At 40.1% G+C, this 57,671-nt stretch carries 46 protein-coding genes and 1 tRNA gene (2 of these 47 cut by a window edge); 14 read left to right on the forward strand and 33 right to left on the reverse strand.

The window, feature by feature from the left end:
- The 10 genes from ACT29H_RS12110 to ACT29H_RS12155 form a co-directional block, all read right to left on the reverse strand.
- A protein-coding gene (locus ACT29H_RS12110; RefSeq protein ID WP_444821895.1) for a hypothetical protein crosses the window boundary here: on the reverse strand, positions 1 to 958 show its 5' portion. 56 nt of this gene lie to the left of the window's left edge; only the first 958 of its 1,014 coding nucleotides appear in the window; its start codon is at positions 956 to 958; its stop codon lies beyond the left edge, outside the window.
- Between the two features lie 384 nt (positions 959 to 1,342).
- Entirely contained in the window at positions 1,343 to 4,555 is a 3,213-nt protein-coding gene (locus tag ACT29H_RS12115) for a type I restriction endonuclease subunit R (protein ID WP_444821896.1), read from the reverse strand.
- On the reverse strand, positions 4,552 to 5,547 hold the full coding sequence (locus ACT29H_RS12120; protein ID WP_444821897.1) for a nucleotidyl transferase AbiEii/AbiGii toxin family protein: 996 nt from the start codon (positions 5,545 to 5,547) through the stop codon (positions 4,552 to 4,554). The genes ACT29H_RS12115 and ACT29H_RS12120 overlap by 4 nt, the downstream gene beginning before the upstream one ends.
- On the reverse strand, positions 5,537 to 6,139 hold the full coding sequence (locus ACT29H_RS12125) for a DUF6088 family protein (RefSeq protein ID WP_444821898.1): 603 nt from the start codon (positions 6,137 to 6,139) through the stop codon (positions 5,537 to 5,539). Before ACT29H_RS12125 ends, ACT29H_RS12120 begins: the two co-directional genes overlap by 11 nt.
- Before the next feature lie 122 nt (positions 6,140 to 6,261).
- Positions 6,262 to 8,052, reverse strand: a complete 1,791-nt coding sequence (locus tag ACT29H_RS12130) for a GmrSD restriction endonuclease domain-containing protein (protein WP_444821899.1) — start codon at positions 8,050 to 8,052, stop codon at positions 6,262 to 6,264.
- A 39-nt stretch (positions 8,053 to 8,091) separates the two neighbouring features.
- On the reverse strand, positions 8,092 to 8,922 hold the full coding sequence (locus tag ACT29H_RS12135; RefSeq protein WP_444821900.1) for an RNA-binding domain-containing protein: 831 nt from the start codon (positions 8,920 to 8,922) through the stop codon (positions 8,092 to 8,094).
- An 11-nt stretch (positions 8,923 to 8,933) separates the two neighbouring features.
- Complete coding sequence (locus tag ACT29H_RS12140) at positions 8,934 to 10,883, reverse strand: ATP-binding protein (RefSeq protein WP_444821901.1); 1,950 nt, start codon at positions 10,881 to 10,883, stop codon at positions 8,934 to 8,936.
- Complete coding sequence (locus ACT29H_RS12145) at positions 10,873 to 12,078, reverse strand: SIR2 family protein (RefSeq protein ID WP_444821902.1); 1,206 nt, start codon at positions 12,076 to 12,078, stop codon at positions 10,873 to 10,875. The genes ACT29H_RS12140 and ACT29H_RS12145 overlap by 11 nt, the downstream gene beginning before the upstream one ends.
- 93 nt (positions 12,079 to 12,171) lie before the next feature.
- Positions 12,172 to 13,470, reverse strand: coding sequence for a restriction endonuclease subunit S (locus ACT29H_RS12150; protein WP_444821903.1), 1,299 nt, complete (start codon positions 13,468 to 13,470; stop codon positions 12,172 to 12,174).
- A complete protein-coding gene (locus ACT29H_RS12155; protein ID WP_444821904.1) occupies positions 13,463 to 15,004 on the reverse strand; it encodes a class I SAM-dependent DNA methyltransferase in 1,542 nt (513 codons plus the stop codon). The genes ACT29H_RS12150 and ACT29H_RS12155 overlap by 8 nt, the downstream gene beginning before the upstream one ends.
- Positions 15,005 to 16,145: 1,141 nt before the next feature.
- Here ACT29H_RS12155 and ACT29H_RS12160 point away from each other — a divergent pair.
- The 7 genes from ACT29H_RS12160 to mnmA (ACT29H_RS12190) all read left to right on the forward strand — a co-directional run bounded on the left by ACT29H_RS12160 (position 16,146) and on the right by mnmA (ACT29H_RS12190) (position 24,797).
- Positions 16,146 to 16,883, forward strand: a complete 738-nt coding sequence (locus ACT29H_RS12160) for a DUF6261 family protein (protein ID WP_444821905.1) — start codon at positions 16,146 to 16,148, stop codon at positions 16,881 to 16,883.
- Between the two features lie 470 nt (positions 16,884 to 17,353).
- On the forward strand, positions 17,354 to 19,231 hold the full coding sequence (gene abc-f / locus ACT29H_RS12165) for a ribosomal protection-like ABC-F family protein (protein ID WP_444821906.1): 1,878 nt from the start codon (positions 17,354 to 17,356) through the stop codon (positions 19,229 to 19,231).
- Between the two features lie 304 nt (positions 19,232 to 19,535).
- Positions 19,536 to 20,456 (forward strand): prephenate dehydratase, encoded by a 921-nt coding sequence (locus ACT29H_RS12170; RefSeq protein ID WP_444821907.1) that lies wholly within the window; start codon positions 19,536 to 19,538, stop codon positions 20,454 to 20,456.
- Positions 20,457 to 20,468: 12 nt separating this feature from the next.
- On the forward strand, positions 20,469 to 21,632 hold the full coding sequence (locus ACT29H_RS12175) for a pyridoxal phosphate-dependent aminotransferase (RefSeq protein ID WP_444821908.1): 1,164 nt from the start codon (positions 20,469 to 20,471) through the stop codon (positions 21,630 to 21,632).
- A 2-nt stretch (positions 21,633 to 21,634) separates the two neighbouring features.
- Positions 21,635 to 22,747, forward strand: a complete 1,113-nt coding sequence (locus tag ACT29H_RS12180; RefSeq protein WP_444821909.1) for a chorismate mutase — start codon at positions 21,635 to 21,637, stop codon at positions 22,745 to 22,747.
- A gap of 141 nt (positions 22,748 to 22,888) precedes the next feature.
- Positions 22,889 to 23,665, forward strand: coding sequence for a prephenate dehydrogenase (locus ACT29H_RS12185; protein ID WP_444821910.1), 777 nt, complete (start codon positions 22,889 to 22,891; stop codon positions 23,663 to 23,665).
- 88 nt (positions 23,666 to 23,753) lie between these two features.
- Positions 23,754 to 24,797 (forward strand): tRNA 2-thiouridine(34) synthase MnmA, encoded by a 1,044-nt coding sequence (mnmA, locus tag ACT29H_RS12190; protein ID WP_444821911.1) that lies wholly within the window; start codon positions 23,754 to 23,756, stop codon positions 24,795 to 24,797.
- Between the two features lie 12 nt (positions 24,798 to 24,809).
- Here the strand turns inward: mnmA (ACT29H_RS12190) and tilS are convergent, their stop codons facing one another.
- The 8 genes from tilS to ACT29H_RS12230 form a co-directional block, all read right to left on the reverse strand.
- A complete protein-coding gene (tilS, locus tag ACT29H_RS12195) occupies positions 24,810 to 26,132 on the reverse strand; it encodes a tRNA lysidine(34) synthetase TilS (RefSeq protein WP_444821912.1) in 1,323 nt (440 codons plus the stop codon).
- Positions 26,129 to 27,439, reverse strand: coding sequence for a chorismate-binding protein (locus ACT29H_RS12200; RefSeq protein ID WP_444821913.1), 1,311 nt, complete (start codon positions 27,437 to 27,439; stop codon positions 26,129 to 26,131). Before ACT29H_RS12200 ends, tilS begins: the two co-directional genes overlap by 4 nt.
- Before the next feature lie 87 nt (positions 27,440 to 27,526).
- The gene (locus ACT29H_RS12205) at positions 27,527 to 28,159 is read right to left on the reverse strand and encodes a peroxiredoxin (protein WP_444821914.1); all 633 of its coding nucleotides are present in this window, start codon (positions 28,157 to 28,159) and stop codon (positions 27,527 to 27,529) included.
- 185 nt (positions 28,160 to 28,344) lie between these two features.
- The gene (locus ACT29H_RS12210) at positions 28,345 to 28,839 is read right to left on the reverse strand and encodes a metallophosphoesterase family protein (RefSeq protein ID WP_444821915.1); all 495 of its coding nucleotides are present in this window, start codon (positions 28,837 to 28,839) and stop codon (positions 28,345 to 28,347) included.
- A 99-nt stretch (positions 28,840 to 28,938) separates the two neighbouring features.
- A complete protein-coding gene (gene mnmA / locus ACT29H_RS12215) occupies positions 28,939 to 30,144 on the reverse strand; it encodes a tRNA 2-thiouridine(34) synthase MnmA (RefSeq protein ID WP_444821916.1) in 1,206 nt (401 codons plus the stop codon).
- Positions 30,145 to 30,260: 116 nt separating this feature from the next.
- Positions 30,261 to 30,599, reverse strand: coding sequence for a NifB/NifX family molybdenum-iron cluster-binding protein (locus tag ACT29H_RS12220; RefSeq protein ID WP_444821917.1), 339 nt, complete (start codon positions 30,597 to 30,599; stop codon positions 30,261 to 30,263).
- A gap of 130 nt (positions 30,600 to 30,729) precedes the next feature.
- Positions 30,730 to 30,912, reverse strand: a complete 183-nt coding sequence (locus ACT29H_RS12225; RefSeq protein WP_444821918.1) for a DUF5320 domain-containing protein — start codon at positions 30,910 to 30,912, stop codon at positions 30,730 to 30,732.
- 191 nt (positions 30,913 to 31,103) lie between these two features.
- The gene (locus tag ACT29H_RS12230) at positions 31,104 to 31,526 is read right to left on the reverse strand and encodes an acyl-CoA thioesterase (protein ID WP_444821919.1); all 423 of its coding nucleotides are present in this window, start codon (positions 31,524 to 31,526) and stop codon (positions 31,104 to 31,106) included.
- Between the two features lie 302 nt (positions 31,527 to 31,828).
- Here ACT29H_RS12230 and ACT29H_RS12235 point away from each other — a divergent pair, with 302 nt between their 5' ends.
- Complete coding sequence (locus ACT29H_RS12235) at positions 31,829 to 32,233, forward strand: DUF134 domain-containing protein (RefSeq protein WP_444821920.1); 405 nt, start codon at positions 31,829 to 31,831, stop codon at positions 32,231 to 32,233.
- A 62-nt stretch (positions 32,234 to 32,295) separates the two neighbouring features.
- On the opposite strand, the gene xylE is transcribed toward ACT29H_RS12235, so the two are convergent.
- The 4 genes from xylE to ACT29H_RS12255 form a co-directional block, all read right to left on the reverse strand.
- Entirely contained in the window at positions 32,296 to 33,684 is a 1,389-nt protein-coding gene (gene xylE, locus ACT29H_RS12240; RefSeq protein ID WP_444821921.1) for a D-xylose transporter XylE, read from the reverse strand.
- Between the two features lie 146 nt (positions 33,685 to 33,830).
- Positions 33,831 to 35,156: a xylose isomerase gene (gene xylA / locus ACT29H_RS12245; protein ID WP_444821922.1), complete on the reverse strand. Its 1,326-nt coding sequence runs from the start codon at positions 35,154 to 35,156 to the stop codon at positions 33,831 to 33,833.
- A gap of 6 nt (positions 35,157 to 35,162) precedes the next feature.
- Positions 35,163 to 36,647 (reverse strand): xylulokinase, encoded by a 1,485-nt coding sequence (locus ACT29H_RS12250; protein WP_444821923.1) that lies wholly within the window; start codon positions 36,645 to 36,647, stop codon positions 35,163 to 35,165.
- A gap of 68 nt (positions 36,648 to 36,715) precedes the next feature.
- Entirely contained in the window at positions 36,716 to 37,729 is a 1,014-nt protein-coding gene (locus ACT29H_RS12255) for a GntR family transcriptional regulator (protein ID WP_444821924.1), read from the reverse strand.
- Positions 37,730 to 38,229: 500 nt separating this feature from the next.
- Between ACT29H_RS12255 and ACT29H_RS12260 the strand changes: the two genes are divergently transcribed.
- Entirely contained in the window at positions 38,230 to 39,849 is a 1,620-nt protein-coding gene (locus tag ACT29H_RS12260) for a DEAD/DEAH box helicase (protein ID WP_444821925.1), read from the forward strand.
- Between the two features lie 326 nt (positions 39,850 to 40,175).
- Here the strand turns inward: ACT29H_RS12260 and ACT29H_RS12265 are convergent, their stop codons facing one another.
- The gene (locus tag ACT29H_RS12265) at positions 40,176 to 41,696 is read right to left on the reverse strand and encodes a DUF3078 domain-containing protein (protein ID WP_444821926.1); all 1,521 of its coding nucleotides are present in this window, start codon (positions 41,694 to 41,696) and stop codon (positions 40,176 to 40,178) included.
- Between the two features lie 313 nt (positions 41,697 to 42,009).
- Here ACT29H_RS12265 and ACT29H_RS12270 point away from each other — a divergent pair, with 313 nt between their 5' ends.
- Positions 42,010 to 43,338 carry an MATE family efflux transporter gene (locus tag ACT29H_RS12270; RefSeq protein WP_444821927.1) on the forward strand — a complete coding sequence of 443 codons (1,329 nt, stop codon included), beginning with the start codon at positions 42,010 to 42,012 and terminating at the stop codon, positions 43,336 to 43,338.
- Between the two features lie 146 nt (positions 43,339 to 43,484).
- On the opposite strand, the gene ACT29H_RS12275 is transcribed toward ACT29H_RS12270, so the two are convergent.
- Positions 43,485 to 44,378 (reverse strand): MerR family transcriptional regulator, encoded by an 894-nt coding sequence (locus ACT29H_RS12275; RefSeq protein ID WP_444821928.1) that lies wholly within the window; start codon positions 44,376 to 44,378, stop codon positions 43,485 to 43,487.
- Between the two features lie 140 nt (positions 44,379 to 44,518).
- Positions 44,519 to 45,862 (reverse strand): fasciclin domain-containing protein, encoded by a 1,344-nt coding sequence (locus ACT29H_RS12280; RefSeq protein WP_444821929.1) that lies wholly within the window; start codon positions 45,860 to 45,862, stop codon positions 44,519 to 44,521.
- A gap of 227 nt (positions 45,863 to 46,089) precedes the next feature.
- Between ACT29H_RS12280 and ACT29H_RS12285 the strand changes: the two genes are divergently transcribed.
- Genes ACT29H_RS12285 through nadD form a run of 3 tightly spaced genes read left to right on the forward strand, consistent with a single transcriptional unit; the run spans position 46,090 to position 48,178 of the window.
- The gene (locus ACT29H_RS12285) at positions 46,090 to 46,965 is read left to right on the forward strand and encodes a YicC/YloC family endoribonuclease (protein ID WP_444821930.1); all 876 of its coding nucleotides are present in this window, start codon (positions 46,090 to 46,092) and stop codon (positions 46,963 to 46,965) included.
- Between the two features lie 41 nt (positions 46,966 to 47,006).
- Positions 47,007 to 47,576 carry a guanylate kinase gene (gmk, locus tag ACT29H_RS12290; protein ID WP_444821931.1) on the forward strand — a complete coding sequence of 190 codons (570 nt, stop codon included), beginning with the start codon at positions 47,007 to 47,009 and terminating at the stop codon, positions 47,574 to 47,576.
- Between the two features lie 8 nt (positions 47,577 to 47,584).
- Positions 47,585 to 48,178: a nicotinate (nicotinamide) nucleotide adenylyltransferase gene (gene nadD, locus ACT29H_RS12295; protein WP_444821932.1), complete on the forward strand. Its 594-nt coding sequence runs from the start codon at positions 47,585 to 47,587 to the stop codon at positions 48,176 to 48,178.
- Between the two features lie 165 nt (positions 48,179 to 48,343).
- Here the strand turns inward: nadD and trxB are convergent, their stop codons facing one another.
- The 6 genes from trxB to ACT29H_RS12325 form a co-directional block, all read right to left on the reverse strand.
- Positions 48,344 to 49,357 carry a thioredoxin-disulfide reductase gene (trxB, locus tag ACT29H_RS12300; protein WP_444821933.1) on the reverse strand — a complete coding sequence of 338 codons (1,014 nt, stop codon included), beginning with the start codon at positions 49,355 to 49,357 and terminating at the stop codon, positions 48,344 to 48,346.
- A 606-nt stretch (positions 49,358 to 49,963) separates the two neighbouring features.
- Entirely contained in the window at positions 49,964 to 50,893 is a 930-nt protein-coding gene (locus ACT29H_RS12305; protein ID WP_444821934.1) for a DUF4249 domain-containing protein, read from the reverse strand.
- A gap of 143 nt (positions 50,894 to 51,036) precedes the next feature.
- Positions 51,037 to 53,673, reverse strand: coding sequence for a TonB-dependent receptor (locus tag ACT29H_RS12310; protein ID WP_444821935.1), 2,637 nt, complete (start codon positions 53,671 to 53,673; stop codon positions 51,037 to 51,039).
- A gap of 72 nt (positions 53,674 to 53,745) precedes the next feature.
- Positions 53,746 to 54,723: a FecR family protein gene (locus ACT29H_RS12315; RefSeq protein WP_444821936.1), complete on the reverse strand. Its 978-nt coding sequence runs from the start codon at positions 54,721 to 54,723 to the stop codon at positions 53,746 to 53,748.
- A 74-nt stretch (positions 54,724 to 54,797) separates the two neighbouring features.
- Positions 54,798 to 54,968, reverse strand: coding sequence for a hypothetical protein (locus tag ACT29H_RS12320; protein ID WP_444821937.1), 171 nt, complete (start codon positions 54,966 to 54,968; stop codon positions 54,798 to 54,800).
- A gap of 105 nt (positions 54,969 to 55,073) precedes the next feature.
- Positions 55,074 to 55,676, reverse strand: a complete 603-nt coding sequence (locus tag ACT29H_RS12325; protein ID WP_444821938.1) for an RNA polymerase sigma-70 factor — start codon at positions 55,674 to 55,676, stop codon at positions 55,074 to 55,076.
- 535 nt (positions 55,677 to 56,211) lie between these two features.
- Here ACT29H_RS12325 and ACT29H_RS12330 point away from each other — a divergent pair.
- Positions 56,212 to 56,286: transfer RNA gene (locus ACT29H_RS12330), tRNA-Pro, on the forward strand.
- A 99-nt stretch (positions 56,287 to 56,385) separates the two neighbouring features.
- On the opposite strand, the gene ACT29H_RS12335 is transcribed toward ACT29H_RS12330, so the two are convergent.
- Together ACT29H_RS12335 and ACT29H_RS12340 are read right to left on the reverse strand one after the other, a co-directional pair.
- The gene (locus tag ACT29H_RS12335) at positions 56,386 to 57,081 is read right to left on the reverse strand and encodes an FAD-dependent oxidoreductase (protein WP_444821939.1); all 696 of its coding nucleotides are present in this window, start codon (positions 57,079 to 57,081) and stop codon (positions 56,386 to 56,388) included.
- A gap of 343 nt (positions 57,082 to 57,424) precedes the next feature.
- A protein-coding gene (locus ACT29H_RS12340) for a sulfite exporter TauE/SafE family protein (protein WP_444821940.1) crosses the window boundary here: on the reverse strand, positions 57,425 to 57,671 show its 3' end. It continues 530 nt past the right edge of the window; 247 of the gene's 777 nt are visible here — the last part of the coding sequence; its start codon lies off the right edge, out of view — the gene reads right to left on this strand; its stop codon occupies positions 57,425 to 57,427.

The raw sequence follows: 57,671 nt of genomic DNA on the forward strand, positions 1-57,671 counted from the left end.
TTGTAATTATTCCGTCATTGTTTTTGGCATCTACATATAAATAAATTTGTTTGGAAACATTGGAACTTAATGGATAAGTATAGATCAATTCTCTTCTTATGGTCCAATCCTTACTCTTTTCATCATAAAAGCCTGATAAATCCACCTCTTTTCGCGTTCCGACTACCGGTGTATAAAATACTTTAAGATTTCCGTCGTCATTTTTTAACCAAACTTCCAAATTAGGTTTTGCTCCACTCCAAAACTTCGAATAAACCGGACGAATAAACTTTGTTCTTTCGCCTTTTTTTAAAACAATTTTTGAAGGTGAATTTTTTACCGGGTCAAATTTTACATACCAGTTGCCACTTAAACCAAAAGCCTCGTTGATAGAGGCTATTTGAATGGAATAGAAAATATCCGGATTCTCAATTCTTAATTCATATTTTTTGTCGCCTTTTTTTTCGGCTTTTATATTGTTTATTTCCACCCCTAATTTCTCTTTTATTAAATCTTTATATTTTGACAGATCAAGATCTACAGTGGTTTCTGGTTTTTGCGTAATATCTAGTACGACTTTATCTGCCTTTAACCCGCCATAAATAAAATCCACATTGGGCATAATGTTATTAATATCCTTTATTTGGGTTTTCGTTACACCATTAACCTCCAAATTGTAAGTTTTAACATCCGACTTCTTAAAAAGGGAACCAACACCATAGGATAATTCAGTTTTGAGCTCTTCAGCTTCGGAATCACTGCCCTGGTTATTTACAAACTTTTCCTGGGTGTCGTCAATAAAGATTTCTCCTCCTAAACTTAAATTTTCAACAAAACCCTTTTTTTCGGTAAAAGCATTGACCGAAAGCCCAACAACATTGTCTTGAACAGGCTTGTAGGTCTTCCAAAAATTGCGGCTACACTGAGATGCCATTAATAAAAATGACAGACATAAAATAAATAGAATTTGCTTTTTCATCTTGATTCTTTCAAATTAATTATTAGATAGTTACAAATTACCATTTATTAGCCGGAACATCAACTTTATTCTGGAGAGATGATCTTTATGGATACCAAGAAACGTTCAAAAAATAACTTATAAGATGAAGCAAACAATTGGCCTGTCAAGTTATTCAAAAGGCTGAAAAGGGAGACAAAACTTGATGCTTCGCATCTATCCTGCCATTACTTGTTCAATACGTTAGACGCTAAAGTATTTTTGGTTCGTAGCCAAATTGGCTGTTGTAATCCGGAAATTGGCTTTAGATGTGCATAAAAAAATTGTTATTGGCTTGAAAAGCCATGCCAATGGAGTGCTTGATGAGTGATCGGACAATGTTTGTAACTGTTGATCATCAGCATATTACTTCAATAGTTTATTCTTCTTAAAATTCTCAGCTTGTTCGAAAATCTCAATATAAACCTCATCTCTTTCTACCGGTGGATAACCATGTTCATCCAACAACAATATTAGTCCGACTTTCAATGCTGATTTTATGTCCTCACGTTTACTCCAATCAGGATATTGGGCTTGCGAATCCACTAAATCCTTGACGGCCTTTGCCAAGTTTATCAATTTGTCCTCCGGATATTTAAAGTCATACTTAATGCACAAGTCTTTCAGGATGTCGTAAAAGGCTTTTTCTTCAAAATCAATTCCCAATGCGTTTCCTGCGGAAAATTCATTTTTAACTTCCCATATCAAGTTGGTCAAACGTTCCGCCATTTCTTCATATACCTCACTACGCAAGATGTCATCTTCTTTTCTCTCGTTGTAGTGTTCTACCAAAGATTTCATTTTCTTTGAGAAGTTGATTCCCTTGACCTTATTGACTTTTTTTATCTCTCCAATGGCTTTGGCTAAAAGCTGTTGAAGTAATTTGATTTTGGTATTTGGTAATTTGATTTTTTCAATTTTCGCCAAATAATCCTCATCAAAAAGGTCTTGTTCGCTTTGTTTGTCGTCTCCAAGCTTTAAAATTTCCTCAACGCCGTCGCTTTCCAAAGCGTCTTTTATCATTTCACGGACTTTCGCATTCATTTGTGCCGTGTCAGGGGCATCACCTTTAGTGAGTTTGAAGACAATGGAGCGAACCGCCAAATAGAAGTGTGTGTAATCTCGTTCGGTTTGTGTTAGCTTTTCACTACCTGCACAAATATCATAAGCGGCTTTCAAACGTTTCACCAGCCCCATGAAACGAGTTTCCATTTTTTTTGTCAACTGGACATATTCAGCCGCCATATTTAACGTATTCAATTGCTCTAATGGCGTGCCACCAAAATATTTTGTACTATCAAACTTGTAAAAGACTTTATCCAAAAGGTCTAAATGGTTTCTTACAACGACGAGGGATTCCTGAATGTCCTCAAAGTTATCACTTTCACCTTTGTTGTATTTGGCAAGGGCCAGATTCATTTGCTTTTTGATGCCAATATAATCGACCACCAAGCCTTTGTTCTTGCCTTTGTATTTTCTGTTTACTCGGGAAATTGTTTGAATAAGGTTATGTTGACGAATCGGTTTATCGATGTAAATAGAATCCAGAAATGGCACGTCAAAACCCGTCAACCACATATCCACCACAATTGCAATTTTGAAATTGGATTTTTCATTTTTAAACTGCCGGTCCAATTCTTTTCTGTATTCTTTTGTTCCGAGCAGGTTGTACAGCTCTTTTGGGTCATCTTTTCCTCGGGTCATTATCATTTTGATACGTTCCATTGGTTTGATTTCCCTTTTATCCTTAGCGGTTAAAACAGCTCCTTCTTCTGCAACTCGTTTTTCGGCCCATTCAGGTCGAAGAGAGATGATGTTCTTATATAACGCGTAGCCTATTTCACGATTACTGCAAACAAACATGGCTTTGCCTTTCACAGTCGCACCCTCATTTACTCGATTTTCGTAATGGTGTACAAAATCTTCTGCAACGGCTTTCAATCTGTCCGGGTCCCCCAGAATGGCATTCATTGTGGCGGTAGCCTTCTTGCTTTCTTCTATTTGATATTCATTGGCTCCTGCTTCTGCTGCCTCTTGGTAATACTGCTCAATTTTCTCCAATTCACCATTTCGTAAAGCCACTTTAGCCGCTCTTCCTTCATACACAATTCTCACAGTGATTTCATCCCGAACCGATTCGGTCATGGTGTAAGCATCAATCACTTTTCCGAATACATCTAAGGTGGCATCAATGGGTGTGCCTGTAAAACCAACAAAGGTGGCATTGGGTAATGAATCGTGAAGGTATTTGGCAAAACCGTAAGTCTTTTTCACGCCCTCTTTAGTGACTTTTACTTTTTGATCGAGGTTGGTTTGGCTTCTGTGTGCTTCATCCGAAATACATATCACATTGCTTCGTTGGGTAAGCAGGTCTGTGTCTTCGGTGAATTTATGAATGGTGGTCAAAAAAACACCACCACTTTGTCGGCCTTGTAGTTTGGCTCGCAGGTCAGCCCTGCTTTCAACACTTTCAATAATGTTGTCGCCAATGAATTGTTTGGCATTGGTGAATTGTCCTGAAAGTTGGTCGTCCAAATCGGTTCGGTCGGTAATGAGAACGATGGTCGGGCTTTCAAAATGTGGACTCCTCATCAACAAACGGGTGAGATAGAGCATGGTGAAACTTTTTCCGCTTCCGGTTGCGCCAAAGTAGGTGCCCCCTTTCCCATCGCCTTTGGGCTTTTGTACTTGCTTAATATTGTCATATAAGGCCCGAGCTGCATAATATTGCGGATAGCGACAAACAACTTTTTCGTCTTTTTTGGACGTATCGGGAATATATATAAAGTTCTGAATAATGTCACGCAAACGGTTCTTATGCAACATTCCCTGAACCAATGTAAACATACTGTCTATGCCGTCCACGTCTTTGGCCAAACCTGCAATTCTTCGCCAGGAATAATAAAACTCGTAAGGGGCAAAAAAAGACCCTGCTTTGTTGTTGACACCATCGCTAATAACACAAAAAGCATTGTATTTAAAGAGCTCAGGAATGTCTCTTCTATAACGTTCGGTAAGCTGCTTGTAAGCGTTATGTATGGTTACATTCTCCTGAATAGCGGTTTTGAACTCAAACACTACCACCGGTATGCCATTGATGTAAATGATACCATCAGGAATGCGTTTTTCTGTGCCTACTATTTCAAGTTGGTTGACAAATTTGTAGATGTTATTGTCGCCATAATTTTCTTGGGGTTCGGCGACTGATAGAGTGTCTGGGTTTTTTCCCTGAATCTGACGCTCTAAGCCTGCATAGTCAATTAAAGACACCCAAATATCCTTTTGGTTCCGATCCTCCCGTTTAAGAATAAAACCATCCGATAACCACCGCATGATTTTCTTATTGGTTTCGTATAAATCAGAAGCGGGTAAGGTTTTTAGCTGTAATACTATCGATTTAGCCTCGGTAAGGGTTAGTCCTTCTTTTTTGTATTGTGTTAATAGAAACTCGATTATATCGTCTTCAATCAACACGTCTTCGGGCAAACGCTTAAGAGTATTACCTATGTAATGTGGATAACCTTCATTTTCTAAAAGCGTTATAAATGCTTGTTCTAATTTTGCTTCTGTAAATTTCACTTTTTATTGAATTTGTCCTCTATAAGCTTAACACTTTTTAATAATTCACGCCAAGGCAAACTTTCTCCAACAATCAAATTCTCCTGCATGGTTTTATAGTCCTGTTCCCAAGCCTTCTCAACTTCTTTGGGAGGAAGAATCTTTAATTCTCCTTTTTTGTGCTTGCGATAATCCATTCCACGCAAAGGCGTTACCGTTTTTCTGTGTGCTACAATTGCATTAAACAAATCACTGTCATTTAATGCAGATTCGCCATAAGGTGTGTTTTTTAACCTATCCAGATCATACAAATGTCTTGTTAAGCGGTCTGTTCTTATTTTTTCTATGGGCTTTGAAAATTCTTCGTGCAGCAATAATGCTTTCTCTATAAATGTTCTTGTTGGTAACACTACTTTTACAGGAAATGGTTCTTGAGAAAATTCAAGGGCTTTATATTGGTGGTCTATAAAAGAAATGATATTTCTTTCTTCATTTGGTTCCGTTAGCGAACGAGCGCCCATTTCCAACAAAATCCGCGGCTGAATATATTCGTTAGTGGTAGTTGTTGTTGACCTGTAATAAATTTCTAATGTATTGGGATCGCTGGTATCATCTACCTTGTCATTGTATTTGATTTCGTACCATGATTTATCGATCCCCAGGGCTTTCAACTGTTTTGTCAATTCTTCCCTGAAATCATTAATAATAAACCCTCCTGAAGCTTTTCTTAGTTTTTTAATTTGGGATTTGGATTTTAATTCATCAAAACCCAATAAATGCCTATCGATAATTAAATCTATATCTTCAGAGAAACGATGGATTAAACCATAGGCCTTGCTCAAGGATGTGCCCCCTTTAAAAATGATAGATTGAGCATATTGGGATTGAAAAACAGCACGTAGCACAGTACAAACCCACCAATCTTTTTCTACTGCGTAGGTTGGCAAACCTGTTACAACACTTACCTGTTGCAAGACCTGCTGTTGCTGCTCTATGCTTAAATCAATCCACATCCTTATCGCTCAGTTCTTTTATGGTTTTCTGAATCCATACCGGGGCGTATTTTAGTTGTTTGCGCAAAATATCCGGTTTTAGCTGCCGAACTTTTGGCTGAATAGCGCTCAAAAAATCTTCGTTTATGTTTTTTTGTCCTATGGCTTTAAATGCCTGTACGATGAGCTGCAATAATTCATCTTTTATGGCAAAGGTTCGGGGTGCCGTTTTCTTAAACTTAATGATGCTATTCCCTATTTTGACCTCTCGTTGAGAACCATCTGTTAGGTAGGTCACTTTTAAAGGAATTTGTGTGGTAAGCCCCAAACTATACAAGGCAAAAGACCCGGTTGGTGCTATACGTGCTTTATCTCTTTTGGCTATTTGTTGGGCAACCTCTTCAATTGTTGGGTAAATTACCCCTAAAACATCATCTATTTTCGGTTTTAAGTAAATACCATGTGCCAGGCGAAGCAAAACCCCTTCTTTTTCCAAACGAGACAAGCTCTGGCGGATGTTATCTGCCGAGGCATAATTAGCAAAATCTTCAGCGAAGAAAACAACCCCTCTTGAAGATTTAACCACTTTATTTTCTATCTCAATTTTAGACATTTAAATTGTATATATCTATGTTTTATTGTCACAATTTTAGCAAATATTTGTGACAAAATATTTGCAGGATATCACGTTTTTGTTTGTATGTTATGCGGTTGGTTTCTGGCATTTATGAACCTTTATAAACTTTCGTAATACGTTTTTAGTTTTTTAGCCATTAATTTTCTTCTGTCTTTTAAAAACTGGTTGTAATCTGAATGAGTTGCTTGGATTATAGACAAAGGAATATCGTTTATTCTAATATTTTCAATTAAAGCATCGTTATCGTCTATGGTGCTAATTTCATTAACGCCATCATTTATTTGCTCTTTAATTTTACTTAAATATTCGTTAGGTGACATTTTACCAACCTTGATATTGGTGGCTTGCTCTGTATATACAAAGTTTGCTACTTGGTTATAGGCTTTCTGTGGGTATCCGTTAGCTATTAAATATTGTTTGGGGAAAATATGATGTATGTCTCCTCGTTGCTCAATAAGACTGGCAATGGTCATTGATTTTGATAAAAAAGCACCCGAATTACTATTTACTTGTGCTGCCAAATAAAGCGTGTAAGCGTTGTTGTTTACACTAGAACTTTCTAAGTCGTTAATTAAACCAAAATCCCAAAAACCTTCGCCTAAATGAACTTGTTCCATTTGTAATAAATACGCAGCAATACCCTTGGTATTTATTTGCTTAATATCTTCGTCTATTCTAGATTCTGCCGACCCTGAATAACGCCCAATAAAAACAGACAACACGAACCATCTTTTTACATAACCTTGTATTTCTGGTTCGCTTAGTCCGTCATCTCTTAGTTTAAGATATAGTGCATAAGCAAAGTTTAAACTGTTTTGTGAGGATATTAATTTTCTACTTATTAATCCAGTAGATTTTAATATCATTATGAACCTTTGGTAATTGGTTTGATTTACAAAGGCCCCTAAACCTTCTGATAGTTTGCTATAACTTGCTGCTGCAATTTCATTTTCGTAGGTTCTGGTTTCAAAATTTCTACCAGAAAGTAAGGCAACCAAATCACTAAATTTACCACGACTAAATTTAAAGGTAAATGCCACACGAAGCATATCTATATAATCAGGGCAATACAAATCATCATTACCTGTAGCCATCCATTTTATGGCTTTATAGTATTTACTTGCTACAAACTGCGGGTCGTTGTCTACAATATGTTTATTGAAGCCTTTATCGACTAACAAACGACAAAAATAATCGACCATTTTACGCATTTTGTTACCACCGTGTTGCTCGTCTGATGCTATTTTAGACATTACAAAATCGGCATTACTTAACACTACACCTTTTTGATTGATGCGAATAAATATTTCAGTAACGGTATCTATATCTAAGCTAGCATCTAGCTCAATTATACCTACATGTTGGTTTTTAATTTTTTTGAGCTTTTCTATTCGTTGTTCTATTAAATCCTCATCTGCTTCAGGATTTAATTCCATATAGCTTTTTCTCGCTTTGCTAATGGTTATTTCATCGTTTACAATAGGATTAATGTTATTTACCCATTCTGGACTTTTCTCATAAGCTTTATTCAATACCTCAAACTTTTCATTTAGCGGATTAAAAGCAATACGAATATTAATTTCTTTATAATTTTTATTTAAAACACGTTGCCCAACAATCGCTGCTGTTAAGGCGGTTATTCTTTGCTGACCATCGATTAACACTTTTTTACCTGCCGATAATTCTCCGTTTTTTAATTTGACATCTGGGCTACGCCAAGTAATAATATAACCTACAGGATAGCCTTGGTATAAAGAATCTATTAAATCTCTAACCTTGGCAGCTTTCCACACAAAAGGACGTTGAATTTCTGGTATGGCAATATCGCCAGATTTTATCCAGCTTAATAAGGTTTCTACAGGTTGTTGGTGTACACTATATTTTGCCATAGGTTGTTTTGTTTTCTAATTTTGCTTCTGTAAATTTTTTCATTCTTGTTCAATAATATGCCAATAGCCCTCTTTTCTGCCTCCAACGCGTTCTATCATATTGGCGTTTTTGAGTTTATCTAAGGTTGAAAACACTGCGCATTCTGAAATACCTATTAATGCAGAAATCTCTTCTGCCGTAATAGTGGCATCCATTGCCAATAGCACCAATACAATAAAGCTGTTAGGCAGCTTCTTATATGAAGGTTTACCTGAAGTGTTTTCCGAACCTACTATTTTCGGCATTTCAAATCCTTTCCCGAAGTTTTCCTGAAGCTTTCCTGAAGTTATCCCGAAGCTTTCCTGAAGTTCGTGTAGGATGATTTGAATATTGGTTTGCAACCATTCTAAGAAATTTACTTGATTTGGTTCTGCTCCATTTTTTATTGCTGAATACGTATCAACCAAACTTTGCCAATCAACTTGGTCGGTAGCTTGGCCGGTGACTTGTTCGGTGGTGTTGACCGGTGCTGATGAAGGGAATATTATACGCAGATAAGCACCTTTCTCTGTCATTCCGTATTTTTTCTTGAAATAGGGTTTTTCGCTACCGCTGGCCACAATGATTTTAATGATAGGCTTCCCGTCTTTTTCTTCTGTCACCACATCAAACAAGCCCATAGCCGAAGGAGCAATGTTGTTTTTAATGCGGTCTTTTATATTAAGCATATCGGCATCCGGGTCTGAAACACCAAGGGTATTGCCGTTTTTATCAATACCGATATAGACCAAACCGCCCTCGTGATAGTTTAAAAAGGCTACCACTTCTTTTTCCAAATCTAAATCTTTGGTGAGTTGTGCTTTGTACTCTATGCGGTTGGTTTCGGGCATACTTTTAAATCTTAAAAGGGTAATACATCGTTATTTTTATCTATTATTTCAGCATCTTGTGAAGATATTCCAGTTTGCTCTGTATTTTGAGTATCATTTCCATCTCCCCAATAATCTGTAGGCCTTATGGTTTTGTTAAATGGCTCGTAACCTTTAGATATCTCATCAATTTTAATAATTACCGGCACTTGAGCACTCAATCCTGCCAATACACAAGTACCTGTTGGTAAAATTGGTAAAGCATCAAAAGAAACCTTATCTAAATAGGAAACCGTTCTTTCTACTGCTTGAATGTCTCTGTTGTTAATTAAACGGTGTAAAAAATAATTATGCAATTGTGAAATAATGGTATCTGATATATCAGAAGGTCTTTGACTTGCAATGGTAAGAAAAACCCCAAATTTTCTACCTTCCTTTATGATTTCTTCAAAAGTTTCTAATCTGTAATCTTTCCAAGTTTCGCTCTCTCTTTGTGATGTGTAAGAAAGTATATTATGGGCTTCATCTATAATAATATTTAAATATCCTCCTTCTTTCATTTCTCTTTCCTTTTTATGTACATCATAAATATGCTTACCAACTAAAAGAGGAATAATCTTTTTAATATCCAAATTGCAATTGTTTAAATCGATAATACATAGATTTCTATCTTCCGCAAAAACACTATTGCTTGAACTATCAAAATCAATTACTTTTTGAAGTGAACTTGCTTTACTTTTAAGTTTATTAATGGCTGGAATTATATGGTCATTCTTAGCTTTATTAATTATTAAATCATTAATTAATTGAACATAAAGAAAATGAATAATTATATCAATATCATTTGAAGGGAATTGATAATTTTCTGCTTCTTTATAAAGATGTGTATCTTTTATTTCATCAATTGTCAACTGTCGCATTGGAGATAAACTTTTTCTATAAAAATGATGATTTGTATTCTGCCAATCCAACTCTTCAAAGAACCTTCGCTTTAATTCAATACTACCATAGTAATCAATAACCTGCTCGCAGTAATCTATTATTTGGTATGCTTTTTCTTTGTCAGACATTAAAAGAAGGCCGTTAATCTGGTTCTTTAAAATGCCTTTAAAGTAGTTAATGGGATTTTCTTTTTTATTTACTTTTTTATAGAGTTGTACTGTTCGATTTAAAAATGGTTTTTGAGTCTTTTCAGTTGCATCCGCAAGAATTGATAAAAATTCTACATTAAATAGCACATCATTTCCTAACGGTAATTTATTTTCAAGTTTTATTTTCTCAAGTTCCAGATTTGTATTTAGGGTAAATACTTTTTTAGAAGCTGTTATCGCGTTCCCTTTAGAATACTCCCCATTAAAATCAATTAAAAGAAACTTAGCATTTTTCTTAAATCCGGATTTGTCTCCGTATTCTTTAAATAGTTTATGATACAAACTGGCAAGGGTATAAGATTTTCCACTTCCTGTATTCCCAAAAATACCAATATGGCTTGCAAACAGACTGTTTACTCCAATGCCTATAGGTGTGCCTGTTTCATTACTTAATACTCCGATTTCAAGTTTGTCATCAAGTTTGCCATCTATTTCTTTAATAAAATTGTGGACCTTATTTATTTCACCTTCGGTTAAAAGAAAAGCTTCGTTTTCAATAAGCGGAAGTTCTTTTACGCCTTGCTTAAAATTTGAATTTTCGAAATACCCAATTAAACTAAGGCGTAATATTCTTTTTATTTTTGCTTTCCCTTGTTTGTATTCTTTTTGAGAAATTAATTTATCTTCCGTGATATACTCTTCATCTACCTTGCCGATAAGCTCTTCAAAACCTTTGCAGATTTTAACATAGTTGCCTACGGAAATTCCTTTTACGATTTGTCCGTTGTAGAGTAAATGTGGAGAGTTCTTAGACTTGCTTACTCTTATTTCTACAATGCGACCACGCACCGATTCCACATTACCAATATGTAAAACAGCATTATTTTCCATCTTCCGCTTTATTTTCAGCTGAATTTTCCGGAGTGTTAGTTGTTTTATTTTCGCTAGGAGGTATTTGAAGGCCCTCTGTTATTTCTTTAAAAATGGAGTTGTAAACCTCTGCAAAAGTGTAATTTCCATCACCTTTTGTTTTAATAATGATATTGTGATGTTCTGAAATATTTAATTTTTCTTCGATATCATTTTTAGCCTCTTCATCATAGGCAAAAACAATTATTAATAAGGTGGGATTAGATTTAGCCACACGAAGCGTAATGGTTCGGATGTGCTCATCAGCAAAAGAAAAGCCTGTTACAAATAATACTGAATTTTCTTTTTCAATATTGTTGGAATACATTCTTAACAACTCGTAGTAGGACAACTTTAACGTGGTTTCCTCAAACTTCTCTTTATTGGGATTGACCATAATTAAATTGTTGTATTCCTCCATAAATTCATCTAATTTTTTTTGAACTTTAGAAAAGTCTTTTTTTTCTGCTTCTTTATAAATTTCATCTAATCTTAAGAAATTTCCATTTTTATCGAAACAATTAACTAAGTCGGCAGCATTAAGTTCTGTTTCAGATATTTTTTTAGTGCTTTCCAGTTGGTTATCATATTGAATAGTGTCTTTTTCTTTATTGTATTTCCAATTTAAACTGCCATGCAGCTTAAATAGATTAAATAATGGCGTGGCGGATTGATATTCGTAGTAAGAAGAGACTTTGTTAATGATATTATGAAAGTTTTCCGTGCTGAATTTTGTATTCATTCTCCCTGAAAAACCATCGTTATAGGAATAATTAAGTTTTTCCAAAGCAATATCTAAGAACACATCCATATTGGTTGTGAATAAATTGACTTGTTTTGAAACCAAATTAGAAGTCCGTTTGGCTAAAATGGTTTGTAGTGCACTTAAAAGATTGGTGTAATTGTTTAAGGTTTCGTTAGAATCATCTGTAACATCAAGCAATTTTATATTTTTTTTAATACACTTTTCAAAATAAAAATACTTTATAGAAGCTTCTATCAGTTTAATAACTTTTTCATCTGTTTGGTTTTCAGAAAGCCCTGTTCTTTTATCTAAAATGTCTAGAGCCTCCTCTACACCTTTCAATGTTTCCAAAAAATTCTTTGAAGCCCCTGAACCGATTAAAAAATTCAGATGACAGCTTTCAATTACTTTTTTTATGTCTTTTACTTCCATACTTACTTGTTTATTATGGCTTCCTCAACCTTACTCATCTTACTTAATAAAATTGATTGGTGTTAGGTTTGTGATTTTCTATATTTCATTCATTCAAAACCTCTCAATCATCTCCTCACAGACCCTTAATTTCCCACTGATTAACTGTGGTAGTAAAGCGTCTCTTTGTTTAGTCAGAGACTCAATTTGTTTGCTATTTACAATTGTCCTCTCAAAATACATTCTAATAGACCTAATGTAATTTTCTAAAACTCTGCTTTCATTTGGAAGAACAAAGTCTATATATTTCAAAGTGTCAAATGTTATTTGAGGGAAAGTTCCTGAACGAGATTCAGCTAAAAATTGTAATTCATCTATTACATTTTGGGATTTTAATATCTGATAATAAAACAATGAATCAATATTACTTTTTGGTCTTAATACCATTAATTTAGTAGAAACAACATAATCTTCTGGTTCAAAATAGACGTATGCAAATCGTTTATTTTTTGGTCTGATTTCACTGTATAAAATATCTGATTTTTGAATCGATTTCTTTGCTTGTCCAGGGAGTCCTTTTGGATCAGAATAATCTTGATGTAAAAAGCTTCCTTCTTGAATATCCCCTGTATTCAAAAACACAACTTTATCTACCTCCTTTAGTGGATAGGTTTTTGATATTGACTCTAGCTCTTGAAACATATTGGTGGTAGCCCACCCTTCAGGAATCCATTGCTCCAATTCCTCATTAAACACAAAAGAAGAGGGAAACAGTTCCATGAGTTCTTTGGGTAAAGTTTTGTATTGACCGGATGAAAGCACTTTTTTTCTCTTCCCGGCTTTGTGTAAAAGCGCATCAGGTATTTTGTTGCCTTTTGCTATGGCGTTATCAAAAACTGGGTCGAAATCTACAAACCAACTTTTAAACAAGGCCTGAGCCATTTGCTCTAAGGTTTCGTTCATCTTGCGGTTGAGCTCTATCTTGTCGTCTAAGGTTCCGATTATGTGGGCTATGGCTTTTTGCTCGGGGAGTGGGGGGATACTTAATTCAATTGGATGAATATGATTTCTGTTAAGTGTTGGTACAGCACTTCCTCCTTTGTAATTAGCTAAGTTTAACCTATGAAGCAAATAGTAAACATATAAAGGATCATTACCTTTAAAGTCATCAATATACAATGTTGTATTATGTGCCCAACAGTCCTGTTTAAGAATCTTTGGGTTTCCAACGTTGCCACTTCTTCCTATTGATACACAAGGCGACTTAGTAGTATATTCATTATGAAATCCAATTACTCCATTGGAACCCATGACAGGATATCGTCCTGACTTCATTTTCGATTTTGGTAAATCATGACCTCTTCGAAAATTTACGACATCACCTAAAGTACATTCCTTCCACTCCCTACTCATACCCCAACACTTTTAAGTTTTCACGGATGGTTTTATCCAAATCAGCAGCTTCGTTCATCTGCGCAAATAAAGTTTGGCTTAACTCCGTCATTTTTTCTTCAAATGGTACGCCATCGTCCTCTTCTTCGGCAATGCCCACATATCTACCCGGCGTGAGCACATAGTCGTTCTTTTTAATGTCTTCTATAGTGGCCGATTTGCAGAAGCCCGCTATGTCTTTATAATCGCCATCCTTTTTCTCGCCCCGCCAGGCATGATAGGTTTTTGTGATTTCAGCAATATCGTCATCGGTGAGTTCCTTGTGGGTTCTATCTACCATGGTTCCCATATTTCGCGCATCAATGAATAAGGTTTCGCCTTGTCGATTTCTAAACTTATCTGTTTGCCTCTTATTCTTGGTCATAAACCACAAGCAAACAGGAATTTGTGTGGTGTAGAACAACTGTCCGGGCAAGGCAATCATACAATCGACCAAATCGTTCTCGATAAACTTTTTCCGCAGTTCGCCTTCGCCGGAAGTATTGCTGCTCATAGAGCCATTGGCCAATACGAATCCTGCGGTTCCATTTTCGGAAAGTTTACTCAGCATGTTTAAAATCCAGGCGTAATTGGCGTTACCAGCTGGCGGAACGTCATAGCCACGCCATCTGGGGTCGTCAATCAACTCGTTTTCTTCACGCCATCCTTTTTGGTTAAAAGGCGGATTGGCCATGATATAATCGGCCTTTAAATCGGGGTGCTGATCTTTAAAAAAGGTATCGGCAGGAACCTCCCCTAAATTGGCACTAATACCTCGAATGGCTAGGTTCATTTTGGCCAGTTTGTAAGTTGTAGCCGTATATTCCTGACCGTAAATGGAAATATCCTTTTTACTGCCGTTATGGCTTTCAACAAACTTAATACTTTGCACAAACATACCCCCCGAGCCACAGGCAGGGTCATAGATAATCCCTTTGTAGGGTTCGAGCATTTCAGCAATGAGCTTAACCACACATTTGGGCGTGTAAAATTCGCCACCGCCTTTTCCTTCGGAAGCCGCAAACTTGCCCAGAAAATATTCGTACACACGGCCTACGATGTCTTGCTCCTGGTCTTTGATGGTGTCGATTTCATTAATTTTATCGAGCAAGGATGCCAATTTGGATTTGTCCAGTCCCAGTCGCGAAAAGTAGTTATCGGGTAAGGCGCCTTTTAAAGAAGGGTTGTTTTTTTCGATGGTGTGCAGGGCGGTGTCTATTTTGATGGCAATATCGTCTTGCTTGGCGTTTTTGATGATATAATCCCAGCGCGATACTTCATCCAGGAAAAAGACGTTTTTCATATTGTAGAAATCTTTCATTTCCACATATTTCTCTTTGCCTTCGGCAATGAGTTCCTGTCTTCGTTGTTCAAATTTATCACTGGTAAATTTGAGGAATATCAGCCCCAATACGACGTGTTTATATTCCGATGGTTCAACAGATCCTCTTAATTTATCGCAGGACTGCCAGAGGGTTTCTTCCATCGGTTTTTCCTTAGTAACTTTTTTCGCCATTTATTAGTTTATTCTTTGTATCAGATTCAAATTTCTATCTTCACCTTTCGAACGCGTAAAAAACAAGCTTTAGTTTTTTCGTGACATTGGGTATTCATTAAACCGTATATCCCCATTAGTGCGTAGGCTTCTTTTTGCATGAGGAATAACGCTTATCAAAAATAGTATAATTTTTTCCAGCCACCAATCCATAAACCTGACCTATTCACTTTAAAATAAAACAGCAGGACAAAAAAGAACTTAATAATTGTAGATCAACCCATAATCCTTAATCTCATACTTGTACCCCGAATCGAAGCCCCCATCTTATATCTCACATCTAAACATCTTACATCTAAAAATCTTATATCTATAAATCTTACATCTATAAATCTTATATCTAAAAATCTACCATCTAAAAATCTACCATCTATAAATCTACCATCTATAAATCTCCCCTCCAACCATAAGATTTTGTCTCAAAAAATGGTTGCCAAAAAAGTTGACCTTTATTAATTTTAGGTCTGTGAATGATCATCTATTTGGATGTGGTACCATTTAATGATGAGTGGCGGATAAAATTTTTACCCAATAGGAATTCACAAAGTTCTTTGATTTGGAGGGACTCATTTTCGAGGCAAAAGATTTAGGAACCATACCGATGTTTTTGGTTTCGTCCAATCCTTTTACGTCTCGGAGGGTTCCGAAATCGAGACTGTAAAATAATAGGTTGAAGTCCAACGGCAGAAATTGAATCTGAAATTTTTCAGGTTGAATTTCAGCCGCTAAAATCGAATCTAAAATTTTTTAGGTCGAATTTCAGTCGCTAAAATCGAATCTGAAATTTTTTAGGTCGAATTTCAGCCGCTAGAATTGAATCTGAAATTTTTTAGGTCGAATTTCAGTCGCTAAAATTGAATCTGAAATTTTTTAGGTCGAATTTCAGCCGCTAGAATCGAATCTGAAATTTTTTAGGTCGAATTTCAGCCGCTAGAATTGAATCTAAAATTTTTTAGGTCGAATTTCAGCTGCTGAAATTGAATCTGAAATTTTTTAGGTCGAATTTCAGCTGCTGAAAATGGATCTAAAAATTTTTAGATAAAAACAAATTATAACTCATACGTCGAAAGTTTTTTGCCTTAACACTAAAAATTTTAGACGCATGAAAATCAAAACGGTATATTATGCACTGTTGACCCCCGGCCAGTTATTTAATTTGTCGGAGGGCACCTTGTCGCTGGCCCATTCGGCCCAGTTGCCGGAAGGCCCGTTGGTAAGCTTCCTGTCCACTGTGGACCGATGTCACCAGGATTTCTCCAAGGGATTTCAGCGGGATGACAAAAACCCATACACCGAAGAGAAGGCGCAAAGAGACAGTGAGCGTGATGAAGCCTTTTTGGCCTTCAGAGGCTATGTGGAAGCCTGCACGCACCGTCCCGATGCGTCCGTCACCGAACCTGCCGAAGAGATCCTGGAAGTGATCCGTAAGTACGGATGGAGTAGTTGGAGCGAAGGCTATCAGAAACAGTCGGCTTTGCATACCAATATGATTGAGGAATTGAAGCAGGAACATGCCGAACAGATGAATGCCATAGGTGCGGCATCGCCCTGGTTCGAAGAATTGGAACAGGCACAGGCCGCCTTTTCTGCCGTTAAGATTAGCAGTGTGAGCAACACCCCCGACTGTGTCACACTTTCCGAAACGCGTAAACCATTAGAGCAATCGTTGCGTAACTTCTATGCCATAGTGGATCTGTTGGCGCAAAGCGAAGAAAACGAAACCCTTAATCAGCTGATTCGTGATCTCAACCAACTGATTACTGAAACCATGGCCATTGCCCGTGCGGCCCAGACACGGCGCGATAAAGAACAAGAAGAAGTGGAGCCCGGGCAAAACTAGTAGCGTGTCTCCTTTAAAATTAATGTTTAACCGATTAAGGCAAAAAACTTTAGGGGCAGTCCGAACTTAAAAGGATTGCCCCTTTTTGTTGCGGGGTTCGGTGTCGGAACCCTTACCGAACCTCTTTCCCCAACGACCATCCAACCTTTCAACCATTCTACCCTGCTGCCATCCGTGCCCCTGGTCCTCAATCCGCAATCACCGATGCTCGCATAAGGCAGGTAGTATTTAATGCCAAGATAAAAAAAGCCTTCCCAATTTTTTCACCATCCTCACCGTCGCCAACCAGGGAAACAAAAAACAGGCATAGCCAAAGCGATTTCCTTTCCTCAATTCTGCTACTTTTGTCTCATTTAGAAGCAAGTTTATTAAATTTGCCCAACGCCGGGAAAAGTCCGCCCTCCTTGCCTGTTTCTGAATGGCAAGGACCTAGACGTTTACAGGTACATTCATCATGCAAAACACAATTTATGGCCAACATATTATCCGTAGAGAATTTGACCCAGAACTGGGGTGATATCCGATTGTTTCATAATCTCACATTTGGCTTGTCGGAAGGCGACAAAGCGGGTCTTATTGCCCGCAACGGGACGGGCAAAACCACCCTTCTCAATATTCTGGCAGGCATAATGCCCCCCGACGAGGGAGATATAACCCTGCGCAAAGGCATCACGATGGGTTATCTGCCACAGTCGCCCGTCTTTCCGGAAGAGCTCACTGTATTGGAAGCCCTCTTCACCGCCGACAACGAAATTGCGCAGATCGTAAGGCAATACGAAAAAGCGGTGATAGAAAACGATGATGCGGCACTTCAGGCGCTATTGCCCAAGATGGACCAATTCGATGCCTGGAATTACGAAGAGAGCGCCAAACAGATTCTTTCTCAGCTCAACATCAACCGATTCGACCAGCCTGTCAGACAGTTGTCGGGCGGACAAATAAAAAGAGTGGCCTTGGCAGCGGTTTTGATCACCAATCCCGACTTTTTAATTCTGGATGAGCCCACCAACCATCTGGATGTGGAGATGATTGAATGGTTGGAAGATTATCTGAAACGCAGCCGAATGACCTTGCTGATGGTCACACACGACCGCTATTTTCTGGATAGTGTATGCAACGGCATCTATGAACTGGAGGATGAAACGCTCTATCAATACAAGGGAAATTATGCTTTTTATCTCAAAAAAAGAGAAGAACGCATCAACCAGAAAAACAAAGAGGTAGAAAGAGCCCGTAATCTGTTACGAAAAGAACAGGACTGGATGAATCGTCAGCCCCAGGCAAGAGGCACCAAAGCCAAATACCGGATAGAAGCCTTCGGCGATTTACAGAAAACGGCCGCTCAAAGCACGCAGGAACAAAAAATGGAGATCCATTTTCAGGCCTCCCGGCTGGGACGCAAAGTGCTGAACCTCCACCACATCAGCAAAAGCTTTGATGATATCACCATCCTTAAAGATTTTTCCTACAAATTTGTCAAAGGCGAAAAAATTGGCATCGTTGGGAAAAACGGTAGCGGCAAATCCACCCTTCTCAACATCCTGACAGGGGCTTTAAAGCCGGACAGTGGGGAAATAGAGCCGGGCGAGACGCTCAAGGTCGGTTATTACCGTCAGGAAGGAATGGTTCTGGCTGAAAACAAGCGGGTGCTGGAAGTCATTTCAGACATAGCAGATCACATCAAGCTGGGGAAAGATCATTCCATGTCGGCCTCTCAATTTTTACGCTATTTCATGTTTCCCAATGAGATGCATAATGTGTTGGTGGAAAAATTGAGCGGCGGCGAGAAGAAACGTCTCTACCTGATGACCATCTTGATGAAAAGCCCCAATTTTCTGATCCTGGACGAGCCCACCAACGATCTGGACATCCTCACTCTCAACATATTGGAAGATTTCCTCAAGCAATTTGATGGTTGTGTTCTGGTGGTATCGCACGACCGTTACTTCCTTGACCGGGTAGCCGATCACCTGTTTGTTTTTAACGGGGATGGAACCATTAAGGATTTCCCCGGCAACTACAGCGATTATCACTGGAAGAAAAAAGAGGATGAAAAAAGATCCAGACAACAGAAAGAGAACACCGTCAAAAACAAATCAGGAAAAGGCAACAGGACCACTCAGCGCCCTCCATCCAACAAACTCACCTACAAAGAAAAAATGGAGATGAAAGCGTTGGAGGAACGGATGCAGGAGTTGGAAACAGAAAAAAAAGAGTCAGAAAATCGCTTGAATTCGGGAGAACTATCGGGCGAAGAGCTGGTTCGCACCTCCACCCGTCTGGGCGAGATCCTGAAAGAGCTGGATAAATGTGAACTGCGTTGGCTGGAATTAAGCGAGAAGGAATAACAGACTGTTACTTTTTCCGGTTAAAGAGATACAAAATTTAAGTAAAACAGCTCATTTTTTTCACTTTTTTTATTCATCTGTTGTGTGGAATGGAATAAATATCTATTTTTGCCTTGTCTAAAAACAAAATACGACACATCAATTATGCAACAGCACGCCTATTCATATTTCTTTTACTTCTTTTTTTACTTTTTTGGTTCATCCACCAGAAGGGGCAGGCTAATGCATTTACTTAAGCGATAAAAGGAATAAAAAAAAATATGCATCCCGCCCCTGAGAGGCGGGATTTTTTTTTACATAAACTATGAGTAACGACAAAAAGATTAAAGTAGCCATTCAGGGTATTCCCGGCGCCAATCATGAGATCGCAGCACGGGCCTATTTTAAAAATCGGGAGGTGGGAATCGTCTCATGCTATACTTTCCAGGACCTTTTCGATGCCATGCAGTCGGACCCTGACCTACTGGGAATTATGGCCATAGAGAACACGTTGGTGGGAAGCCTGCTGCCCAACTATACGCTTTTACGGGAATCGGGCTTTACCATACAGGGCGAATACAAATTAAGAATCAAGCACCACCTGATGAGTCTTCCGGGACAATCCATCAAAGATCTGACGGAGGTTCACTCCCACCCCATGGCGCTGGCGCAGTGTGAAGAATTTTTTAAACAACATCCGCATATAAAACTGATCGAAAGTGAAGATACGGCCCTTAGTGCCAAGATTATTGCCGAACAGCAACAAAAAGGAATGGGCGCCATCGCCTCCTCTCTGGCGGCCAAACTTTATAATCTGCATGTCATAGAAAAGGGGATCGAAACCAACAAACACAACTATACTCGATTCTTGATTCTGGGACGGGAAAACAATGCCGAAAAAGCAGAGTTGCTTCAGCAAAACCGCATCAATAAGTCGTCGGTGGTTTTTTCGTTGCCCCACGAAGAAGGCAGTTTGTCAAAGGTGCTGACCATACTGGCATTCTACAATATCAATCTCACCAAAATACAATCCTTACCGGTGGTGGGCATAGAATGGGAATATCTGTTCTACATCGACATCATGTTTAATAATTATGAACGATATAGCCAATCGTTGGATGCCATTCGTCCGCTGTGTAAAAAACTGCGCATCCTGGGAGAATATGAGGCTTGTACGACCACGCAAACCACCAATGGAGCATCCCGGGAAAGCAAAGAAGTACATAATGCTTTAACATCTATCTAATAAAACAACAATATGATCAGACCCGCACAACGCATCAATCAGGTCAAAGAATACTATTTTTCTCTGAAACTGAAAGAGATCGCCAGGATGGTGGAAGAGGGAAAGAAAGTCATCAATCTGGGCATAGGCAATCCCGATCAGCCTCCCGCCCCTGAAGTGTTGGAGACGCTGCACGCCTCGGCCAGCCGACCCGACACGCACGGGTATCAAAGTTATATCGGTATTCCGGAGCTACGCAAAAGCTTTTCAGCGTGGTATCAACGTTATTACGGGGTAACGCTGGATCCGGAAAGCGAAATACTCCCGTTGATGGGTTCCAAGGAAGGGATCATGCACATCTCCATGGCCTTTCTCAACCCGGGAGATGAGGTGCTGGTTCCCAATCCGGGCTATCCCACCTATGCAGCCGTCACCGAAATCGTGGAGGCAAAAGCCAGGATATATGATCTGCAAGAAGGAAATGGCTGGCAACCCGACTTAAATGGTCTGGAAAAAGAAGACCTGTCAAAAGTCAAATTAATGTGGGTAAACTATCCCAATATGCCAACGGGTGCCAAAGCAAACCGCAAATTATTTGAATCGTTAATAGCCTTTGGAAAACGAAACAACATTGTTATCTGCAATGATAACCCATATAGTTTCATCCTCAACAATGATCCCCAAAGCATCCTCTCGGTACCGGGCGCCAAAGATATAGCCATAGAGCTCAACTCCCTGAGCAAGTCGCATAACATGGCCGGCTGGCGAGTAGGCATGGCGGCTTCCAATCCGGAATTCATCCAATACATTTTGCGCATAAAAAGCAATATGGATTCGGGCATGTTTCGCCCCCTGCAGGAAGCAGCAGCAAAAGCGTTAACACTGGAAAAAGGGTGGTACGATCAAATCAACCAGGTCTATCAAAAAAGGAAGGCGTTGGTAAAAGAAATTCTTAAAGCCCTAAACTGTTCCTGGGATGAGAATCAATCGGGAATGTTTATGTGGGCCAGGATACCGGAGACCTACGCCTCCGCAAAAGAATTGTCGGATAAAATACTATATGAAGCCAATGTATTTATTACCCCGGGATTTATCTTTGGAAGCGGCGGAGAAAAATACATTCGCATTTCTTTATGCACCTCAGAAAAAAAATTAGAAGAATCAATGGAACGAATTAAAAATATCATAACCAAATAACCATGAGCAACTTAAACATTCAACCGATAAAGCTCCCCGGCCTGGAGCTGAAACGTCCCATTATCATATCGGGTCCCTGCAGCGCCGAAACAGAAGAACAGACCCTCAACACAGCCAAAGAGCTGGCGGCACGCGGCATAAAATTATTTCGTGCCGGCATCTGGAAGCCTCGCACCCGTCCGGGAGCCTTCGAAGGGGTGGGCACCGTTGGTCTTCCCTGGCTCAAACGCGTCAAAGAAGAGACCGGTATGTTCGTCAGCGTAGAGGTCGCCACGGCCCATCATGTTTACGAAGCGGTAAAATACGGCATTGACATGGTATGGATCGGCGCCCGCACCTCGGCCAACCCCTTTGCCGTGCAAGAAGTGGCGGATGCCCTCAAAGGACTGGATATTCCGGTAATGGTAAAAAACCCGGTGAACCCCGACCTGGAACTATGGATTGGAGCTCTGGAACGCCTCAACAGAGCCGGCATTACGCGCCTGGCGGCCATTCACCGCGGCTTTAGTGCTTACGACAAATCGGAATTCCGCAACAATCCGCAATGGCAGATCCCCATCGAACTAAGACGTCGAATCCCGGAACTGCCTATTATTACCGATCCCAGCCACATTGCCGGCGACAGAAAGCTACTGGGACAAATAGCCCAGGAAGCCATGGACCTGAACTTTGACGGCCTGATCATTGAATCGCATATTTGTCCCGACAAAGCCTGGAGCGATGCCAAACAACAAATCACGCCCGAAGGCCTGAAAGACCTTATTGACCACCTGGTGCTGCGGCGACCCAAAATAGGTGAAGACACGCCTCGGGTGACGCTCGACGAGTTGAGAAAACACATCGACCAACTGGATGATCAGCTTCTGGATCTCCTGAAAGAAAGGATGAAAGTTTCGGAAGCCATAGGAAAATATAAATTTGAAAACAATATTACCATCCTTCAGACCCGTCGATATGACGAAGTATTGAATAACCGGAGAGAACGCGGCGCACAACGTGGATTGAAAGAAGATTTCATCACCCGCATTTTCGAATCCATTCACGAAGAATCAATCAGTCGCCAAAGTGAAATCATGAATTTCGCGTTGTCGAAAAAACCAAAAAAGCAGGAATAAGACACATTATTCAACTTTTGAGCAGACACCCCAATCTTTCGCAAAAAAGATTGGGGTTGGTTCCGAACCATAATAGGGAAACCACGTATGTGAAGCAACCCTCATGTATGGGCAACAAAGAAAAAATAAATAACTACACGAATGAAGATATGTATCCTTGGTGCCGGAAAGATGGGCACCTGGCTTACCGATGCACTCTGTTTGCAGCACGAAGTCGCCATTTATGATCCTGACGCAGAACGATTACGCTTTGTTTTTAACACCCAGAGATTGATGAAGCCGGAAGAGATCTCAGCCTTTTCACCGGAACTGTTAATCAATGCTGCCAACTTAAAATATACCATACCGGCTTTTGAAGCGGTAATGGATTATTTACCGGAAAACTGCATATTATCCGATATAGCCTCGGTAAAAACAGGGTTAAAGTCGTTTTATGAAAATTCGGGCCGTCGCTTTGTTTCCACCCACCCCATGTTCGGGCCCACCTTTGGCAATTTAAAAGAATTAAAGCAGCACCATGCCATTATTATTGAGGAGTCGGACCACATGGGCAAGGCATTTTTCAAGGATTTCTTCGGATCGTTGGGGCTCAACCTGCATGAATACAGCTTTGAAGAGCATGACCACACCATTGCTTATTCACTCTCCATCCCCTTTTCATCGACCCTGGTATTTGCCGCCTGCATGAAAAAGCAGGATGCGCCCGGCACCACCTTCCGAAAACATCATGACATTGCCAAAGGGCTTCTTTCGGAAGATGATTACCTGTTGACCGAAATATTAATGAACCCTTTTACCATCGAACAGGTTGAAAATATCCGGCAGGAGCTGAAACACCTCATTGCCCTCATTAAGGAAAAAGATACGGAGGGGCTGCAGGCTTTCCTGAAAAAAGTGAGGGAAAACATTAAAGAATAAGTTATTAAGGCGTTAGGCGGTTAGGCGATAGAGAGTAAGGAGAAAAAAATCTTCAGACCCGGAACTAAAGACAATAAACTTCATTCTGATGAGAGTACTGCTTGGGATGAGCGGCGGTTTGGACAGTACCATGTCGGCCCTGTTATTAAAGGAGGCGGGACATCAGGTTATTGGTGTAACCCTCAGAACCTGGCACCGGCAACCTGCCGCCATCGAACGGGACATTAAAAAAGCGGGCGATATGGCCCGGCAGGTGGGCATTGAGCACCATGTGTTAGACATCCAAGATCTATTCAGGGAGGTTGTGGTGGATTATTTTTGCCGTGAATACCTCATTGGCAGGACACCCAACCCCTGTAATCGATGCAATCCCAGAATCAAATGGCCGGCCCTGCTAAATCTGGCAAAAGAACTGGGCTGCCACAACATTGCCACCGGACATTATGTGCAAAAACACTTCCGCAACAATAAGTGGTACATTAAAAAAGGAGTAGATCCTTCAAAAGATCAGTCCTACTTTTTATGGAATCTCAATCAGGAAGTGCTGAGTCAAGCACTCTTTCCGCTTGGCCGGATGACCAAATCCGAAGTCCGCGAATTGGCTTTAAAAAAAGGATTTCACAATATGGCCCGACAAAATGAAAGCATGGGGGTATGCTTTCTGGATGGTGCCAACTATCGCGAATTCATCAGCGAACAACTGGGCCCGTCCTCTCTTAAACCCGGCGACATAGTAACGGAAGAGGGTGAAGTGGTGGGCAGACACAATGGCATTGCCCATTTTACCATAGGGCAAAAAAAAGGATTGGGACTTCCGGATAAGGCCTTTTTTGTTATCAGCCTTGAAGCGGAAACCAATCGAGTAGTGGTCTCCAAATCGGCGTCATTAGAAACCGGGCAAGTTATACTTTCCGACTACTACCTCACAGAACCTCTGCAAAAGGATGAGCAAAGGAGTGCGGCGATCCGTATTCGAGGCATTGATGCGGTCCCTCCCATTCCCGGCATCTTTAAAGAGCAGGATGACGAAAGGCTTCTGGTCACGTTTAAAAACCCGGCATGGGGTATTACCCCCGGTCAGAGTGTCGTCTTTTATCAGGACGACCTGGTTATTGGCGGCGGAATCGTTTAACCCGGCACGACACTAGATCAGCTTAATTTCCAGAATATTTTTTGTTTTGGGAGTGACTTTGAAGCGGTCATCGATTCTTTTACCAACCACCCATACGATTTCATTGCCCGATAATAAAAGCCAGGTTCTTTCTTTCTCGATTAATGAGAACTTCTCATCCACAAAAAAGTCACTCAACTTTTTAAAAGTCACCATTCCCAAAGGACGAAACTGATCTCCTTTTTGCCAATGCCTTATTTTTAGAGGAAATTCAACAAGATCGGCATCCAAATGAATACAATCTGCATGTCTCGAAAACTGAAAATCATCCCTTCTTTTGAGGTGACGCAATTTCAATTTTAAAGGATCATGAATCTCACTCTCTTCGCTGTCAATGTAGAACGACTCTTCCTCATCCGACTCTTTGGGCACAACCACCAGATTGAAGCGGTCTCTGATCAACCTGTATTGGCCGGAAAAAAATTGTTTGCCGGGCACCCCCTCTAAACAAGCAATGATTTCTGCGACGGTCTGACGATTAAACCCATAAGGTCGCAAAATTTCAAAAAGAATGGTTGATTTCTGCGGATGCTGGTCCATCAAACGAATTGGAATCATGAGCTGATCTCCTTCACTGGCCACCATTTGAGTCTTAACCGCTTCCACTTCCTTCGTGACGATTTGCCATGCTTCTTCCAAATTACGGAAGTTTTGCATCATGGTGGTAAAGAATGAAGGGTTCAGGCTTTTAAACACCGGAAGAATATTGTGTCGGATCCGATTTCGCTGAAAGGTGGTGTCGGCATTGGAAGAATCGGTTCGGAAAGGAATCTGCTGTTCCCCACAGTAACTTTCAATTTGGCTTCGATTGAGTGCTAACATGGGCCTAAGCACTTTACCATTCATCACCTGCATCCCTCTCAGACCCCTCAATCCCGTCCCACGAATAAGGTTAAGAAAAAATGTTTCGATCATATCGTCGCCATGATGACCGGTCACAATCCATTTCAGGTCTCTCTTCCCGGAAAGATGATAAAACCAATTGTACCTCAGGTCACGGGCAGCCATCTCAATGGAAATGCCTTTACTTTTAGCCTCTTCATGGGTGTCGAAATGACTGATATGAAGCGGGATGTTAAGCTTTTGACAAAAATCGACAACAAACTTCTCATCCTCATCCGACTCACGTCCTCTCAGGTGAAAATTACAATGGGCGGCCTCACAGTGATAGCCCAATTTATTCAAGATATGCAACAATGCCATCGAGTCGGCTCCACCACTTAAAGCAACCAACAAGTTATCACTACTTTTAACGCCGCAGGAAACAAGCACTTCCTTTACCTGATCTTCCATCATAAGTCATGGTTAATAAACAGTTTTCGAAGAGTTTTGGCCTTTAACCAGCACTCTTCATACTCATCCTCAGCATCACATGCTGCTGTTATGGCACTTCCTACTGAATAGGAAAGATATCGGTCCATCTGATTGTATAAAAAGCTTCGTATCACCACATTAAAATCAAAGTCCAGTTCAGGTGTAATGTAGCCCACGGAACCGGAATACAGACCTCTGGCACTTTTCTCGTAGCGGTCAATGAGCTCCATCGCCTTAATCTTGGGCGCCCCTGTCATAGATCCCATCGGGAAGCTATGTTTTAAAGGATCCAACCAATGCGCATCATGATGCATTTGTGCCGTTACGGTAGAGATCATTTGGAAAACGCCGGGGAATGGTAAAACGCTGCACAATTCATCCACCTTAACGGTTCCGCGCGCGGCAGAACGCGACAGATCGTTTCGCACCAGGTCGGTAATCATAATATTTTCGGCTCTCTCCTTTTCCGATTCAGAAAGCGTTCTCATCAGATTTAAATCCCGATCTTTAACATCACTTCGCCGGATGGTTCCTTTCATGGGCTGTGAGAGAATCATGGCACCTCTCTTCCGTAAATAACGTTCGGGCGAGGCCCCCATTAAAAAAGAGTGATTATCCCTTAACAATGCAGAGAAAGGCATGGGTGATATTCCTAGTAATTTTTCGAATACCATAGCCGGATCCACATTAACCTCATGGGAAAAAAACTCCATACAAAAGTTCACCTCATAAATATCTCCCCTGTGGATATGCTCTTTTAACTTTTCCACCCCGTCAAGGTACTGCCGGTGCGACATGTTGCATTTGAAATCGACCTTCGGCAAAGCATCATCTGCAACCGCCAACCGCTTGATCCGATCAATAAAAGCATGGCATGTCTTTGGGGTATCCAGCCGGCTCTCATAACCCATGGACCAGTCTTGGCCGTTTTTCTTAAGCAAAAAGCGCGGCCGGAAAAAACTCAATTTACGAAATCCCGATTTTTCCTTGTGTGAGGTAGACAAACCGGATTCAAGGTCATTCTTTAAATCGTAGGAGAAATATCCCAGAAACCAATCACCGGCGGCATTGATGGCTGCATCCATCTGGGCAAGATGATCATGGATGACATCGATGGCATCGAATCCGGCCAACAGGTCGAAAGCACGGTATGGTTGTACGTCTCCATGATAGAATGGATATTTATCCACCAACACGGCAGCATAATCAAAACAATTGACCATTCGGTAAAGTCTGCGTTCAAATACTTCATCCTGAACGCCCAAAGAGAAGGATAACCATTTACGCATAATTGCAAAATTAAGCGGATAATTCTCGATAACAAAAAAAGCCACCCTTAAATAGAGTGGCTTAAAAGCTATGGTTAAATGGTAATATTACTTTTTCCCGAGATAGCTTGCAATACCTTCCTGAGTAGGTTTCAGGGCTTCTTCACCTTTATGCCAGTTGGCAGGACAAACCTCTCCGTTTTCTTCAAAAAACTGCAATGCGTCAACCATACGCAACACTTCGTCAACACTACGACCCAAAGGCATGTCATTGACCACCTGATGACGAACAACACCTTCTTTGTCAATCAGGAACAATCCTCTGTAAGCTTGAGGAACGCCTTCATAAATCGCATTTCCTTCTTCATCGTAGTAATATTCGCCAGCCAGCACATCATAGTTTTTAGAAATGCTCATGCTGCTGTCGGCAACCAAAGGAAATTTAACCCCTTTAATTCCACCATCTTTTTTCTCGGTCTGCAACCATTTCCAGTGGCTAAATTCCTGATCGGTGCTGGCACCCACCACGGCCACATTTCTTTTTTCAAATTCTGCAATTTTGTCCTGCATAGCAATAATTTCAGTAGGACAAACAAAAGTAAAGTCTGCAGGGTAAAAGAAGAAAACAACATATTTTTTTCCTTCGTACTGCTTTAATGAGAAATTCTCAACAATTTCTCCACCGTTGATTACTGCAGGGGCTTTAAATTCCGGTGCTTTTTTTCCAACTAATACTGCCATAATAATAAAATTTTATATTGTTATAAATTCATCTCTTTCTCGACAGACAAAATTACAAAGGAGAATCTACTCTGCAATAATTCCGGTACTTTTTTGCCTTTTATTTTATCTATAGTTATTGATGAAATCTATATGAAGAACAAAGAAATATTATATACCCCCTAAACCATCTAAATAACAGCGGATTATCGATCACCTAACTCGATTACCTCCAACTCCTTCACTTTGCCTTGGTCGATGGAGAAACGGATGGCAGTGCGAATGCGATGAATTCCTATTTTTCCTGCCGCACCCGGATTCATATGAAGCAGGCCCAGTTTCTTGTCATTCATCACCTTCAGAATGTGGCTATGCCCCGAAATAAACAGATCGGGCGGATCCTGAATCAATTGAGAACGTACTAAAGGGGAATATCGACCGGGATACCCGCCAATGTGAGTCATCCACACCTTCACCCCTTCACACTCAAAGCGCTGATGTTGGGGAGCTTGAGCACGAATCTTCCAGTCATCGATATTGCCATAGACGGCGCGACAGGTCTTAAACGACTCAAGATCACACAGGAGTGTTTCCGAACCGATGTCGCCGGCATGCCAAATTTCATCCACCTCATCAAACAAACGGAAAAAACGGGGATCTAAAAACCCGTGCGTATCGGACAATAAACCTATTCTTTTCACCAGTATAAAATTAGGTACATTCATTGGTCTGATGGCACTCGCATGCCCATCAGTTTATACATGTTCTTGTGGTGACAACTCTACGTTGTCATGCTCGTTTCATGCGATCACTCCCGATCCGGTTAATTCATCATCCTGATACCAAGCCGCAAATTGCCCCGAAGTAATTCCTCTCTGGAACTCATCAAAAACAATAAAAAGACCGTTTTCTCGCTGATACAGTACGCCATCCTGCAGTGGTTGACGATAGCGTATGCGTATTTTCAATCTCCGGGACTCCCCGACCTTCATGGCCAAATCGGGACGGATCCAATGAATTTCCCGGTTATTCACTTTCAACACTTTCCGGAACAATCCGGGGTGCTTCTTCCCCATTCCCACAAAAACCTGATTATACTGCACATCAATCCCCAACACAAACAAAGGCTCGGGAAATCCTCCGATATTAAGCCCTTTGCGTTGCCCAATGGTGTAAAAATGAGCGCCGTTATGTTCGCCTATTTTAGAGCCGTATTTAGGATGGAAAGCATAGGGTAAAGCCAACGCTTCAAGAACTTCGTTGGAAGGGTCATCCGCCGTGCGATTCCATTCCCGGTTAAAGAGTTCACAATCTGTGGGCACCAAAAACACTTTCCCTTTTTGAGCTTTAAGTTTTTGCTGCAAAAACACGGGAAGGTCCACTTTCCCAACAAAGCAAATACCTTGCGAGTCCTTCTTATGGGCCGTTACCAAATTGAGTTCACCGGCCATTTTCCGCACCTCAGGCTTCACCATATCGCCTATAGGAAACAAAGCCTTAGCCAATTGCTCCTGAGATAACTGGCAGAGGAAGTAACTTTGATCTTTGTTGCCGTCAGAGCCTGCCAACAAACGATGCATTACACCGTTTGGCGTTTCAATCGTTTCTTTGCGGCAATAATGCCCTGTGGCAACAAAATCGGCCCCCAATTCAAAGGCCTTCTCCATAAAAACATCAAACTTAATTTCCCGATTACATAGGACATCCGGATTCGGGGTCCGTCCCTTTTCATATTCGGAGAACATATAATCCACCACTCTGGCCCGATATTCCCGGCTCAAATCAATAAAATGAAACGGGATACCCAATTTTCTAGCCACTGCTTCGGCATCAAACTTATCATCCAGCCAGGGGCAGTCAGCTTCCAGCACACCGGTTGTATCGTGCCAGTTTTTCATAAACAGCCCCACCACGTCATAGCCCTGATCCATTAAGACCCGGGCCGCCACACTGGAGTCGACCCCCCCCGACAGACCGACCACTACACGTTTTCTCTTTGTTGTCATCTACATAAAAAATTAAGTGGCAAAGTTAATGGTTTTAAGGAAACAATTGACAAAACAAAAACGGGACCTTTCCAAAGAAAGATCCCGCCAACCATTTGTCAACAAACAAAAATTTATTAATGACTACACTGATTTTCACCGGTGACCAATTGACCGTTGAGGTAATCTTTGATCAGCTCTTCCGGAGCATTTTTCGGCACTCCAATCACCGGGGTCACACCAAACTGATTGAATAAAGTCACGGCTTTTTGTCCAATGCCACCCACCAACACCACATTGACACCTTTTGAGCTGAGCCATTTGGGGATAACTCCGGGTTCATGAGGCGGCGGCACTTCTTCTTTGATCTCCTGTATTTTGCCATCCACAACATCGGCAACGGCAAAATACTGACAATGGCCAAAATGATCACTCAAAAGACCATTTACCACGGGAATAGCAATTCTCTGTTCCATATTTTATAAAATAATATTTGAACTTATTTTCAACATAAACCGGTGGTCTCAACAGGATACATAAAGCAGCATTAAGAACCCACCGGTTGCAATCAATCACAAAGAAAACAAAACACTATCCACTCAAAGCTTAACGCCTTCCGAGACCGCGTCCTCTGCCTTTCCCTGCACCTTGGCCTCTTCCTCCCCGTCCTGCCCGACGACGATCCTCATCGTTAGCATAACCGGGTGTTTGATTTCCACTACAGAAACCTTTTCCTCTTCCGGAGCGAGGACCTTGTCCTGCTGGTCCGGTTTTGTCACCTGCTGGCATAATAATTTATTTTAATGAATATTGACGATTTCCCTCTGCAAGGGAAAGATGCTATCTGTCACCCATGGTCCATAATAGAACACCAACCACTTTCCACACATCATAAACTTCATACATCAGGAAATCAAATTATTTTCAAAATTAAATTCCCACCACAAAGTGAACATTTGTTCATTTAATATCCAAATTTTTTAGGACTTTTTTTTGTAGGAACTTGTTAGATGATGAAAAGATAGTCTGGTAACCTTATCCCGATCGTTCAAAGCAATCATCACAAACAAAGCTTTTGCAGCCAATGCTTTTTCGTCATCATAAAGCGACTCTGCATACAGCTCCACCTCTACCTCCAGTTTCACCGGTCCGGCATTTTTGACATTGGCAATGATCTCAACGATAGAATTTTCTTTGACGGGTGCCTTGAATTCTACTTTTTCCACAGATGCAGTAAACATCTTCTGACGAGTGGCACGTGTGGCACAGATAAATGCAGTTTCATCCATCCACTTCATGATCTCTCCGCCAAATAAAGTTTCATTTGCATTTAAGGTACCGGGAAAAACCATTTTACATTGACGCGTTTCGGCGCCTTTATATAATTCATTGATTTGATGCATCGACTTTTTTCTTTAATGGCGGCAAAATTAATTATTTGTTTTTCACCACGGAACAATTCATGGCATAATTTGACCTTTTCATGGTTCATATTAAGTAAAGTCAAGGGCCATCATTTTCAGGGATCCCGGAAAAATCACTACTGGGGAACCATCCTGCTATAAGCATGGACCACGGACTGACTCCATAATCCGAAGCGATGATCCATCCACAGGAGGCAATCGAGTCAACGACGGAAAGTCTTATACCTATTTTCCTTATCTTTGTATCCTTACAGTCTCAACAATCTTCAAAACAAAATATAATGCCCAATCAACGCAGACTCAGAAAAATAGATTCTCCACCCAAAATCGAAGGCTTTAAACCCGTTGGCATAAAGATGAGGAATATCGATAAAGTTGTGTTGCTGTTCGAAGAATATGAATCGATCCGACTCATTGATTATGAAAATATGAATCAGGAAGAGGCCGCTCAGCGCATGGACATTTCCCGCCCAACCTTCACGAGAGTTTATAAAAAAGCACGAAAAACCATTGCCAAAGCGTTGGTCGAAGGAAAAGCCATTATCATTGAAGGAGGCACCTATATTTCAGAGAATTATTGGGCCCGCTGCAAGAAATGTGCACAACTCACTACCGCATCGACGCCTTTAACCTCCTGCCCGCATTGTCACTCAACAGATCTGAACAATCTTCACCAACCGAAATAAAAAAACCGGCAACGCAATCATTGCCGGCCTTTTCCTATTGTAATGATCACCCGTATAGCCGATTAGTTTTTCTTTTCCCAAAGGGCTTCCATATCCTCCAAAGTGCGTCCTTTCGTTTCCGGAACAAATCTCCAAACAAACAAAAGAGACAAGACACTCATGATTCCGTAAATGCTATAGGTCATAGCACTACTGAACTCCATCATGGCAGGATAGGTCGATGAAACAAGATAATTGGCAGTCCATTGCGCAGCAACAGCAATGGCAACAGCCTTTCCCCGAATCTTGTTGGGAAAGATTTCAGAGATCAACACCCAGGTAATGGGTCCCCATGACATCATGAACGACGCCGTGTAAACAATCATAAAGACCAAGGTACTGATGCCAATAATGTCATAGAATGCCAATCCGGCAATGGCAAACATACCAATGGCCATACCTGCCGAACCAACAATTAACAAGGGTTTTCTACCCCAATTGTCCACCGTAAAGATCGCCACCACGGTAAACACCACATTCACCAACCCCATGATAACGGTTTGCAACATGGAAGCATCCTTAGCAGCGCCCATACTTTCAAAAATCCGGGGCGCATAATACAAGGCAACATTAATCCCTACAAATTGCTGAAAAACGGATAGTAAAATCCCAATAACAATGACTGCCTTCCCAAATGAAAATAAATTTTCTGAAGTATGTTGCTTTAAGCTCTCCTTTATTTCGCCCATCACCGACTGAGCAACCTCTTTCCCATTAATTTTTGTAAGAATTTGAAATGCTTTCTCTTCATTGTTTTTCAGAGCAAGATAACGTGGCGTTTCAGGAACGAGGAAAAGAAGAATTCCGAAAAGCCCTGCCGGGACCACCTCTGATAAAAACATTCTCCGCCATCCAATTTCATTAATCCATTCAATGGTTTGCCCGTGAGCAATCCCCCAATTGACAAAGTAAACCACCAGCATACCAAAGATAATGGCAAACTGGTTCAGTGAGACTAACCGACCACGAATACTGGCCGGTGCCACTTCACCGATATACATGGGACTGAGTGCCGAGGCCAAGCCGACACCGATACCGCCGATAACCCGATAAAAATTAAACATTAACAACAAACCGATGGTAGGTTCTCCCCGCTCAAAAAACAAAAACTCTGGATAGCCGGATCCAAGAGCAGAAAGGAAAAATAGAATCGCTGCAAACTGAAGAGACTTTTTACGGCCAAACCCGGTAGCTAATAATCCCGAAATCAGACCACCAATAATACACCCAATAAGTGCACTCGAAGTAGTAATACCATGAATAATAGAGCTTAGCCCCTGACTCTCGATCAGGTAGGCCTGAACAGACTTCTCTGCACCGGAAATAACAGCGGTATCATAACCAAAGAGAAGACCACCTAACGTTGCAATCAACGTTATGGCAACCACATAATACTTACTTTTTCCATCCATTAAACTATTCTTTAAAGTTTTATTGTTGATTAACGATGAATCACCAAAACAAAACGACACAAAAAAGAAATAATAAACATCGCTTTAAAAAGGAGCGACAGCATCCTTATTACTGCCGCTCCTCAAGCAATGCAAAAACAGCACTTTTAAATGTATAGGTTAATTAACTGTTCATAAAGCTCCTGCTTACCACTAATCAAGGCAGGCTCACCGGACTCAAGTGCAATTTTTCGCAAGTCTTCAAGGGTCAGTTTTCCTTGCTCAAACTCGGCACCTTTCCCTGAATCAAAGGATGCATAACGTTGGGCACGCATTTTCTTATAATCAGATTCAGAAAGAATACGATCAGCAGCCTTCAACGCTCTGGCGAATACATCCATACCTGAAATGTGAGCAATAAACAAGTCTTCCAGATCTGTAGAATTTCTTCTTACTTTGGCATCAAAGTTAACCCCACCGGTGGTAAAACCTCCGGCTTCCAAAATAACCAACATGGCCTCAATGGTTTCATAGACATTGATAGGGAACTGATCGGTATCCCAACCATTTTGATAGTCACCACGATTGGCATCAATACTTCCGAGCATACCGGCATCTGCAGCCATCTGCAACTCATGTTGGAAGGTATGTTGCGCCAAGGTAGCATGATTCACTTCAATATTCAGTTTAAAGTCTTTATCCAAGCCATAATGACGCAGGAAGCCGATAACTGTTTCAGAATCGAAATCATACTGATGCTTGGTGGGCTCCATTGGTTTGGGTTCAATCAGGAAGGTTCCCTTAAACCCATTCTTACGACCATAATCACGCGCCATAGTTAACATACGAGCCAGATGGTCTTTCTCACGTTTGGTCAATGTATTAAGCAAAGACATGTATCCTTCGCGTCCTCCCCAAAAGACATAGTTGGATCCGCCAAGAGCAATAGTTGCATCAATAGCATTTTTAATCTGAGTTCCTGCGTGTGCTACGGCCGTAAAATCAGGATTGGTAGCAGCACCGTTCATGTAACGAGGATTGCTGAATACATTAGCAGTACCCCACAGAAGTTTAATTCCCGAAGCACTCTGTTTTTCCTTAGCATACTCAACCATCTTTTGTAGCCGAGTTTCAATCTCTGCAACCGAACCATCGCCAGCAACATCCACGTCATGAAAACACCAGAAGGGGATCCCCATCTTGGTCATAAATTCAAAGGCAGCATCCATCCGGTTTTGATTTCTCTCCATCACATCGGAGGAGTTGTCCCAAGGGAAAATTCTAGTTCCGGGACCAAAAGGATCGCCGCCATCCCCTGTCAGTGTGTGCCAATAGGCCATAGCGAACCGAAGATGATCTTTCATCGTTTTTCCGGCAACCACTTCATCTTCATTATACCACTTATAGGCCAAAGGATTTTTTGAATCTTTACCTTCGAATTTAATTTTTCCAATTCCTGGAAAAAATTCTTTTTTTCCGATTAGTACTTCCATTGTTTCTTATTTTAAAATGTTATTCAGTTTTTGTTTCCAATCATCATAATGCTTATTAATAACTTCGGCTTCTTCATTGGGTGTTACCACCTCCAGTTGATTCAGATTTTCAAAAGCTTCTTGCGGGGATTTCCAGATTCCGGCCCCAAGAGCTGCTCCTCTTGCTGCGCCGAGTGATCCGTCCGTATCGTACAATTCCACGGTAGCTCCGGCGAGATTAGATAATGTTTGACGAAAGAGAGAGCTCAAAAACATGTTGGCCTTGCCGGCACGAATAACTTTGGTATTAACCCCCATTTTCTGCATAATATCCATTCCGTATCTGAAACTAAAAGCGATGCCCTCCTGTCCGGCCCTTAACAGATGGCTCTGCCGATGGATATTAAAATTGAGTCCGTTTAAGGTCGCCCCCGGGTTGGCATCTCCAAGGACACGTTCAGCCCCATTGCCGAATGGGAAAAACCGCAATCCATCAGCACCTGCAGGAGCCGACAATGCCATCTCATTCATTTGGGCATAATCAAGATCTTTCGCTGTATTATGCCTCAACCATGCATTCAAGATCCCCGTTCCGTTAATGCACAACAAAATCCCCAGCCGTCTCTGATCTTTACTGTGATTAACATGCGCAAACGTATTCACGCGAGATTGGGCATCCGGCGACAATTGGTCACTCACTCCGTAAACCACACCTGAAGTACCGGCAGTTGCGGCCACCTCTCCCGGCTCCAAAACATTTAATGAGAAGGCATTATTAGGCTGATCACCGGCTCTGTAAGAGACCGGGATACCGGAAGGCAGTCCAAGATCATCTGCCACATCCGATCTTAATGTCCCCTGAGGCGCAAAAACCGGGACTTGCTGCGGAATAAGGTCTGTCGAAAAACCAAAATATTCCATCAATTCAGAGGACAATTCATTCTTCTGGAAATCAACGAATATGCCTTCGGACAAACCAGATAAAGTAGTATTTTTTTCACCCGTAAGACGATAGGCAATATAATCACCGGGAAGCATAATCTTATCAATCCGGTCATAGACTTCGGGTTCATTATCTTTAACCCAGGCCAATTTGGCAGCGGTGAAGTTTCCCGGTGAATTAAGCAAATGATCAAGGGACCAATTTTCTCCCAGCGAATGAAAAGCCTCGCGTCCATAATTGACAGCGCGACTGTCGCACCATATTATGGAAGGTCGTACCACCTGACCATTTTTATCCAGAGCCACCAATCCGTGCATCTGGTAGGTTATCCCAATTGCTCTGATATCTGAGGTCTTTACGGATGCCTCGGTAAGCACTTCTCCCAGCGCTTTTTTCAGGTTGTTCCACCAATCTTCCGGGTCCTGTTCTGCCCATTCGGGATGAGGGACAGAAATGCTCATTTCCTTTTTCGGATAAAAGGCAGAGGCAATGCCTGTTCCTTTCTCGATATCCAGCAAGCTCACCTTAACGGAAGAACTTCCAATGTCAAATCCTAGTGTGTAAGCCATGTGTTACTCTGTTCTGTTCTGATTTGTATAAATAAAAAACTATTTTTCGCACCCATAACTATTTCTCATTAAAGAGACTCTCGAACATGAATGGTGGTCGGCACGCATATCCGCATAGGGGAATCATTCGCCACAAATTCAGCAGCCCTCATGCCCAACATTCGAAAATCGGTCGAAATAACTGTAATCCCTTTATAAATAAATTTCTTCATAGGCGTTTCATTATAGGACAAAAAGCCCACATCTTCTCCGGGTTCCAGTTGTTTTTCACGAGATTGTTCCAAAAAGCGTCCTAGTATACGATCACTAACACTCATGTATGCAACCCCTTTTTCAATGTTAAACTGATTACTGTCTTGCAATACTTCATGTTTAACCTTATGTTTTCGGCAAAACTTTTTAAAATACTCAACAGAATCATAGGGATGGTTCGTGTATTCGGGATATACAAAAACAAATTTTTTATACTTCCGAACCATATGAAGAATTTTTTCCAACTCATCCAAAACCGGTTGGCCAAAATCCTGATACAAAACATTATTGGTTTCAGAAGCATAAATATTCCAATCTATTAACAACAGTTTATCTTCAGGTAACATCCCCAAAGTATCAGGTACGGAAGGATGATCAAAAGGCATGATTACATATTTGGCATATTTTCCAATGCTCTCTTCAATTTGCTTTCGGAATACCTCCGGTTTGTAGTGATGAAAATGGACATCTGCAATCACATTCTTAGGAAGATTCTTAAAAAACGAATCATAAAGGACCTCTTTATACGCCTTAAAAGTATCCAAAAACAAAAATACCCTTCTAATTTCCTTGGCAATAAAGTAGCCTTTATTGGGAACCGACAGAATGACTCCTTGGTCTTTTAAAAGGGAATAGGCCTTAAACACAGTATCCCGAGAAAGTTTATACTCTTTGCAAACCTGATTTACCGATGGTAAATGATCTCCAACACTCAAACGATCTTCCGAAATAGCATTATTGACCGAGTCAACCAATTGTCTGAATTTCGGGACGTCTGAAGAACTGCTAACAGCAAACTTAAATTCCTTATTCTTATCTCCTTTAATCATTCTGTTCTGGTATGTCTGAAATGCAAAGATAAATTTTTTCCATAATTCGAACAGAAAATTTTTCTTTTTTATTTTCGAAATTACAAAACCAAGAAAAACTCTTTTTAGTTAAACTTCATTAATTATTAAGCTCAAAGGACTTAAATATTGCTCAAGGACATTACCTTTGCTGCATGTTTTTGCAGACGATTCCTTTGGATGCAGTCTGAAATAGCGCAAAAACCCTTCACGTTCAGTTCAACCAAAATTGATGGCGAGGTTGCAAAACGTGATACTTAAGGAAAAAAGTGAGCACGTTTCTTTTTTGGTTGAAGATCATTCAAAATTCTTCAAAAGAGACTTAATAGACACTTTGGTGCGGCCCGGCATGTACCCCCCGATCAACAGGGTTACATAAACCATTGAGAGTGCGACATTACGTCCACTGCTCAGGGGAGCTAGAACAAACCGATCATAGAACCATCAAAAGTTTAAAATTAAGACATTTTTAAAATAATCATATGCAAAATTTTGTAGAAACCGGGCTTCGTCCGGAAATTCTCAAATCCCTGGAAAACATGGGATTTGAAACCCCCACCCCCATTCAGGCGAAAACCATTCCTTTCATTTTAGAATCTGAAAATGATTTAGTGGCTCTGGCACAAACCGGCACCGGGAAAACGGCAGCATTCGGTCTTCCAATACTCCACAAAATCGATCCCTCTCGATCAGAGATACAAAGCATTGTTCTTTGTCCCACCCGTGAATTGTGCCTCCAAATCACTCGTGACATCGAACAGTTCAGTACCAACCTGTCTGTTTCTGTAGTGGCTGTATATGGCGGGGAACCAATAAACCGGCAAATAAGTGCCATCAAGCGCAGTTGCCACATGGTTGTAGGCACCCCCGGACGAGTAAATGACCTAATCAACCGTAGAACATTAAACTTATCTTCTATTCGCTTCCTGGTACTGGACGAAGCAGACGAGATGCTTAAAATGGGTTTCAAAGATGAGATGGATGCGATTCTGGCAGAAACCCCTTCCGAGAAACAAACCCTTCTTTTCTCAGCAACCATGCCACCCGACATAGAGTCCATTGCTGGCAAAAATATGCGGAAGCCAACGAAAATAAGCGTTACCAGCTCCAATCAGACGGCCGACAATATCGAGCACCTCTATATGGTAACCTCTCCATCTGCAACTTATCAAGCCCTAAGGAGGTTTGCTGACATGCATCCCGATATTTACAGTATCATTTTTTGCAGAACAAGGCAGGAAACAAAGGATATCGCCAACAAGCTGATCGCTGATGGCTATAATGCCGATGCACTGCATGGTGAATTATCACAGGGACAACGTGACCAGGTAATGGGACGATTCCGGAAAAAGCATCTGCAGATTTTAGTGGCAACAGACGTGGCCGCCAGAGGGCTTGATGTCAACGATCTCACCCACGTCATCCATTATCATCTTCCCGATGAGACGGAAAATTACATTCACAGAAGTGGAAGAACCGGACGGGCAGGAAAATCTGGTACTTCCTTAGCCATTGTTGCGCCGAAAGAACAGAATAAAATAAAAATGCTGGAAAGAAAAATCAAAAAATCTTTCGAACGGAAAATGGTACCGGCCGGAATCGATGTATTTCAGACAAGACTAACAAAATATCTGGAAACCCTGGAAACTGCCAACCAAAACGGCTTTCCTATGGAACAGTACATGCCCCTTGTTGAAGAAAAACTGAGCCACCTGTCTAAAGAAGAAATCATCCAAGGAATTCTTTCCAAAGAGTTTGCACGGGTATACAACGATTACATCAATGCACCGGACCTCAATTCGTCCGGAGAACGAGAAAGTTATACCAACAAGAAAGGACGAAAAAAACGAGAAAAAGGAAGACGTTTTTCAAAATTCTCTATTAACCTGGGACGAAAAAACAACATGCGCCCCGACTTATTAATCAACCTCATCAACAGACATACCCCTGAATACAATATCCAAATCGGAAAAATTGATATTCAACCGGCCAATACCATTTTTGAGGCTGACCGTCATTACGAAAAAGAATTAATTAAAGCCTTCAAAAAAGCCAGATTTAAAGGAAATTCTTTATCTGTACAGGCCTTTAAAAAACGATAGCAATATTGATTCCCCAACAAAAAAGAGGGTCGCTCATCTTCAATGAACGACCCTCTATTAACCAAACCTAACCCTAAACTATGAGAAAACTTATTCCAATATAAACAAAGCTTGTGCCGAAGTCAACTAAAACTATGTTAAAAATTCAGTTATTATTCTTATCGCCTCAGGCCATTAATTCTATTTAACAAAAATATAATTTCCACCTCTTTATTTCCTCCTCACGCACTCCATAACCGCCCCTATAATGATCGGGCAAAGATAAGATGAATTCTCATTCTCAAAGATCAATATCAGTTAAACTAAGTTAAAGCCAGGCATCTCCCTTAAAACCTGTAACTAAAGGCAATACTTAGATTTTCCTTAAACTGAATCTTGTCCGATTCGTTGCTATAGTATCTCAAATAAGTTCCAATTCTGGTACTGAGAAAAATATTGATTTTCATATCCAATATCAATTCCCACTCCCCTTGAATTTGATTATCTCTCCCCATATATTCATAGAAAAAATCAAATTTGGAGGCAAGATTAAAGTCTTTGGCAAACGCCCATTTAAAGTTATTCACAACAGAAGCTCCCCCCATATTGTCACTTTTCTTATCGGCCGGAATATTATATTTGGTCTGATCAAACTTGGCAGTATCGGCCACATAAGTGAGCTTGGATGTAAAAGGCAATAACATCAAGGTAAAATTCTTTTCCTTATAATCCATCCCTAACGCCATGGTCAAATAAGCAGGTGCCAAAAATCCGGAAATAGGCGTTTCCTTTTCGGTATCATTCTTATTATATCCGTTAAAAAACTGCGTTTTAAAATTAAAAAGACCACTATAGTACCATTTTTTACTAGCACTTAATCCATATTTTGTGTTAAGTTCTATTAAATCATCATTCACTCTGGTTTTCCGTTCTTCAGAGCTCAGAATACCGAGTTTATGGATGGCATAACTCTCCCATTCAACATTATCGATTTTATATTTGGCATTGACCCTCAAATCACTAAGCAATGTAATGGCATTCTCTCCTCCCTTGGCCCAATTCTCGAGATAAGCCTGAGAAAACTGAATATTCTCTGTTCCCCCATAGGTCCATCGACGGACCACCCCGGTTCGTTTTTCCATTACGCGTCTGGTATTTAAGTCCTCATAGTTTAAAAGCCGGCTTATTTCATCATGTGCACTCCGCTTTTCGATCCAACCTTCACCGAATGAAATTTTGGGCGGATCAGGAATACTATCCCATATTTCTTCTGTAAAATAGGGATATTCAACCAAAAACTTATTCATAATATCGATCCCGGGTGAAGACTCATTCACCCTCAATAAAGTATCAGCCCCAGCGGGATGCTTTAGAAAATTCTGGTACTTGTCCAATTGGGTAGTATCAAACATTGAAGGATAGTCATATACTGGCGGATACTCAACACCCTTATACATTAGCGATAATGCAAACGGATTATAATCGCTTGTGACCTTCTTCCGATCCAACAATTTCAAAAGATTGAAATCATCAAAAAAATCGGTGGTCCGGATTAAATGATTTAAGAATTCCTGAAAAAGCACTCTTGAACCAATAAATCGACTGTAATAATCAATCGTCTCAAATTGGATTCTGCCAAAAGAAAAAACATGAGACTCTTGTAATGGCAAATTATTTTTAAGATGGCTTTGCCAATTAACACTTTCAGATTCTTCTTTATCGGTATTCAATATGGTGGAATAAGTTTTATTTTGATCCTGTGATCCAGGACGGATAAATTCAATAACTTCCTGACTTTGAATTCGGGAAGAAGTTGACATCAAAAAAAAACAGACTAAAAAACAAAAAAGAATTAGTTTTTTCCCCATAATAGCCACCATTTGATCAACAAAAGTAAGTGTTTTTGTACACTTTTCGAAAAGTGAAAACCATAATGCTTTTGAAAACCTTCTTCAAACGTTTTTCTTCTTCATTATAAAATAGTTTCGACTAGTTGACCATTAAGAAAACATCGGTACCGTACTTACTCATGATGACAGCGCCGGAGGAAAGATCCAAACCAGAGGTCTTGTAACCGGCAGAGCAAATTCATTTTCCGGTTTTTGCCAATTTTGGCCCATTCATTCCTTCGCACAACATTTATTTTGCATAGCTTTGCAAACGGCTAAAGACAAAATATTAATGAAAGATCTGACATATGGTCGTGAAGGCCAATTAATATTTAAGTTTGCCATACCAATGGTAATTGGAAACATCTTTCAGCAATTATACAATATAGTTGATTCCATCATTGTGGGCAGGATTTTAGGGGATCAAGCACTGGCAGCTGTAGGTGCTTCATTTCCCATTTTTTATACGTTAATTGCCTTCGTAATCGGCATTGGAAGTGGAGCAACTGTAGTTATTGGTCAGTATTTTGGTGCGAAGAATTATCACAATGTAAAAAAAGCTATTGGTACGTTATTCGTTTTTATATTTATCGCGTCAATCGTATTATCAATTTCAGGAATTCTATTCGCAGAAGAAATATTTACCTTATTGAGTGTGGGGGAAGATGTAATGCCTGAAGCTGTGAGCTATTTTTCCGTTTACATGTCGGGATTACTTATCTATTTTGCCTTAAACAGTACTGCCTCAGTTTTACGAGGCCTCGGAGACAGCCGAACCCCATTGCTATTTTTCAGCATTGCTACCATCGCAAACATCCTATTGGATTTACTATTTATTCTTGTATTCCACTGGGGTATAGAAGGCGCGGCATTTGCCACTATTGTAGCACAGGGTGGCACCTTTTTAGCGGCAACATTTATCCTAAACCGACGTCAACATCTTCTTCAATTCAATCGCAAATCCCTGGTATTCGACCGGGCTATTTTCAAAAAAAGTATTGCAATAGGTCTCCCCACCGGGTTCCAGCAAGCTTTTGTGGCGTTGGGCATGATGGCTCTAATCAGAATAATTAACAATTTTGAGACCCCTGTTTTGGCCGCTTATACTGCAGCTAGTCGCATAGATGCACTGGCATCCATGCCGGCCATGAATTTGGCATCGGCGCTTTCCGCTTTTGTGGGTCAGAATATGGGGGCCGGAAAAATCTTAAGAATCCGAAAAGGATTACGAGCCACCCTATTAATGTCGTGGGCAATCAGCCTGGCTGTTATGTTTATAGTAATCATGCAAGGAAAAAACCTCATGTCGCTCTTCACAACTAGTGCGGAAGTCATTGAATATGGAAGGAATTACCTGCTAATTGTCAGTTCATTTTATCCGGTTTTTGCAACGATGTTCACTATGCATGGCGCACTCAGAGGTGCTGGTGATACGCTTATTCCAATGTTTATCACACTCATATCACTTTGGTTAATCCGGATTCCTTTGGCAGCCTGGTTCTCCGGACAAATAGGACCCTCCGGCATTTGGTGGGCCATCCCTTGTGGGTGGATCATCGGACTCATTGGTTCATTGATCTACTACCTGACGGGAAGATGGAAAAATAAGAAGGTGGTTTAAGCCCATCATAACAACCTCATTACATTACAAATAGAATCACAGCAACCAAGTCAAAATAGCATTTTCGACCGAACATGTCTGTTTCTGTTTCTAACTTCAGAAGTTTTGAAAAACTGACATTGCAAGGCGTAGAAATCAAGCTCACTTTATTCGGTAAACTTCAATATTTTCAAGCTTTCTTTAAAAGTCTTTATGGAAGAAATAGAGGTAAAACCATTTGGAAGGTAAGGTTGCAATTCTTTCACCTGTTTACCGCTAACCAGAAAAGGAATCCCCACAAAAGCTTTGCTCAATTTCAGCAAAAGAGTCTGCAATTCATTTTTTTCACGGGCAGTCACGAAGGAAGTAAAAAAGGCATCAGCAGGTCTGATTTGATGGATAACGCTCAAATCGTCCATCGGTACGGATGCACCCAGATATACCACATTCAAGCCCTCTTTTCGCGCAATAAAGCTATAGAACAGAATACCAAGTTCATGATTTTCTCCTTCAGGAAGAAAAAAGACAATACGAGGCCCTTTTGCCACAAGACTTTGCATCTCATTGTCGATCGCCACAATCATTTTTTGGCGAATTAAATTGGAAATAAAATGTTCCTGTGCCGGATTTATAGTTCCTGTTTGCCACAACATTCCAATTCGTTCAAGAAAAGGAAATAATACTTGTTCAACTGTAGCCTCAAACCCCAATTTTATAACCGCACTTGATAAAACATTAGCAAATTTTTTCTCGTCCAGCTCCAACATTGACACCATTAAACTTTCAATCTGAATATCATTATTCCTTGAATCCAGACAAAGATCCAACACCCTATCTCGAAGCTGCTTATCATCCAGGCTGGCGATATTTGAAATCTTATAACCTTTTTGATTTAAGATCGAAATATTGAGCAGCTTTTTCAGATCGGCATCTGAATAATACCTAATATTAGTAGAAGTCCTATTTGGATGGATGAGCCCGTAACGACGCTCCCATATTCTAATAGTATGAGCTTTTATTCCTGAAATATTTTCCAGGTCTTTAATGGAATAAACAGCCATATTTTTACAAATTATAAAATGAGCCCAACAAAATATTGTTTAATCTGGACGCAAAAGAAAACAACAATGATAAAGGGGACAACTGTTGAACTGTTCACGTTCTTCAGGAAGCCCCTTTGTCCTATTTCAATCGACCTTTATTAGGGAACGATAACTTTATCAATAACATGTACGACGCCATTAGTCCCTTTTATATCCGCCAAAACAACATTAATATCGTCATCGATTACGACGCCATTATCGACATTAATAGACAACATCTTCTCAGCATTAAGCGTTTGAATGGTCCCGTTCGATAAATCTTCTGACAAATAAAGACCGCTAATAACGTGTGAAAGTAGCACCGCTTCAAGAGTGGTCTCATCAATCTCACTTAACCCAGAAACATCTAATGCTTCAAATAACGCTTCAAAAGCAGCATTGGTTGGTGCAAATATAGTGAAGGGTCCTTCAGCACTTAAGGCTTCCACTAAGTCTGCCTTTACCAAAGCTTCAACCAGATAAGAAAAATCTGAATTGTCCAGAGCTAAATCTACAAGTGCAGGAGGAATCAATACTTCATCAATAGCATGAATAATTCCATTGGTCGCAACTACATCCGTAACTATGACATTACTATTCCCATTAAGAATAACAGTTTCCCCAACACTAACCTGCAGGCTCACGGTCTCATCCCCCACCTGACTAAGGGTCGAAAGATAACCGGACACCAGTTCCGACGAGCCAGTAAATCCATTTAAGACATGATAAAGCAAAATGGGTGTTAAATCTTCTGCAGACAGATCATCCAAAGTAAAGCCCAGATTTGTAAACAACTCAACAAAAGCAGCATCAACAGGTGCAAACACCGTAAAACTTAAGGCTTCATTATTAAGCGTTTCAGTCAATCCGGCTTTGGTTACGATTTGATCCAGGATGGAAAAAGCACTATTAACGGCAGCATGCCCCGATAGTGATAATGGCAAAAGCACTTTATCCACAACATGAATGACTCCATTGTCCGCCATTATATCTGTAGTAGTTATGGTGGCACGGCTGTTAATCATTTCCTCATCCATATTCACATACATAGATAAAGTATAATTTTCTTCGGGACCGTTAGCCTTTGTACTGTAGTATCCTGTTTGTACTTCAGCTGCGACTGCTTCACCATCCAAAACATGATATAAAAGTACACTGGTAAGAGTCGCCGTTGGGATATCTTCCAACTCTTCGTAACCCAACTCGGTCAACAAACTCTCGAAAGCATTATTGGTGGGAGCAAACACCGTATACTCAGCGGTCTTATCGGCCAGGACATCATCCAAACCCGTCAAGACCAACGCATCTACCAACACAGAAAAATCATCATCGGAAGAGGCTACATCCACAATAGTATTACTCTTAACTGGGATTATATCTTTTTTGTCATCATCTTTGTCGCATGATGCAACCATTAACACCCCAATTAATAAAATCAACATTCTTAAACTCAACTTTTTCATGGCCCTTGGTTTTAATTTAATTAATTTAGACTAAACACAAATAATAAACAGAGAGAACAATATTTTGTTCATTTTTTTTTAAAATATATTAGTCAATCCTGGATTTAAAAGAATCATTCCAAGAAAGGATATCAGGCCAAATCCTAAAATATCGAAGGCCAATAAAACTTTATTGCTAGTTAATAGCTAACTTTGCATGCCTAAACATCAATCAATAATTTATTTCAATGATAAAGTCCATGACAGGTTTTGGGAAGGCTGTTTGCCAACTCCCAACCAAACGTATAATAATAGAAATCAAAGCATTAAACAGCAAACAACTGGACGTCAACATCCGTATTCCGAATCACTATAAGGAAAAAGAGCTTGCCCTCAGAAGCATTATTGGTCAAACATTAAGAAGAGGAAAAATCGATATCACGTTTAATGTGGAATCGATGATGCCGGATAAAATTTCACAAATTAATGAAGATGTCATCCGGGCGTATCACAGCCAGCTTAAATCTGTTGCGAAAAACCTAGGCATCAACGACAATACAGATTTTTTACGTATTATCATGCCTTTGCCCGACACCATGAAATCGGCTCAGCCGGAACTTGATGATGAAGAATGGATTGCTGTTCAAAAAAGTTTTCAACAGGCAATTGAGCAATTGGATGAGTTCAGAATACAGGAAGGTGAAGCCATGTTGAAAGATGTAAAGCACCACAACCAAAGCATTAGGAAGCTGCTTGATGAAGTTGCAACCTTTGAAAAACAAAGAGCAGAAAAGATAAAAAACAGGATTAAAGAAAATCTGGAGAATTTGAAGCTCAACGGTAGTGTAGATGAAAACCGCTTTGAGCAGGAGCTCATTTATTATCTCGAAAAATTAGACATATCAGAAGAAAAAACCAGGCTTAAAAATCACATTAACTATTTTAATGAAACCTTAGAAGAAGTAGGTCCTGTTGGCAAAAAGCTGGGGTTCATTTCGCAGGAAATGGGAAGAGAGATCAACACCCTCGGCTCCAAAGCCAGCGATTCGGAAATTCAACGAATTGTTGTCAAGATGAAAGATGAACTGGAAAAGATAAAGGAACAAATTCTCAACATTTTGTAAATTTAACCCAAGCTACTTTCTAGATTAATCAATGGATGCTTATGGCAGGAAAAATCATCATATTCTCAGCTCCCTCAGGTTCCGGTAAAACAACGATTGTTCGTCAACTAATGCAAAAGATACCCAGGCTTTCTTTTTCCATTTCAGCGACCAATCGCCCCCCAAGAAAAAATGAAAAAGACGGCGTAGATTACTATTTTTTACCTACCGAACAATTCCGAAAGAAAATTAACAATGGTGAATTTCTTGAATGGGAAGAAGTTTATCAGGGTACTTATTACGGAACACTAAAAAGCGAAATAGACCGAATAAATGCAGAAGGAAAAGTGGCGGTCCTTGATGTAGATGTGGTGGGAGGAACCAACATCAAAAAGCAATATGGACAAGAAGCTCTGGCTATTTTTATTAAGCCACCGTCATTGCATGAGTTGGAAAAACGATTAAAAAACCGGGATACAGACAGCATCGCTATCATCCAGAAACGTTTGGCAAAAGCAGAAAAAGAACTTGGCTATGCACGTTTTTTCGATCAAATTATCGTAAACGATCAACTAGAAGTAGCCTATGAAGAAGCTGAAATGCTGGTGAATAAATTTATTTCACTCAAATAGAACAATAGATGCAGAAAACAGGCCTCCTATTCGGTTCTTTTAACCCCATTCACATAGGCCATTTGGCCTTGGCCAATTATGTTTTGGAATATGCCCCCTTCGATGAAGTTTGGTTTGTAGTCAGTCCGCAAAATCCTCTAAAAAACAGTGAAGATTTGGCACCTGCCCAACACCGCTTGGCAATGACCAATCTTGCAATTAATGCAGAGCCCCGATTTAAGAGCTCTGACATCGAATTTTCCATGCCAGTTCCTTCATATACCCTAAACACGTTGCAAAGATTAAATGAACTTCATCCTACCCATGATTTCTCATTAATCATCGGAAGTGATAACCTGATAAATATTGATCGTTGGCATAATTTCCGTACACTGCTTCAAGAACATTCCCTCTTGGTCTACCCCCGACCTGAATATCCTATCGAAAAAGCTGTGATTGCCCTGCCTAAATCAGTCAATGTTCTTAATGCTCCCATGTTGGACATATCGTCCACTCTCATAAGAAAAGGTTTAAAAGAAAAGAAAAATCTGAGATTTCTACTTCCCGCCGGAGTCTATGACTATATATTACAACACCGGCTTTATCAACAAAAAAAAGAGTGAAAAAAGGATTTAATCATTCTTTTTTCACTCTCATATCATTAAAACTCATTTATTAAGAGCTTCAAGTCACTGGAAATAGAATCTTAACCGACACAACTTAAAGATTACATTTTGTCAATTCTTTATTGAATTATTTTCGTATTCCAGTATCAAAAGGGCTTAACATCAAGAATTTTCGGCAAGCCACCGCTCAGCATCTATAGCGGCCATACAGCCAGTCCCTGCCGCCGTCACTGCCTGCCGATAAGTTGTGTCCTGGACATCACCACAGGCAAATACCCCAGGGACATTTGTTTTAGTGGATCCGGGTTGTGTTTTAATATATCCCACCTCATCTGTTTCCAGATAATCTTTGAATATATCTGAATTCGGCTTATGGCCAATAGCCAAAAAGAATCCATCAATTTTTAGTTTCACTTCTTCCTCTTCAGGTGTACCTTTTTTCTTTACCAAGAGTGCCCCTTCTACAACACCGTCGCCAAACAACCCTTTAGTCTGATGCTCCCACAGTATTTCTATATTGGGGGTATTAAAAACACGCTCTTGCATCACTTTAGAGGCTCTTAAAACATCCCGTCGTACAATCATATAAACTTTGTTGACAATCCCTGCCAAATAAGTAGCTTCCTCGCAAGCAGTGTCTCCTCCTCCTACTACAGCCACGTCTTTACCTTTGTAAAAGAAACCGTCGCAGGTGGCACAGGCAGAAACACCTGAACCAGAATATTTCTTTTCATCTTCAAGACCAAGATATTTGGCTGTTGCTCCGGTCGCAATAATTAGCGATTCTGTCTCAATGATTTTATTATCATCAATGGTTATCTTAAAGGGTCGTTTTGACAGGTCGGCCTTAGTCGCCATTCCAAACCTAATGTCGGTACCAAAACGAGCTGCCTGCTTTTTCAAATCCTCCATCATTTCAGGTCCTGTGACACCCTCCGGATATCCGGGGAAATTTTCAACCTCTGTGGTGGTAGTCAACTGTCCACCCGGTTGAAGACCTTCATATAACATAGGCTTTAAATTCGCCCTGGCCGCATATATGGCGGCTGTATAACCAGCAGGACCTGACCCGACAATCAAAACCCTTGTTTTTTCAACATCGGTTATTTCTCCAGTTTTGTTTTGTTGTTCGGGTTTGTCTGCCCCCAAATTGTCCATTTTTTCAAATAATGCCATAGTATATAATTATTTTATAGATTATTCTATCACTTTAAATATCGAGATGTCTCCATATTTCAAAAAGAATACCAAACTAAAAATTAAGGTTATTGATGATCCCTTCAACTTTGCTAAATTATTATAGCAAACGCTTTAATCATGCTGGTTTAAAGGTATGTTTGACGTGAGTTCTCCTACATTAAAATTAATCAATGCTAACACCTATCAAACATACCATGCATTACCATTTATATATCCGCCAAATACATCCCAGATTCAAAACTGCTAAAGAAAACCAGTTTTCAGTATTTTTTGTTTTCTCCGCTCCGCATTTTTGACATAGAAAATCAAAAAAACAAAAAAATTATTCATCCGGCTCATGACATTGAGACATCTTCATCTGTCAATTTTTCATCAGTATAAAATTTATTTTATTCATTGGCCTGTTAGAACTCGCATAACCGTAAGTTGATACATACTCTTATTGCGACCAACTTCCTTGGTCGTGCTCGTTTCATCCGCATATAATCTATTGGCCCAATCGAACTTCTACAACGCAATTTTATGTATCCTCTAATTTTTTGCAATCCCGGTCCAACCGAATGAAATCTTCAATAAATCATTTCAAGGTAAATCTAATGAACAGGATGAAATGCTGTATGCAGAAATTACCCCAAGACCACCCTCTACATTATTAAAAATGAGAATCGGATCCAATAAAGGAAGATCATAGCCAAATTCAGCAATTATCCGACTACGAAAATAATCAAAATACTGTCTCGTATGTGACAGGAGCATAAAAACAATTCGTCTCTTTGAATTAGGTGAATCTGTAGGTAATATATACTGATTAGGAATATAAAGAATTAATTCATAATCTTCACCATTAAACAAATAATCCGAAAAACAGCCTTCAAAATCCAGTCCTCCAATCAAACTTCCCTCCTGATCCCGTACATAAAAGACCTTATCAACCTTGGAATAGTCAATCCTATTTCGTTTACAAATGGTATCATTTTGCCCAATGCTACAAATTTCTTCAAATACCAGTAATTGATAATAATTGGATACCGCCTTAGGGTCCGGAATTATTAGATGGCACTCTAGTAAACTATCTAATCCCAATCCAAGATCATTCTTCACCACCTTAAGCGTATCTTTAATTACCATCGAAACAGGGTGCGGAACAACAGTCTCGCCAGAAGCCTTATTGCCCTTGCTATCATAAGCATCTATCCTAAAAGTATCACCATAGGAAATCCCAATGTCTTCACGATAGGCCCAGGTCTGATCAAATGGAAAGATAAAATCATCTACCAATTTTCCATTTTTATAAACCGTAATGTTTCCATCATAAACACGTTCAAAATCGTCAATAGAAAAAAAGCTGACACTTTTGCTCAAATGCACATTGAATGCAGAATCCGGGTTAAGAAACGAAAACAGCACCAGATTCCCTCCTTTTTCTTCTAATTCCACTTTCAAACTCTTTTCACAGCCGAAAAACAGCATTCCCACTATCGTCAAAATATAAACTACTCTGTTTGGGGTCATTACTTTATTGATTAATATTTAATTTTGAATGGAACCTACAAATTTGGCGTTAATCACAAACGATTTAGGCCATCTCTTCTATCCAAGCCCGGTTTTTATAATTTAACGGTTTCCCAATAGCATGACAAGAAATCCCAATTCAATCAAAATTTGAAGGAATACTTGACATAAGGAATTGGAAACGGGAAAAGACTCAACTGCCGCAATTCCCTCAATGCTGATCCTTCCGGGGCATCATCTTTCTCACCAAAATACAACAAGAAAGGATTTTGATGTCCATAGGCATTTATCAACCCAAAACTCCAAATTCGTTTTCCTCTGCTTCTCTTTTGACTAAAATTTATTCCCAGGTCGAGGCGATGAAATGACGGCATCCGATAATTATTTATGGATTTTACACTCTGAGAATAGCCAAATTCTGAAGCCTCATCAAAAGGAAGTGTGGGGGCAAAATACTTTTCTTCAGAGATGGTAACAGGATTTCCGGAACCAAACATCCAATTTAAACTGCCGGTAATTCGGCTATTTATTCGATAATTCATAAAAATACTCGCATCATGACGCCGATCATAGCGACCGGGAAACGACTTTCCCTCGTTCAAACCATCAAAAAAACTAGTGGTATGGGAGTATGTATATCCCACCCATCCGGTTATTTTCCCTCTGTTTTTCTGTAAAAGGACTTCCCCTCCCAACGATTCCCCACGCCCGGATGTCAGTTTATCTTCCCACGCTGTACTATAATCAAAAAATCCCGTACTCTCCTTATATGCTAATATATTTTCAAACGACTTCAAATAACCTTCAATAGAAAGAATAAACTTATTTCTTTTTCTAAAATAAATATTAACCCCTAAGGATCCCTGATGCGAATGCATGGGCTCGATCTCATCGGTTACAGGCAACCATAAATCTGTTGGCAAAGAAAAACCGGCAGTACCCACCAAATGAATAAACTGGGACATTACGGAATAACTACCTTTTAAATCCCAAAGGGGTGATAATCGGTAACGTAAAGAAACCCTCGGTTCAAAGGACCAATAGGGTGTGGTTTCACCAAGAAACAAAGCCGTATGTAGACCGGCATTTCCCAATAGTTTCGCACCCAAAGTGAATTCATTCTCAATGTACCCTCGATACTCCTGACCCGAGACCCTTACATCTTCTATTACCGTTGTTTCTTCTGAATCTCCATACCCCGGGGTCGTTTGCATAATATCAACACCGGGATTAAACCGATGCAATACACCACTCACCCCAAATCTTAAAGTGTAATCAGGAGAAGAATAATATTCAAAGTCATTTTTAAAAGTAAAATCCTGGATTCCACTTAAATACTTTTGCTCAAATGATATCAGAGAACGATCTTCGGTCTCATTTCTTTTAAGACCTATAAAAAAACGATAATTGGAATAGGTTGCAGTAACATTAGAGAAAAGACGTTTACTTATAATATAGTTCCACCTTAAGGCACTGGTAAAATTACCCCAACCAGCATTACTCTCATCATTGATAGATATAATATCCTGTATGTCCGGATTACCACCAACACCAACCTCAAAATCTCGAAAATTATACAAAGTATAAAACTTGTCGCGCCCCCAATAAGCACTCAAGTAAACTTTACTACGATCGGAAAACTCATAATTTACTTTTCCATTGAGATCAAAAAAATAATAATTGGTTTTCTCCTCATCGCCCAATTGATAAAGAGCGGCTAATGCATCGATATAAGTACGTCTCAATGAGACTGCAAACGTTGATTTATCTTTAAACACCGGCCCTTCTATGGCCAGTCCCGATGAAAGCAGTCCCAAAGACACATCTCCTCCGATCCGGTCGGAACGGCCATCTTTCATACGCACATCTACGACCGAAGACAATCGGCCTCCATATCGAGCAGGAAACCCATCTTTCGTCACAGACACCTGGCTTACGGCCTCTGTATTGAATATGGAGAAGAACCCCAACAAATGTCCTACATTATATACCGGAACATCATCAAGAAGCACCAAATTCTGGTCTGGCCCTCCTCCTCGCACATAAAGACCGGAAAATCCTTCTGATCCGCTTTGAATACCAGGAAGCATTTGAATGCCTCTAACCAAATCCGGTTCGCCAAATAGTGCCGGTGCATCAACAATTTGATCCATCGATACCCGCATGGCGCCAAAACTACTGCCTTCAAACATATTGGGCATCCGCGAACCTAACACAGATATTTCCGGCAACTCCACACTGGGGCTCAAACTAAAGCTGATAACGGTATCACTGATAAGATTGAATCGTCGGATGGCAGATTTATACCCCACAAAAGAAGCATTCAATTCCGTTTCACCACCGGGAAGTGTCAAACTATAAAACCCGTAAAAATTGGTTGCTGTCCCCTGGTCGCGCGTAGAATTATAGATATTGGCTCCCAGCAATCGTTCTCCACTTCGTTCATCACTAACAAATCCTCTGATCGTAAAACTCTGTTCGGATAATTTTAAGGGACGAAGAATGATTCGGTTATTCCTGTCGCTATAAGTAAAAGGACAATCTTTAAAGATCTCATTTAAGAAACCGGCAAGAGTGTTTTCAGCACTTGAAAGGGTAATATTTTCCTTCAGACATAGTCGAGAACTATAACTAATCACAATCCCACTTTTCTTCTGCAAGTGATCAATAAGCTCAACCGTCGAACCACTTGTCTTATCGATGACAAAGCGGATACTTTCAGCTCGTTGCGCAGAGCCCACAACAATAGTTGCCGCATAAATCAATACGACAACCACCATCCGTTCTATATGTTTATTTCTGAATGAAGTCAATTTCAAGAGAATTTCAATTAGATGAAATATCCCTCGAAATTAGTCAGAGATTGTTAAAACACCTTCTTTTAGCAGGAATTTTTTATCAAAGAGTATTTCCAGTTCTTCAATGACCGCTAAAACCGACTGATTGGAAAAGGATGTAGTCACTTCCACATCACTGGTCGTATTAACATTTACTTCTTCTATTTCGTCATAATAATCCAACAGAGTTTTGGCGACATTCTGCAAAGAACTTTGCTTAAAAACGAGTTTTCCCGTCTTCCAGGATAAGAAGTTGCTATCTGAATAAGGTTCTACATGCACCTTCCCATCTTTGACGAAAGCCGAATTTCCTGCAGCCACAGGCTTCAAAGTATGACGGTAACTAAACGATACAATTCCCTTTGTTACGTTGAGTTCTAGATTTTCGACTCCACTTCCTGTTTCCAGATGAAAAGAAGTCCCCAAGACTTCCACTACCACTCCTTCGGGAGTATGAATTCTGAACGGATTCTCCGAATCGGATTGGACATCAAAAAAACCTTCACCATCCAAGGAAACAGTTCTTTTCCCGTCTCCAAAATTTTTCAGATATTTCAGAGAAGAGTAATTATTAAGATATACCATACTATTATCCGGAAGTCTCAGCGAATCCACATAATCTCCTGTCTTAAAAGCGGTCCACCGACCAAATCCGGGAATATTCCAATAAGTATACAATGCGGCACTCACTAAAAACATCACCACAAATATGGCAGCCACCTTCATAAAAGCATCAAGCAAAACTACTCTCCCTTTCTTGGGTGACGACAAAGAAATTCTATTCCGAATTTTTTGCCAATCACTTTCCAAAAGATCTTTAGGAAGATGTACTCGGCACCCAGCATTCCATATCAATTGGAATTCCTGAAAAACCTTTTCATTTTCTTCCGATTGCTGTCGCCATTGTTCAAGCTGAAATTTCTCCTCAGAGTTGATCTCTCCGGAAAAATATCGGACCAAAGTTTCAGTTGGTATATTTTCTGATTTTCCCATGTAATTTTTCTTTTTGCTCATATAACCGCAATAGCTGTCATATTCGCATTCATCAGCTAAATTGGAACCACCAGTTAATGAAATTGTATCGAACCAAAAATCACCGACGTTTCCTGAGCCTTTTCTTCTTCATTGACCGTCACTTCTCGAACTGCTTTGGCCTTTTCTATTTCTGCTTTGGCGTTCACCTCTTCAGTGGAAGGCGTACCCAGTAAATCCGCAAACATTTGAAGTAAAAATTCCATTTCTTCCTTGTATTTTAGGGTTAACAAAACCAAATTTGTTCTTATACATTACCTAAGACAATCAACCCATTCGCCACACGTACAAAAAAAATATTTTAGACTGAATCAAAATAACAACGCTATCGATCCCAAAATCAAAATAACAAAAGGCAAATAACCATGTTTTTTAAGATCGGTTCTAATTTTCTTCAACGCATTACTGATTTGCGTCTCTACGGTTCGTTTGGATATGGATAATTGTTTTGCAATATCTGCATTGGGAACTCCTTCATGGCGGCTCATGACAAAAATCTCACGGCATTTGGCCGGCAATTCGTTTACCACTCTACTAATCCTTCCCTCAAGCTCACTAAGATTCAACAACTCATCATTATTAACCTGTTCATCCATTTCATTCCTAATCTTTCCATGGTGCTCCCGTTCCATTTTTTCTTTCTTCAATTGATTCAAAGCACGGTTGCGTACCGACTGATAAAGATGAGCCTTCAACGAAGTGTGTATATGAATGGTTTTTCGTTTATCGTATAATCCAACGAAAACATCCTGAACAATATTTCTTGATGAATCCAAGTCTTCAACAAAGCGGTTAGCAAAGGACACCAACATCGGATAATAGTTATCAAACAAATAACGAAAGGCCGATTCCGTTCCTTCGGTAATACCACGTAATAGTTCCTGCTCTGTCCATTCGTTATCCATTGACTTCATTCCTGTTGTAATTTTCTATTTTGGATGTTCAAACCTCTCGTTGTCGGCTTCATTATATCCCGACTAAAAATTAATTCGTCAAAAGGAAAAGATGAAACACTTCATAAGACAACCAACCTTCTGTCCGACCCTTTTCTATTTTTTGATTCAAAGATTCAATTATCTCTTCCAAATCACAAAAATAAATAATTAACAAAGACAAAATATTCTTTTTTCCCAAAACTGATTATTTTACCTTCTCGGCAGACAAGAAAACTCTAAAAATTACCTTAATATCCTCTTCTATACAAATTTCAGAACTACTCGCTTCAAACTTGTTTACTCGGATAAAGTTTCCTCATCTTATTGGTTGAGTGGAACTCCATGACGAAGTTCTATGCATGATCATTTTTGATCATCTTAATTGGTCATGCTCAATTCATTCTCTTCACATAAAAAATAAAAATTGTAAAATGGAAATAATTTTCACCAACACTATTTGCTGAAACCTTCAATTTATTTATCTTTGCACCGTCTTTGAAACAAGGCACTATTGCGGGATGTAGCTCAGCCCGGTTAGAGTACACGTCTGGGGGGCGTGGGGTCGCGAGTTCGAATCTCGCCATCCCGACAAAAAGGGTCAGTATTTGATACTGACCCTTTTTATTTTACGGCATTCAAAGCCCATAATCCACTTAACACAAGCATTAATAACATACAATCAAGCTTTTTAATGCTTATCGAAAACGATCGACTTTTGGGGCACCTTTTTTTTGAGCAAATAGTCACCAATATCTTTATTAAACTCTTTTGACCCAACGACACAAAAAGTTTTTGATTTCCTGTCGACACACTGATCAATACGTTCATACAAATCGGCCCTATTGGTCACCATACAATTATGGATTTTGTTGTCCGGTAATTTATCCAACTCGTTACGATAAACAAAATTGCCGCTACGATCAATATTAATATTGATTAGAGGTGTTTTTGCCGCAGTTTTTTTCAGATGCTCCAGAATCAACGGTCGAAAAGTCGCGATGCCAACGCCCATACTTATTAAAACAATGGGATCTTCAAACTTCGCCTTGGCAAAATGATTTCCCATCTTAAACATACGAATTTCATCACCCACATTAATATTCAGCATAATTCGTTTAAACTGCGATGGATTTTCCCTGATACGAGTGGTAAAACCGATAAAATTCTCATCCGGATGACTCATTATGGATAGCTCTCTTACCAGCTCCTTTTTCAGTTTTTCACCGTTTGCAAGAGACGAGCTCAAAAAATGGGCATAAGCCCCGGGACTCCATTGTATTTTTTCCGGTACAGAGAATTTAAAGGTATAGGTAGAGGGTGCTTCCTCTATGACTTCGATTAGCCTGATAGGCGTTGAAATACTCCTCACAAATTTTGAAAGCATAATTTTTTAATGAATTATATTTTGATAGATTTTAAGAATAAACAGAATCGCAATCCGTCGGCAATAAACGTTTCTTTTGCCTCATTTTTTACTAGACCAAAAGGGTTATCTATTCTAATAAATCGAAATCTTATACAATTGTTCACCTATTGAACCTGGTCAATAACAGCATTTCCTTAATAGACGACAATGAATCCAAGCTTAAAAAATAGCTTTCAATGCTTTACAAAAAACAGGTAAAAGAAATAAAAACCGGAAGATATTAAAATGAATTATTAGCGGTAAATAGACAAAAAAAGGGCTCTCTCCGCTCTGCAGAGGTCCCTAGATAAAAAGAATTTAGCTACCAAGCATTAAAGATCATCAGTACAGATGCTACAATTTGAGTCCCAGCAAAGAGATACTTCAAATTTTTAGGTTTTGATTTCAATGCCACTTTAGCACCGGCATAACCACCTATTATACCTCCAATTGCTAAAGGTATCGCTAAGCTGAAGTCAAAAACGCCGGCCCCCAGATGTCCGAAAAATCCGGCAGCAGCCGATAAAAAAACCAGCATGGTAGACGAACCAATGGCCACATGCATTGGA

Origin of the sequence: Thermophagus sp. OGC60D27, assembly GCF_052400625.1 — a bacterium.
Classification (GTDB): domain Bacteria; phylum Bacteroidota; class Bacteroidia; order Bacteroidales; family Marinilabiliaceae; genus Thermophagus.

What these genes read in the sequence shown, in the direction of transcription:
- ACT29H_RS12320 (WP_444821937.1), bottom strand. Translation starts at nt 54,968, where the DNA reads ATGGAATTTTTACTTCAAATGTTTGCGGATTTACTGGGTACGCCTTCC.
- ACT29H_RS12315 (WP_444821936.1), bottom strand. Translation starts at nt 54,723, where the DNA reads ATGGGAAAATCAGAAAATATACCAACTGAAACTTTGGTCCGATATTTT.
- ACT29H_RS12185 (WP_444821910.1), top strand. Translation starts at nt 22,889, where the DNA reads ATGAAGATATGTATCCTTGGTGCCGGAAAGATGGGCACCTGGCTTACC.
- ACT29H_RS12150 (WP_444821903.1), bottom strand. Translation starts at nt 13,470, where the DNA reads ATGAGTAGGGAGTGGAAGGAATGTACTTTAGGTGATGTCGTAAATTTT.
- ACT29H_RS12285 (WP_444821930.1), top strand. Translation starts at nt 46,090, where the DNA reads ATGATAAAGTCCATGACAGGTTTTGGGAAGGCTGTTTGCCAACTCCCA.
- ACT29H_RS12130 (WP_444821899.1), bottom strand. Translation starts at nt 8,052, where the DNA reads ATGGCAAAATATAGTGTACACCAACAACCTGTAGAAACCTTATTAAGC.
- ACT29H_RS12310 (WP_444821935.1), bottom strand. Translation starts at nt 53,673, where the DNA reads ATGGTGGTTGTCGTATTGATTTATGCGGCAACTATTGTTGTGGGCTCT.
- ACT29H_RS12140 (WP_444821901.1), bottom strand. Translation starts at nt 10,883, where the DNA reads ATGGAAAATAATGCTGTTTTACATATTGGTAATGTGGAATCGGTGCGT.
- ACT29H_RS12120 (WP_444821897.1), bottom strand. Translation starts at nt 5,547, where the DNA reads ATGTGGATTGATTTAAGCATAGAGCAGCAACAGCAGGTCTTGCAACAG.
- ACT29H_RS12225 (WP_444821918.1), bottom strand. Translation starts at nt 30,912, where the DNA reads ATGCCAGCAGGTGACAAAACCGGACCAGCAGGACAAGGTCCTCGCTCC.
- ACT29H_RS12255 (WP_444821924.1), bottom strand. Translation starts at nt 37,729, where the DNA reads ATGATTAAAGGAGATAAGAATAAGGAATTTAAGTTTGCTGTTAGCAGT.
- xylE (WP_444821921.1), bottom strand. Translation starts at nt 33,684, where the DNA reads ATGGATGGAAAAAGTAAGTATTATGTGGTTGCCATAACGTTGATTGCA.
- ACT29H_RS12175 (WP_444821908.1), top strand. Translation starts at nt 20,469, where the DNA reads ATGATCAGACCCGCACAACGCATCAATCAGGTCAAAGAATACTATTTT.
- tilS (WP_444821912.1), bottom strand. Translation starts at nt 26,132, where the DNA reads ATGATGGAAGATCAGGTAAAGGAAGTGCTTGTTTCCTGCGGCGTTAAA.
- ACT29H_RS12280 (WP_444821929.1), bottom strand. Translation starts at nt 45,862, where the DNA reads ATGAAAAAGTTGAGTTTAAGAATGTTGATTTTATTAATTGGGGTGTTA.
- mnmA (WP_444821916.1), bottom strand. Translation starts at nt 30,144, where the DNA reads ATGACAACAAAGAGAAAACGTGTAGTGGTCGGTCTGTCGGGGGGGGTC.
- ACT29H_RS12220 (WP_444821917.1), bottom strand. Translation starts at nt 30,599, where the DNA reads ATGGAACAGAGAATTGCTATTCCCGTGGTAAATGGTCTTTTGAGTGAT.
- ACT29H_RS12170 (WP_444821907.1), top strand. Translation starts at nt 19,536, where the DNA reads ATGAGTAACGACAAAAAGATTAAAGTAGCCATTCAGGGTATTCCCGGC.
- xylA (WP_444821922.1), bottom strand. Translation starts at nt 35,156, where the DNA reads ATGGAAGTACTAATCGGAAAAAAAGAATTTTTTCCAGGAATTGGAAAA.
- ACT29H_RS12335 (WP_444821939.1), bottom strand. Translation starts at nt 57,081, where the DNA reads ATGCTTTCAAAATTTGTGAGGAGTATTTCAACGCCTATCAGGCTAATC.
- ACT29H_RS12235 (WP_444821920.1), top strand. Translation starts at nt 31,829, where the DNA reads ATGCCCAATCAACGCAGACTCAGAAAAATAGATTCTCCACCCAAAATC.
- ACT29H_RS12135 (WP_444821900.1), bottom strand. Translation starts at nt 8,922, where the DNA reads ATGCCCGAAACCAACCGCATAGAGTACAAAGCACAACTCACCAAAGAT.
- ACT29H_RS12325 (WP_444821938.1), bottom strand. Translation starts at nt 55,676, where the DNA reads ATGAAGTCAATGGATAACGAATGGACAGAGCAGGAACTATTACGTGGT.
- nadD (WP_444821932.1), top strand. Translation starts at nt 47,585, where the DNA reads ATGCAGAAAACAGGCCTCCTATTCGGTTCTTTTAACCCCATTCACATA.
- ACT29H_RS12305 (WP_444821934.1), bottom strand. Translation starts at nt 50,893, where the DNA reads ATGACCCCAAACAGAGTAGTTTATATTTTGACGATAGTGGGAATGCTG.
- ACT29H_RS12275 (WP_444821928.1), bottom strand. Translation starts at nt 44,378, where the DNA reads ATGGCTGTTTATTCCATTAAAGACCTGGAAAATATTTCAGGAATAAAA.
- ACT29H_RS12205 (WP_444821914.1), bottom strand. Translation starts at nt 28,159, where the DNA reads ATGGCAGTATTAGTTGGAAAAAAAGCACCGGAATTTAAAGCCCCTGCA.
- ACT29H_RS12260 (WP_444821925.1), top strand. Translation starts at nt 38,230, where the DNA reads ATGCAAAATTTTGTAGAAACCGGGCTTCGTCCGGAAATTCTCAAATCC.
- abc-f (WP_444821906.1), top strand. Translation starts at nt 17,354, where the DNA reads ATGGCCAACATATTATCCGTAGAGAATTTGACCCAGAACTGGGGTGAT.
- ACT29H_RS12230 (WP_444821919.1), bottom strand. Translation starts at nt 31,526, where the DNA reads ATGCATCAAATCAATGAATTATATAAAGGCGCCGAAACGCGTCAATGT.
- ACT29H_RS12155 (WP_444821904.1), bottom strand. Translation starts at nt 15,004, where the DNA reads ATGGCGAAAAAAGTTACTAAGGAAAAACCGATGGAAGAAACCCTCTGG.
- ACT29H_RS12125 (WP_444821898.1), bottom strand. Translation starts at nt 6,139, where the DNA reads ATGTCTAAAATTGAGATAGAAAATAAAGTGGTTAAATCTTCAAGAGGG.
- trxB (WP_444821933.1), bottom strand. Translation starts at nt 49,357, where the DNA reads ATGGCATTATTTGAAAAAATGGACAATTTGGGGGCAGACAAACCCGAA.
- ACT29H_RS12250 (WP_444821923.1), bottom strand. Translation starts at nt 36,647, where the DNA reads ATGGCTTACACACTAGGATTTGACATTGGAAGTTCTTCCGTTAAGGTG.
- ACT29H_RS12265 (WP_444821926.1), bottom strand. Translation starts at nt 41,696, where the DNA reads ATGGGGAAAAAACTAATTCTTTTTTGTTTTTTAGTCTGTTTTTTTTTG.
- ACT29H_RS12180 (WP_444821909.1), top strand. Translation starts at nt 21,635, where the DNA reads ATGAGCAACTTAAACATTCAACCGATAAAGCTCCCCGGCCTGGAGCTG.
- ACT29H_RS12200 (WP_444821913.1), bottom strand. Translation starts at nt 27,439, where the DNA reads ATGCGTAAATGGTTATCCTTCTCTTTGGGCGTTCAGGATGAAGTATTT.
- ACT29H_RS12145 (WP_444821902.1), bottom strand. Translation starts at nt 12,078, where the DNA reads ATGGAAGTAAAAGACATAAAAAAAGTAATTGAAAGCTGTCATCTGAAT.
- gmk (WP_444821931.1), top strand. Translation starts at nt 47,007, where the DNA reads ATGGCAGGAAAAATCATCATATTCTCAGCTCCCTCAGGTTCCGGTAAA.
- mnmA (WP_444821911.1), top strand. Translation starts at nt 23,754, where the DNA reads ATGAGAGTACTGCTTGGGATGAGCGGCGGTTTGGACAGTACCATGTCG.
- ACT29H_RS12160 (WP_444821905.1), top strand. Translation starts at nt 16,146, where the DNA reads ATGAAAATCAAAACGGTATATTATGCACTGTTGACCCCCGGCCAGTTA.
- ACT29H_RS12270 (WP_444821927.1), top strand. Translation starts at nt 42,010, where the DNA reads ATGAAAGATCTGACATATGGTCGTGAAGGCCAATTAATATTTAAGTTT.